Genomic DNA, 55,004 nt, shown 5'->3' with positions numbered 1-55,004 from the left:
GCCTATGCTTGAGGCTTGCTCTTATACACATCTAGATTGTTATAAGAGACAAGCACAGGACGCAGCCTAAGGACCGGCGAGTTTATACGCCCCTTACAGGATCCTCTGCATGGCCGGGAACGGCAGCGGAGAGAGGAAGGCCGGCCGGGCAGGATACACAGGCCCAGAGGCTGGAGAGGGGCTGTACTGTTATGGCTTATCACCATGTGCATTTTTTGTCATACCATGGAATAAAGAGAAAAAGCAGGTAATTTTATGTATCAGAAACAAAATGGCTGCCATCCATGCGGCGGCTGTATCCCCAATAAAGCCCGGCTGTCCAGGCCGGCTTCAGGCAAACCGGCAGGCCTTGCCGCTTACGGAGGTCTTTATAACAGCGGAACGCAGCTTGTTTTTTTCACTGCTGCTGACGTTCCGGTACAGGTAAAACTGAATACTCCCATGCCGCTTAAAAATGTCACTGCAGTCAATAACTCTCTGACTGTACAGACTGCCGGGGATTATGAAATCAATTATAATATCCTTCTGAATACCAGCCAGGCTTCCACAGCGGCGGCTGCCGTACGCAGGAACGGGGAAATCCTTACCCAGACGAGAGGTTCCCAGACCCTGGCGGAGGATGACACTGCCAACCTCTCCTTTGACGGGCGTTTGTCGGCAAGTGTTATTGTTCCTTTATCTTCGGGTGATGTATTGGATCTGGTGCTCCTTATTGTGAGAACCCTTCCCGATAATCTGAATGCAATAATTAATAATAATGCCAATGCCACTTTAAGTATAAAAAAGCTGGACAGCTGATGGCTGTCCGAAAGAAATCCCACGGCATACCCTGCCGTGGGATTTCTTGTCTTTCTATAATTATTGTAAATATAAGGCAATTCCTTACTTGAAGTAAGCAACCCCGGATTCAAAGATCTTCAAATCCTGTTCTCCATAAATATTAATGGCGACTCCGTCTCCTCTTCTTTCCACATGGGCCATCTTGCCCAGGATACGTCCGTCCGGAGAGGTGATTCCTTCAATCGCCGCATAGGAACCGTTAACGTTCCATTCTTCATCCATGGAAACATATCCTTCCGGATCCGCGTACTGCGTTGCCACCTGTCCGTTGGCAAACAGCTTTTTGATCCATTCATCGTCCGCTACAAAACGGCCTTCTCCATGGGATGCGGGTGTTACATAAGTCTTGCCAAGTTGTGCATTTGCAAGCCAGGGTGACTTGTTGGATACCACCTTGGTATAAACCATTTTGGAAATGTGGCGGTTTATGGTATTGAAGGTCAGTGTCGGGGAATTCTCCTTCTGTCCCACAATTTCACCGAAGGGAACCAGTCCCAGCTTGATCAGGGCCTGGAAGCCGTTGCAGATGCCCAGGCACAGGCCGTCACGCTCATTCACCAGCTTCATGACAGCTTCCTTAATCCTGGCATTCTGGAATGCGGTTGCAAAAAATTTGGCACTTCCATCCGGCTCATCGCCTGCGGAGAATCCGCCGGGGAACATGATGATTTGGGCATCATTGATCGCCTTTTCAAATTCCGCCACGGATTCACGGATATCCTCAGCGCTCAGGTTTTTAAACACCTTGGTCACCACGCTGGCTCCCGCTCTTTCAAAAGCCTTTGTGCTGTCGTATTCGCAGTTCGTTCCGGGGAACACGGGGATGAATACGACGGGCTTCGCCACCTTCTGTCTGCATACATAGATGCTGTCCGCCTTATAAAGGCTGCTTTCCACCGGCGCCGTTTCCTCGCTCGCTTTGGTGGGGAATACTTTTTCCAGAGTTCCCTTCCATGCGCAGAGCATCTCATCCAGAGTGATTTCCACATCTCCGAAGGTAACCATGGGTTCTTTGGTAATGGTACCGATAAGCTCATAAGCGGTGTCTATCAGGTTGATCTTATCTGCGGGAACCTCCGCCATGATATCGCCCAGAGCATTTTCAAAGAGTTCTTCCAAATCCGCGTCATCACTCAGCTCCACACCCAGATGATTGCCGAAGGCCATCTTGGGAAGAGCCGCTGCCGCACCCTTGCTGTCCAGCGCATATGCGGATATAATAACGCCGTCGCGGATCATTTCCGTAATCTTGTCATAAAGCTCCATGACACTTTCATAAACAGGGATATCGTATTCATCCCTCTCCATGCAGAAGCGTACTACCTTATTTCCCGGCTTTTTAAATTCGGGTGTGATAATATCCTTTTCCTTAGCCACATCCACCGCAAAGGATACCAGGGTAGGAGGCACATCAATTTCATTAAAGGTGCCGGACATGGAATCCTTGCCTCCGATGGAAGGAAGGCCATAGCCGACCTGTGCGTCAAACGCCCCCAGCAGGGCGGCAAAAGGCTGGCTCCAACGTTTGGGATCCTCCGTCATCCTGCGGAAATATTCCTGGAAGGTGAAACGGATCTTATGGAAATCACCGCCGCTGGCAACGATTCTTGCCATGGATTCGGTCACGGCATACACCGCTCCGTGATAAGGGCTCCAGGAGGAAAGATAAGGATCAAACCCGTAGCTCATCATGGTTACGGTATCTGTTTTCCCCTTCAGGACAGGCAGTTTTGCCACCATAGCCTGTGTTTCCGTAAGCTGGTATTTTCCGCCGTAGGGCATCAGCACGCTGGCTGCCCCGATGGAGGAGTCGAACATTTCCACAAGGCCCTTCTGGGAGCAGACATTCAGATTGGAAAGCAGGGTAAGCCATGCCTTTTTCGCATCACCGGCTTCCAGCGCCTCTCCTGCTTCGGGAACGGCGTATTTATCAAAATAGCTGCTGCCCTCCGCCGGGATATCCACATATACGCCTGTCTCCTGATGAGCTCCGTTGGTATCCAGGAACGCCCTGGAAATATTCACGATTTCTTTTCCCCTCCAGGTAAGGACGAGGCGGGGCTCCTTTGTTACAACCGCAACGCTCACAGCCTCCAGATTTTCTTCCTTCGCATAATCCAGGAAAGTATCCACATCCCCGGGAGCTACCACAACGGCCATCCTTTCCTGGGATTCGGAGATGGCAAGCTCCGTTCCGTCCAGACCCGCGTATTTCTTGGGAACCTTATCCAGATCCACCCGGAGTCCGTCCGCCAGCTCACCGATGGCAACCGATACGCCGCCGGCACCGAAATCATTGCATTTCTTAATCAGCCTGCTGACTTCCGCCCTGCGGAACAGCCTCTGGATTTTACGTTCCGTAGGCGCATTTCCCTTCTGTACTTCCGCGCCGCAGGTTTCAATACTCTCTTCCGTATGCACCTTGGAGGAACCTGTAGCGCCGCCGCAGCCGTCCCTTCCGGTGCGTCCGCCCAAGAGGATGATGATATCGCCCGGATCGGAGGTTTCACGGATTACATTTTTTCTGGGAGCGGCACCCATAACGGCGCCGATTTCCATACGTTTTGCCACATAATTGGGATGATATACTTCTTTTACATAACCGGTTGCCAGACCGATCTGATTGCCATAAGAGGAGTAGCCGTCTGCAGCGCCGCGGACCAGCTTTTTCTGGGAAAGCTTTCCCTTTAAGGTGTCTGCTACGGGAACGGTAGGATCCGCCGCCCCGGTCACGCGCATGGCCTGATATACATAACCGCGTCCGGAAAGAGGGTCCCGGATAGCGCCGCCCAGACAGGTGGCAGCACCGCCGAAGGGTTCGATTTCGGTGGGATGGTTATGGGTTTCATTTTTAAAGAAAATAAGCCATTCCTCGGTAACAGGGCCGTCTCCGTAATCCATTTCCACAGGGACGATGACGGAGCAGGCGTTGATTTCATCGGACTCCTCCATATCCTGGAGTTTTCCTTCTTTTTTCAGCTTGCGCATACCCATGAGAGCCAGATCCATCAGGCAGACAAACTTGTCCTTTCTTCCCTTGAAAATCTCTTCCCTGGTATCCAGGTAGCTTTGATAGGTGCTTTCTATGGGTGTCCGGTAGTAGCCTTCCCCGAATTCCACATCCTTCAGCTCCGTGGAAAAAGTGGTGTGACGGCAATGATCGGACCAATACGTATCGAGGACACGGATCTCCGTCATGGAGGGATCTCTGTTTTCGTCGTTCACATAGTAATTCTGAATATGCTGGAAATCCCGGAAGGTCATAGCAAGCCCCAGGGAATCATAAAGTTCTCTGAGTTCTTCCTCCTTCAGGTTCCGGAAGCCGTCAAAAATCTTCACATCCTCCGGCTCCTCAAAATTTGTTTCCAGTGTTTCCGGCTTAACCATATCCGTTTCCCTGGAATCCACAGGGTTGATACAGTAGGCCTTTATCCTGTCAAATTCTTCATCCGTCAGCTCACCGGTAATCAGGTAGGTCACCGCGGTCCTGATAATTGGATCTTCTTCTTCATTTAAGAACTTTACGCACTGCAGGGCAGAATCCGCTCTCTGGTCAAACTGTCCGGGCAGGAACTCCACAGAAAATACTCTTCCGTTCTCCGGAACGGTAATCTGCTCTCTGTAAAGGTCATCTACAGGAGGCTCGGAAAACACCGTTTTGCAGGCCTTTTCAAATACCTCATCGCTGATATGCTCCACATCGTAGCGGATGAACATTCTCACATCCTCTACTTTTTTCAGGTTCAGATAGTTCTTCAGATCGCCTTTCAGTTCCTTCGCTTTCACAGCAAAAGGGGCTTTCTTCTCTACATAGATACGTCTTACATTTCCCATGAATGGCTCCTCCAAATGTTTGTGGCCGGCATTTTTTTCATCCCCAGCCGCCGGCTGCTTTTTCCTCCGGGCATATAAAAGCAGGCCGGGAGGCGGGCATTCTCTTCTTATTATACAAAATCTGCGTTTTTTTTCAATGCAATTTAATAAAATGAGGGGAAATAAAAAGATGGGGGTGGGGAAATGGGGGGTGAGCGGCCTCATCCGGCCGCCTTCCGTCCGTGTTTCTCCCCGGTGGGGCTGTCTGGCCTCTCTCCTGCCCGGGCGCCTGCTCTCTGTAGGGGCGGCGGCAGACAAAAAAAGGGGGAGTTTCTAACTGTTTTGTTCCTATGTTCCTCTGCCAACGCGGCTTGAACTCCTCCTTGGCAGTCGTCAGACAGCACCGCTAGTACAGCATTGCATTAATATCACAGTAATGAGTGCTTGATATTCCTGTCAGCACAAGGCGGAGGAGGGAGGCGATGCGGTGGCATCGTTGACCGACGACAACGCAGTGCTGGCGGGAATAGCGAGTGCTCATTACTGTGATATTAATGCAATGCTGTACTGGGGCGGGCAGAGGAGCATAGGAGCAAAGCAGTAAGAAACTTCCGCCCTTTTTTTGAGATGCCGCCGTCCCTACAGAGAGCAGGCGCCCGGGCAGGAGAGAGGCCAGACAGCCCCACCGGGAAGAAACACGGACGGAAGGCGGCCGGATGAGGAGGGTAGGGTATGGTAACGGGAGGGAAAGGAGCATTTTATTTTTGATTTTATTACACAAAGTTGGTATTGGGCTGACACCATGAATGCATGGGCAGGTCGTAGATTGTTTTTTATTCGTGGAGGCGGTGGATGATGCGGAAGGTGATGTCGCCCTGGTTTATGAGGGGGTCTTTGTGGGCGTAGAAAATGATGCCTTCGGTGGGGGCCAGGATTTCTTGTTTGGTGAAGCCTTCGTAGGAATCCAGGATTTGGGCAAGGGGCTGGTGGTAGCGGACGTATTCTCCGGGGGTGGTGAGGCGGCGGTAGAGGCCGGCGGTTCCTGCGTGGACGTTGGTGAGGTCTTCGTCCTGGATTACGTGGCTGATGTAGCCGCTGTGGCTTTCGTAGCGGATGATTCCCATGCGGGTGAGGAAGCGCAGGACGGCTCCGGTGGCGCGGACGGCGCTTTTTTCGTCGAGTTCGTCGGTTTTGTTGGTGTAGACGCTGAAGGCGGCGGTGGATTGGTTCTGCCAGTTGTAGTTGAGGGTTTTGGTGTCCACGGGGCGGGGTTTGCGGATCACTACATAGGGAAGGCCGAACAGGTTCGCCAGGGACGGGCTTTGGAAGCCGGTTTCCATCATTCGGACATGGGGGACGAATTCTCCGGGCATGTAAAAGCTGGCAAACTGGATGCCGTAGGTGTAGTCGCAGATTTGTTCCAGCACTCCGGCGGCTATCCGGGAGGTGGTGTCGCCTTCCTGGTTTCCGGGGAAGCTGCGGTTGATGTCAATGTCGCCTACTCCCCAAAAACGTTTGCCGGTGTTGACGGAAAAAGGGTTGATGGCGGGGATTACCATGATTTCTTTGTTGGCGTTGATGCAGCCTTTATTTTCCAGTTCCTTGAGTTGTTTTACCAGCTGGGAGCAGATGTAGAGCTGCTGGATTTCATTTCCGCGTACGGCCCCTGCAATGCAGGCGGCTTTTTCGCCTTTTCCAAAGCGATATCCCTGCACCAGCATGTCTTCTCTGTAGTTGGATTTCATCCGAAATAATTCCTTCGTTTCCATTTCGCTCTCCTGTTCACTTTTTTTCTTCGATTCCCGTAAGAATTCTTGCGAGAAGGGCGCCTTCATATACCAGAGGATATTCTCTGAGGGTAAAGATAAGGCCTGATTTGTGCGCAAAAATTTCCTGTTTTACTGTTCCATTGATCACATCCACGATTTCGCCTATTTTCTCTCCCTGTCTGATATAATGGTTATGTGCGGCGGAGGGGAGGAACATGCCGTTGACGGATGCTCTGATAAACTCCACCTCACCGTCTGTGGAAACGGCAGGCATGCCCACCATGCTGTGTTTTCCTTTCCACATGCCCAGCAGGTTCATCACGTTGAAAATACCGTCCACGATGCGGCTGCCGTACTCCGGGCTGATCCGGTTTCCCACTCCCAGCTCCACCACTAAAGCAGGGACTCCCCTGCTGTTCATGGCATGGGCCAGGGTTGATTCATGCACGGTTGCGGTGGCGTTGGTCCAGACCATATCCACATTCATCAGCCTGGCATAGGGAAGGAGTTTTTCTGCAAAATCTTCGCTCAGGCGTACCTGGGGTATTTCCCTCACGAATACATCGCTTGCATGAATATCCAGGCATAAATCCGCGCCCTCCAGATCCTCCACAATACGGGCGGCGGCCTGTTCCAGCAGGGTTCCGTCGGGGGAACCGGGGAATACGCGGTTCATATCCACATTTCCCAGAGGGGAGGTTCTTTGTACCACATCGATTCCCAGGGGGTTCAGCGCCGGATAAATGTCAACCGTGCCTGAAAGGAACTGCAGTCCTTCCTTCAGTCGTCTGGCTGTCTCATAGCAGATATACTGTCCCTCCAGCTCGTCGCCGTGGCTGCCGGTGACAATTGCCAGCCTGGCGGCGTCCGGGCGCAGCCGTTCTCCCTGGATCCTGTTTTTTTCTATTATCAGTTTTTCTCCCGCCGGCAGTTCCATCTCCACAATACGTTCGATCAATTTTTTGCTTCCTTTCCTTCACCGCTTATATTTGTCCGCAGCTTACATACAAAACGCCCCAAGGCTCATCCTTGAGGCATTCGTTATCATTTAAGTAAAATATTGATATCTGTCACAGTTATAAATCTTCATATACAAGCCCCTCCATGATATAAAGAAGCTCTCTGTCCACCCTGCTTTCAGACAGTCCCATCGTCTGGGAACACACCCGCAGCCCTTCCAGCACAAACATGATATCCTGCGCCGTACTCTCCGGATCCTCACAGACGAATTCCCCGTTTTCCACACCGGCCTCGATCAGTCCTTTGAGGATATCCACGGACTCCAAAAATTTCCTGCGGAGCAGGTTATCCTTTTTGGCGGGTTTATTTGCAAAAAAATACTCGTAGGCAGCAACTGTTATGCTGTTTTTTTTAAGAAGTATTTCCTTTTTCTGTTCTTTCAGAAACACAAGAAGAATATCTGTGGCAGTGGCATCTTCAGGAATTTCTCCCGAAAAAATATCATCCTTTTCCTTCTGCTCCGCTTCCAGGACTTCCCTGAAAAGCTCTGCCGTACTCTCAAAATAAAGGTACAGGCCTCCCCTGCTGATACCGCAGGCATCCACAATATCTTTCATGGTCACATCCTTGTAGCCTTTTTCCACGAAAACCTGCCTTGCCGTTTCTACTATGAATTGTTTTTTGTGCGCTGATTTTTCTCCCATAGAAAGACCTCTCTGAAATCCGGCTTGTTCATATCGTATCATAAATACACGAAAAAATAAAGCCGAATTTTTGTGTTCCCTATATACGGGATTAAGGTTAATAATAGCATAATTTATGAATTTTTATTTAAATTTTCCGCTATTTTCTTTTTTTCAGAATTTTTGTGTGCTAATATGTTCACATTAATCAGATAGGGAACTATCGCGTTGGCTGTAAGTGCAAAGTCAGATTACAGGAAAGATTCAAGGCTTCGGAAACTGGCAGCGTTTGAGATAGTAACAGAAAAAGAATCGGGGAATCTATATGAAATATGTGAAATTGTTTTTGAAAAAACTGCTGCGGTATGTGCTGAAGCCGCTTTCTTTCCTTCCGGCACTGATTATGATGTATGTCATTTTCAGTTTTTCCGCACAGGACGGCGACGTCTCCGGCGCGGTGAGCAGTTCGGTAAGCCTGCGCTTCGTACAGGCCTGCGAACAGGTGCTGGACAAGGACTGGAATGATGCGCAGATACTGCATTATGCGCAGCGGATCGAACATTATGTGCGCAAAACAGCTCATATGACGGAATATTTTCTTCTGGCTGTTTCGGTTTCTTTTCCGCTGTACGTATACCGCCTGCGGGGATGGAAGCTTTTGCTTGCCGCAGGGCTGTTCTGTGTGGCCTTTGCCGGGCTGGATGAATGGCACCAGTCCTTTGTCCCCGGCCGAACCCCTTCTCCCAGAGATGTGCTGATTGACAGTATCGGTATTTTTGCCGGCATCGAAATCACGCGGCTCTTATGCTACATCGGACGTAAAACGATCTTCCGCCCCCTGTCTCTGGGAAACAGCAGGACAGAGGAGGAATATGAGGAAGATTACTGTTGATTTCATTCAAAAAGGAAGTCCGGGCAAAACCGGGCTTCCTTTTTTGGTTCTTATTTTGCCGCCAGAATCAGACATTCAAAGGGCTTTAAGGTGATGCTGCCTTTCAGCTCCATGCCGTCTTCCACCCTCGCATAGGTGCCGGGCAGCTCCATCTGCGTTTCCGCTTCATTGAAGTTCTGCACAAACCACAGATCCTGTCCGCCTTCCCTGCGGGATACGGTGACCCCATAGGGAAGCCTTCCGGTAAACTCCGTACCGATACCGTTTTCTTCCGCCAGTCCGGCGTACAGAGCCTTCAGAAAAGCCTCTTCCGTTTCGCAGGCCAGGTAATAGGCCCTGCCGCTTCCATAACTCTTCCTTGTCAGCGCAGGGCAGCCCGCATAATAATCGGACTCATAAGAGGCCAGAACCTCCGCTCCTTCTCCTGGAATCACATGGGAAATTTCCCGCAGGCAGCCTGTTTTGTATGACTTTCCTTCAAAGCTGATGCTGTTGACGCGATGATCGGGCGCGGCGTCCATTTCTTCCGTACGGATGCCCAGAAGCTCCTCAAGAGGATGCCTGTCCAGAATACAGAGATCCGTCTCGTCCACCACGCCGCTGAAATAAGTGGCCACATAACAGCCGCCGGCTTCCACATAATCCTTAACCTTCTTAGCGTAACCCTTTTTATACAGGTAATTCAAAGGAGCCGCCACAAGGCGGTAGCCCTGGAGATCACAGTCTTCATTTACAAAATCCACATCAATGCCCATTTCCCAGAAGGGCTTGAAGTGTGCCAGGATGGTATCCTGATATGCCATGTCCTTTCTGGGGCCCTCGATATCCTCCACAGCCCACCAGTTCTCCCAGTCAAAAACAATGGCGGCTTTGGGCCTGTTGCAGGTAGGGTATACCGCATCAGAAATCTGCTCCATGCGGCTGCCGAGAGCGGATACCTCCCGGAATACACGGGTATTGCTTCCATTTCTGTGATCCACTACGGCCCCGTGGAATTTTTCCGAACTTCCCCTGCTCTTTCTCCACTGGAAGTACTGCACACTGTTGCTTCCGCAGGCGACGGCCTGAAGGGAAGACAATTCATGAAGCCCCGGCCTTTTCTGGGTATTCACAGCCTTCCAGTTGACGATGGAGGGAGTGCTTTCCATCATCAGGAAGGGCGCTTTTTTGAGGCTTCTCATCATGGAATGCCAGGCCGCCGTGCGCACGGCCACATTTACCTCATCCTTCTGACTGTGCCATTCCGGATAGTTGTCCCAGGATATGATGCTGAGCTGAGGGGCAAAACGGAAATAATCCAGGGGCTTGAAATATTCCATCATATTGGTGGTTACGGGCAGTACGCTGTATTTCAGGACCGCTCTGATTTCCTCCATGCAGAAGTCCTGGATCTGATGGCTCACAAAACGTTTCCAGTCCAGATTCAGGCCATGCAGCCGGCTTTCCCCATTGGGCACAGGGCTGTGGATCTGGGACCAGTCCGTATAGGTATGGCTCCAGAAGGCAGTCCACCAGGCATGGTTCAGATTATCCAGCGTCTTGTACTTTTCCTTCAGCCATTCCCGGAAGGCCTGCTGGCATTGAGGACAATGACAGGATGCATCGGATCCGTTTCCGCCGTATTCATTGGAGATATGCCACAGGATAACGCCCGGATGATCTCCCAGATGCCGGGACAGCTCATGGTTAATCTTTTTCATTTTCTTTCTCATAATCGGAGAGGTGTAACAGAAGTTATGCCTTCTCCCCGGAAGATTGCGCACGCCTTCCGGGCTCATCTGCCTCACCTCCTCATATTTTGCGGTCATCCAGTTGGGCATGGCACCGGTAGGTGTGGCAAGAATGGTATAAATACCATTTTCATATAATTTGTCAATAATCCTCCGAATCCAGCCAAAATGGAATTCCCCCTCTTCAGGTTCCAGCCTGGCCCATGAAAAAATCCCTAAGGAAACACAGTTTACGCGGGCCTCCTTCATGAGCCTGATATCCTCCTCCAGTACCTGGGGACTGTCCAGCCACTGCTCCGGATTATAATCCCCTCCATGAAGCAGGCGCGGATATTTGTTGATTACTTCTCTCATAAGAATCCTCCCTTCTGCGGCTCCGGGCCGCATAAAAACCAAATCTATTTACAGCCTTCCGGCAATCAGATCCTCAAGGACCCGGCTGACCATACTGCATTCCCGGTCGGCACATTTCTTAACATGCTCTTTTGCGGTATTCATGGCGTAACTCAGACCTGCCTCCTTCAGCATGGCCATATCATTTTCACTGTCACCAAACGCCAGCACTTCGTCCAGGAAAAACTGCTCCTTCGCCGCCAGCAGCCTCAGGGCGCTTCCTTTATCCACGCCCTTATTGGTAAAATCAAGCCAGCCGTTCCCGCCGTCCACTACGTTCAGAAAACGGTCGTATTTTTCATGGAACCATTTTTCTTTATCCCCCGGTATTCCTTTCGGCCAATAGATGGAAATTTTAATCATAGGGAGCTTCATTTCCCCGAAATCCTTAAGCACGGCAACCTGGTTTTTCACCTTTTCCCGCAGCATCACAGGAAACAGAGGATCCACCGGCACCATATAGGAAGCGTCCGCACCGGATACCACCACCTCCGAATCGGGAACCTCCTGCATATCACTGATAAGGGACAGCGCCAGATTCCTTTCTATATCATTCTGGTACAGGATCGTACCTCCCTGGGCGATCAGCGCCCCATTTTCACATATATAACTGATATCCTCCGCTACCGGTTCGAGAAGCCTCCGCAGATTGGCATACTGCCTTCCGCTGGCCGCAATGAAGGATATCCCCATGGATTTTAATTCCCGGATAAGAGGAAAATATTCCTCGTCCACATGCTGGGCTCCGTCCTTCAGAATGGTACCGTCAAAATCACTGGCAATTATTCGAATATTATCTGGCATTCCTGTTAACCTTTCTGTTTTACTGTGTGCAGACGCTTTCACTTACGCACTTTCTGTCTATTTTACTATAAGAGCGGGGTTTTCCATAGATATTTTTTGAAAAATATTATTAAAATTTATATATAATATTGGGTAATGGACAGGTGTTCTTTATTATTGCCGATATTTCACAACAAATTTTTTATGTAAAAAGGGCTTGCTTTTCCCCTTACGGCTATGCTATAATACAATTCGCCGGTTCAGTAAGAACCGTGTTGTAGGAGCATAGTTCAAGGGTAGAACAGTGGTCTCCAAAACCATCGATGTGGGTTCGATTCCTACTGCTCCTGTTATTGAAAAGTCTGATTTTGTCAGGCTTTTTTTGTTATCCTGAAAGATATTCTGTCATAGCAGCTGCAAAAAAGAGGCATCCTCACTTTTTGAAACAGGCCCGCTCATTGCAGACCGAGTAAATTTCCAGATCAAAATAGCGGTTTTGATGTTCAGCCAAAACCGCCCTTCCATAATATACCATAATGCAGCAACATGATTTTATTTCTGCCGCCCTCCGTCAGCCATCCATAAACACTTCCCTCAAAGCCTCCAGATACCCATATCCATACCTGTCATCCGGTTCCAGATAGCTTGTTTCCGTCCATTCATTCCAGCTGTTAACCGTAACAAACGGCGCCTGTCCCGGATGGCTGTCGGCATATTCCCGCGCCATGACAAATCCCTTTTTCACCTCTTCCGGCGGATTGTTCTTTACAATTCCCGGACGGAAGCCGTTAAAACGGGGATTATTATCCCAGCCTACGGAAATATGGGGATAATAGGGAAGGCCGTATTCCTTTTCCATCCCCTTCCATATCTCTTTGACATCAGCCAGAATCTCATCATAATCCCGGTCAATATCGGCAATATGCGCGAACTGGTAATGAGTAACGCCGGAAAATCCCAGGTATGATACCGCATCCCCGCCCTTTATTGTCTTTCCGTTGTCCAGCCCCGACAGGTTATCCGTATCCCCATAAGCTGTAAGAAGAAGATAAAGATCCGGAAAACCGGCCTTTTTCGTTTCTTCCCGGAACCATTCCAGGGCATCCTTCATTTTTTCCAGCCCGCCCAGGCCTTTCATCAGATTCGCAAGCTCATAGATCTGAAACACCGGTTTCCCGTCTATCCGGTAGTAATTGGACTGTCCGAAATACTGTGTGATCACTCTGCGGCAGGCATTTTCGAATTCCTCCCTGTTTACGGCCCCCTTCCAGATCAGACAGTCCTGCTCCCAGGAAAGCCTGATATCCCAGGTATAATTCACGTCATGATTGGCCCACATGAGGTAAAATTTCATTTTATCCCTGTTTTTTGCCTTCAGGAAACCGTCATTCAGACAATTTTCCAGATAAGGCATTCCGTCAAACCAGTACCAGTCATAAATGAATACGTTGACGCCATGCTCTGCTGCCGCTTCAATTTCCATCTCCATCACAGCGGGATCCGCCTCATCCACATACCCCCACAGCGGCTTTCTGGGCCACTCATGCCCCGGAAATTTGGCCACAGCATTTTTTACCGACTGCCACTCCCCCATTCCCTCCGGCCAGAACATGAGGCTCCTCTTATCCCTTCCGGTATACGCCGGCCACACATAAGCCGCCACATCATAGTTTCCCATTTGTTTCTCCTTCCCTTCTCCTGCCGCCCCTTTTACCCAGACCCTAAATTGAGGCCGACACTCCTTTTCCATGATATTATCATATATCTTCCGTCAGGAATGCAAGTGTCATATTTTCATTTTCTTCCTGGTCTTTTAACACCTCCGCAATGCTGACCTAAGCGTAAAAAGGCAGGGCCGCCCGCCCTTCATACAAAAAGCGTGCAGCCCTGCTGTTTAAACTGTTCTATTTTCCTGTCGATATCTTCTGTGGTCACATCCAGCTTCTGCGCCAGACACTGCTTGCAGAGGAATGACCTGCTTCCCCGGTTCACAAATTTTTTATAAGCCCCTATTTCATTATAGGTCAGATTTTTCCCGCAGTCCATGCATGCAGACATTACAGATCAACCACCTTCGCCCGGAATACCTGACAGTCAAAAGCTTCCAGCTCCCTGGATACAGTGGCGTTTGTCACCTTAAAGGTTTCTCCGCTCCATACCTCCGTCATTTCCAACGTTTTTCCGGTACTGAAACCCAGACCCACTTCATCCAGATTGAACCTTGCCGCCGCCTTTTCTTCGCTCATATTAAACAAACCGATCGCCACATCCCCATTTTCCAGCTGTCTTGCATAAAGGACCATATCGTCTCCGGCCCAAATTCCCTGCAGCTTCACCGGCTGACGGCAGGCACTGTCCTGGTTGATCCGGATCAGCTCCTCATTACCAAGAATAGCCTTTGTTTCCTCATTCATACTGCGGATATCACACCCTATCATCAGCGGGGAACCAAGCAGCGCCCAGATAGAGAAATGTGTCTTGTACTGCGTATCACTGCAGCCCTTCAGCCCCACATTCCCTTTTCCGTACATACCTACAATCAGCATGTCCATATCATTAAAGCATCCCACCCCATTATAGGGATGCAGCTTCTCCTGCTGCTTTACCAGATCCTTCACCGACTCCCATGTATCAAAAATATCACCCGTGGAACGCCACATGGATGCTGCCGATGTCTTGATCCATTCCTGAGTCTGATCCGCCCCCCAGGAACAGGCGCTGAACAGAATATCTCTTCCGCAGTTTTCCAGAGCCAGCCCCATCCTTCTGTACAGATACTGTCCATGGATAATAGGACTGTGATAGCAATAATCATATTTCAGGAAATCCACTCCCCACTCCGCAAAGGTCCGGGCATCTGTAAATTCATGCTCAAAGCTCCCCGGATACCCGGCACACGTCAGGTTTCCCGCACAGGAATACATACCGAATTTCAGCCCCTTACTGTGAACATAGTCAGCCACAGCCTTCATACCATGAGGAAACTTCACCGGATCCGGCACAAGCCGCTGATTCCCATCCCGCTCCTTCAATGACCAGCAGTCATCAATAACCAGATACTCATACCCTTTTTCCAATAGCCCGGTACTCACCATAGCGTCCGCCGTTTCAAATATCAGCTCCTCATTAATATTTTCCCCAAACGTATTCCAGGAATTCCAGCCCATAGGCGGTGTTAATTTTACCATACTCTTGACCTCCGTATCTTTATTAAGTAAGCTTATTATAAAATGTATTTTTATAACATTACCATTCAATATCGTTGCAAAAACATGTACTTTTCGTTCATTTTTATGAAAGTAAGTTTATAATAGAACAGTTATATACTACGTAACCTTAACTGTCTTGCTGAACCGGATGCCCTGCGGCTTTGCCGGGCTTTTTCCGGGCAGACGGCGGCTCTGTAAGGATTCCTGTAAGGGCCGTATAAACACGCCGGTCCTTAGGTTGCGTCCTCTGCAACCTTAGTACCGCTGCGTGTTTGTCCGAGCGAAAGCGTGCCCTGCAAGGAACCTTACAGAGCCGCCGCCTGCCCGGAAAAAGCCCGACAAAGCCGCAGGGCATCCGGTTCAGCAAGACAGTGCCCCCCCCCACAACAAAAAGGAGCTCATATGAAAAAAGAATTTTATTCCGAACACACCCTTCTGCTCACCAACTGCGGCAGAGAAGACTGCTCCGACCTTCATTCCTGGGGGCCGGGAATCCGTCCCTGCTACATTATCCATTACGTGATAAAAGGCGCAGGCTGGCTGGAATACGGGAAAAAACGTTTCTATATCCAGGCAGGCCAGAGCTTTCTCCTATATCCTTATACCGTCCTGCGCTATTACCCCGATCCGGAACAGCCCTGGGAGTATACCTGGGTGGATTTCATGGGCGAAAATGCGCCCGAACTGCTTTCCAATACCGGGTTTTCTCCTGTCTGCCCCGTATCCCCGGCCATCAGCCCGCAGCAGATCCTGCCGCTTTACGAACGCCTCTGCAGCCTGGATATCCTCTATCACAACAAAGGAGAGGCCTGCGGACTTCTTATGGCGCTTTTAGGCCTTTATGCGGACAGCTTTCCGGGTTCCTCCGCCCTGAATTCCCACAGGGAGGATAACCGCCTCTCCACCGCCATCCTGCTCATCCGGACACACTGCCACAAACCGGATTTCAATGTGGAAGCCCTCTGCGAAAGCATGCACATCAACCGGGTCACTCTTTACCGCCTGTTCCGGGAAGCCCTGCATATCTCTCCCAACACCTATATCTCCCGCTACCGCCTGGAACAGGCCCGCAGTCTTCTGGAAATGGGTTTTTCCGTCAAAAATACGGCTTTTTCCTGCGGTTATTCCGATCCTTTCTATTTTTCCAGGGCCTTCAAAGCCCGTTACGGAACCTCTCCCGCTTCCTTCAAGCGAAAAGACAATGGAACACATCTGTAGAAAAACATTTCAAAAACCTTCCCAATCTATTTGACTATAAATTGGTGATGCATTACAATAGATTTACCAATTTATGGAAATTAATTACAATATTACAGTTCATACAAAGACAGAAACTTAACATTCGACAGCAATGCAGTTACCGGAACCGGGTATTTCAATATCCGTGCCCCGGTAAAAGGGGGAGCTTATATGTCATGGTATGCCGGTACTTTTTACTGTGGGCATGAAGGCTACGTTAACATCATCGGCCCTGCCAGCAACAGGGAAAAAATGAAGGAGTATAAATTTTCAGGACTATGTCCTGCATGCTGTAAAGCGGAACTCATAAGAAGCCGGAATGAAAAAAATACGGCTGCCCGCAAAGCAGCGTCCCGGATGGAGCTTCCGCCATTGGAAGGGACAAGGAAACAGGTCGTGTGGGCGGAAACACTGCGGGTGGAAGCCCTGACGCGTCTGCAGACCTTTATCGATACGCCGGGCAATATCCATCTGATCATTCTCCGGCTGAATTACGAAGCGCTGACTCCCCTGGAGCTGACGGAAGAAAATCTACCGCCGATGCTTCAGGAAATCGTGCAGTATCTCATACATGAGAAAGTAAAAGCCGCCTATTGGATCAATAACCGTTTTAACCGGGAGCTGTGCAATCTGGAACAGCTCATTCCGGAATATCTGGAATGGTGCAAATGGTATCGGCCCGAACAGACGGTATCCGAATCCGATTTTATACGGAGTGATTCTGTCCTTTCGCCAAAAAATCCGCAATTTCCGGGTATCGTGGAAATCAAAGGCAATGATGAAGAAATATCAGCTTTTTATGAAAAAAATGACAGGTTCCGCGAAATTATCAGGCAGATGGACTACGAATGGAATGGCCGCTGCTGGTTCCGGAGGCTTACCCCTTACCGGGGCTCCTTCCGGGATCGTGCCGCAGAGCTGGGAAATGTACTGTTAAAAAATGGTTTTACCGTATCCATAACAGATAAAGAGGCGCGGGAAGGCGCGGTGAACGGCGATTTCAGTCCCGAGCATAAGCGCTGGATAACCAAAAGCAAAAAAGGGCTTTTCTTTTTTATTCCTCTTTCTTCTTCCATTCCACGGGAAGTTGTCCTGAATCTGAAAAAGATACCTACCGCTGCCTATCATTCAGGCGGCATATTCCTGGAACCTTCCCATTATGAGGAGCTGGAGGATTTTGCGGAAATGTATGGCTTCCGTTTTGACCGGGAAGCCGGGGAACTGCTACACGCCTATCGGGATACCCTGCAGCAGGTTCCTCATGTATCGCCTGCCGCTCCGCAGCCCTCCGAAGAAATCAATAACCTGCACAAAATACTGGAATCATCCGGCGCCATTCTGGATGATCTGGTGGATAACGACTGACTATGCAATTACATAATAAACTTCTGGATTACCAGGAGAAGGCCGTAGAAAAATTAAAAAAAGTAAAGGTAGGAGCTCTGTTTATGGAGCAGGGAACCGGAAAAACCATCACGGCCCTGGAGCTGTGCCGCCTGCGTCTGGAGGCAGGAAAGATAAGCCATATCCTGTGGCTGTGTCCCTGCTCCACCAAGCAGAATCTTAAGGACGAGCTGATCAAGCAGGCTCCCAGGGAAATTCTGGAACGCACCACGATCTGCGGCATAGAAACCCTGTCCCGCAGCATACATGCCAACAGCTACCTGCGCCTGCTGACGGAACGGGAGCATTGCTACCTGGTGGTAGATGAAAGCCTGCTGATCAAGAATCCCTACGCTTACCGGACGCAGAATATTGATTATCTTTCCTCACACTGTGATTACAAGCTGATACTCAACGGCATGCCGATTTCAAAGAACCAGGCCGATTTATACGCCCAGTTCCACATCCTTGACTGGAGGATTCTGGGTTATAAGACCTACTGGTCCTTTGCCGCCAACCATATAGAATTTGATCCGGAGATTCCCCAGAAAATCATCCGGTGCCTGAATACAGATTATCTTGCCAGGAAGATTTCACCCTATACCGTGCAGGTGACCAAAAAGGACTGCCTTGTCCTTCCCGACAAAAGCTATTCCGTAAACTATTTTTCCCTCACCCGGAAGCAGAACGAACATTACAATCAGGTGGCCGACGTCCTTCTTTTTCACCTGAACGAGCTGCATCCGGAGAGCATCTACCGGCTTTTTGCCGGACTGCAGGCGGTTACCAGCGGTTTCCGGGTGCTTTTCCAAAGGAGCGATACCGGGTATGAGCATATAGTAACGCAGCCGTTTTTCGAAAACCCTGCGGACAATCCCCGGCTGCAAAGGCTCCTGTCCGTCATTGACAACCGGAGTAAATACATCATTTTCTGCAACTATACCTATGAAATTGATGTATTATGCCGTATTTTATCCGTCAAATACGGGGAAGAACAAATCGCCCGCTTTGACGGTTCCATCCCCATGAAAAAAAGGATGCAGAATCTGGAAACCTTTAAAACAAGGGCCAATTTCCTCATTGCCAACCGTGACTGCGCCGGCTACAGCCTGAATCTGCAGTTCTGCCACAATATTATTTATTTCTCCAACAGCTGGGACCTGGCCACCCGCCTGCAGAGCGAGGACCGGATACACCGGATCGGCCAGGAAAAGGATATCCATATCCGGGATATCTGTGCCTACAATACGCTGGATGAAAGGATCCTGGGCTGCCTGTACCGTAAGGAAAAGCTTCTGGAGGCTTTCCGTAATGACATCAAAAATATGGAAAATAAAAACCACATTGCAGAATGGATTTATTGTCAGAAGCAGAACAGAGGGCTGATGGATTGTGATGATTTGGAGGAAGCTCGAAATGCCTAAAATTTACTCAGATAAAAATGTATATGAGGCTGCCATGGAACGGTATGAAACCATTTTCCGGCATTTTGACCATATTTATTTTTCCGTTTCCGGGGGAAAGGACAGCTCCATTATGCTGCAGCTTGCAGCCCAGGCCGCCAGACGGCTGGGGAAAAAGCTGTCGGTCCTCTACATTGATTTGGAAGCCCAGTATCAGGCCACCATTACCCATGTGGAAGAGCTGATCCAATGTACGAGGGATGTGACCGAGCGCTGGTATTGGGTGGCGCTGCCGCTGTCCCTCAGAAACGCCGCCTCCGCCATCTGCCCGAAGTGGATCTGCTGGGATAAAAAGGATCGGGACAAGTGGGTGCGCCCTCTTCCCGATCGGGACGATGTCTGCCTGATAACGGAAGATCATTACCCTAAAGAATGGACCTGGTTCAGGCGGGGGATGGAATTTGAGGAATTCATCCTCTATTTTGCCAAATGGTTTTCCGTCAGCCGCGGAGGGCCGGCTGCGGCCGGCATCGGCATTCGTTCAGATGAAAGCCTGAACCGCTTTCGCACCATTATCAGCAACACTAAGGAACGCTATCTTGACTATCCCTGGACCACCCGGATCAAAATCCATGACAAGCCCACGGACTGCTGGAACTTCTATCCCATCTACGACTGGTCCGCCGCCGATGACTGGACTGCCGTGGCAAAATTCGATTTGAAGTTTAATTACATATATGAGCTCATGTATAAAAACGGCGTCTCCATCAGTGAACAGCGCCTCTGCCAGCCCTATGGAGACGACCAGCGCAAAGGCCTTGATCAGTTCCGCTATCTGGAACCCGAAACCTGGGAAAAGGTCCTGCACCGCGTGGAAGGAGTCAATTTCGGCAATATTTACTGCCGGACCAGCCTCCTCGGCAATATCCGATCTGAGAAACCGGATTCCATGTCCTGGGAACAATATGCGGTTTTTCTTCTGGAAAGCCTGGGCCTGTACGCGCCGGAGGTACGGGATCATTATTATACAAAAATAAAAAAATTCTTTGCCTGGTGGGAAAAGGAAGCAGGAATCACCCCATCCTCCATGCCTGATGACAAATGGGATATCCAGGGCTTCCGCCGCGCTCCCTATTGGAAGCGCATCGCCAGGGCAATCGAAAAAAATGACTTCTGGATGTCCGGCTTAAGCTTCAGCGAAACAAAAGGAGACGTAAAGAGACTGTTTGAACTGAAGAAAAAATATGCCGGGATTATCCGGCGGGATATCCAGTCCACAAACAAACAGCTGCGTGACGCTGCCGGGAGGATTGAGGATGAACTTACAAAAGAAAGAGTATAACGAGGGTTATGACAGAACCGAATTCTATTCCATCATGGGAAAATTTTTTGCGGAAAAGAAATACCGGGATGAAATGCCTTATCTGATTAATACCGAAGAAAAGGAATGGCGGCTTTTTTATGAGGAAGGAGTGCTCGCCGGCTTCTACGGCCATGAGGAAAAGAAAGAGCTTACCATAATTTCGGGCGTTTATGTCATTCATGAATACCGGCACTCGGAGGTATGCGCCTTCATGGTGGAGGATATGCTCCTCTCCTTTCCCTCTATCCGTATGACCACCTCCAACCCCCGCCTTCTTACAATCCTGCGGAGGAATGACTTCCGCCAGCTGTCCCGGAGGGGCTGCTACCTGACTATGGAACGCGTCACCCCCTGCCAGGAAAACGTCACAATTACCGGACAGCGATCCGGCACCATCATAAACTTGGCTGAAGACAGCACACAGCTGAGGATACAAAAGGAGCCAGTATGGACATCAACAACCTGATAAATGAAATACAGCAATACATTTCTTCTATCGAAGATCTAGACGAAAAGGTGGACGCCATCAACCGGATACGTGACGGCATCTCCCAGGTCAGCCCTTTCCGGGATGAGCCTACGGACTGCGTACTCTGGGTAAAACAGGAAGCCGTACACGCAAATGAATACAATCCCAACCGGATTCCTTCCCCGGAAATGCAGCTTCTGCATACCAGCATCCGGGAGGATGGCTACACCATGCCCATCGTCACCTACGATATGCGCAACGGCACCCGGGAGATTGTGGACGGCTTTCACCGCAACCGCATTGCCAGGGAATACCCTGACATCCAGCACCGGATACAGGGCTATCTGCCCGTAACCACCTTAAATAAGCCTCTGGACCAGAGAATTGCCGCTACCATCCGACATAACCGCGCCAGAGGGACTCATGGAATCCGGCCAATGAGCGCCATCATCATGGATCTCACCCGCTCCGGCTGGTCCGATGAAAAAATATGTTCCCAGCTGGGAATGGAACTGGATGAGGTTCTTCGGCTGAAACAGATAACCGGCCTGAAGGAAGCATTTATGAACCATGAATTCAGCCGTTCCTGGGAGGAATTTGAGAAAAAATATTATGAGACCTGAGGGTGATCATAAAAAATGACGCCTGCAGTTCAACTGCAGACGCCATTCTGTCACACTGTATACTCTTACTCCGTTACAGAGAACTGATCCTTGCCTACGCCGCACAAAGGGCATACCCAATCATCTCCGAGAGCTTCAAATGCGGTTCCGGGTTCAATTCCGTTATCCGGATCTCCCAATTCGGGATCATAAATATAACCGCAAACGTCACAAACATATTTACTCATTCTGCTCACCTGTTCCTTTCTCAGTTAAATTTTTAAATCACAATATGTAGTATTATAACAAAAAGATATATATATTACAATCCATCCGTAAAAATACCGGCTTTATTTTCTATTTTACTCAGCTCTTGCTTCCGCCGCCATGCTCTCTTCCTCACCCGCTTTCTTGTCACAGCTTTTTCTCTGATTATGCAATACCGGACTGCGCGATTCCCCATTTCTTAAATAATAATTAGTAAATTCTTTCGTTTTACTTCACAGAAACTTCAATCGTATAACACAAAAAGGTCACAATTATAAGGTATCCTATAATCACAGAAAGCCAATAACGCTTTTTCAATATAGATACTCTTTTTCATAACTCAAGCCAGTACCCCATGGGTACTGGCTTCCTCCCTTTTTACAGCCTTTTTATTTTTTTCTTACTGCGGATTCCATTTCCAGTCCGGTGTCATAATCCAGCTGTCTGGGTTCATATTCCTCATTTTCCCTCTGTCTGGTCATATGGCGGCTGTCCCAGTCACGCTCCATTCTGTGCCAAGGCCGATCCTCCCAATGATACGAACGGAAGGGATCCCTTGTCCGGTACATCTGATCAATCAGGGCTTCATGAAGCTTATTGCGAACCTGGCTCAGTCTTTCCTCATGTATCAGATTCACCATTTCATCCGGATCCTCCTGCAGGTCATACATCTCATCCGTATCCAGCAGATTGATAACCAGCTTATACCTGCCGTCAAAAATACAGCGCATGGGCTGGAAGGATCCAAACCCATCATGATCCACTTCATATCTTCCATACTCCACAAAAATATGGTCGTTCACACGCACGCTGCCGTCTGCCAGCTCCGGATACAGGCTTTTTCCTTCAAAGGCTTTCGGGATATCAATCCCCATCATCTCAAAGACAGCCGGAGCCAGGTTGATATGGGAAACAGGATTCTCATCCACCCTGCTTCCAAATCCTTTGATTAAAAGAGGGATCCGCGCATTCTCTTCATAAGGTGCCGGGCCTTTTCCGGTCAGGGAATGGGAAAACAGCATGTCGCCGTGATCCGACGTATAAATAATCACTGCATCCGGCGCATATTTCTCCGCTGCTTCCAGCACCCTTCCGATTTCATAATCCACATAAGTATTACAGCCGAAAAACTCCTTATGTGAAGCCCTGAACTCCGGATCCTCCGTCAGATGGCGGAATGGCCTGGCCCACAGTCTCTGGAATTCCGGCTTGTCTTCCAGGGTATCATCAAAATTTCCGGGACGGGGCAGCTTATAATCCGCATACATATCCACATATTTCTTCGGGCACAGATATGGCCCGTGAGGCTCATCAAAAGATGCCACACAGAAGAAATCCTCATCGTTATAATTTTTCAGGAAATCTATCGCCCTGTCCGCCACTCTGTGGCCGAAGGTAAATTCCTCTTTAATATCATACTTTTCAATACTGTCCGTCCTCCTGGATATCACTCTTTCCTCCGGAGTAAGCTCTTCCAGGTAGTTTCTCATGTCATACCAGTAATCTGCATCCCAGCCCTCCGGACATCTGCCCAGGCCGAAATAATCGCCTCCGTCCAGATGCCATTTGCCGATATAGGCCGTATGTACCCCATGATCGGACAGACGCTTTCCGATACTCTGCACATTTCCGGAAACACCCATGGAATTGGACCATGACGCGCAGGAATGAGGATAACAGCCTAAAAAGATACCCGCCCTGGCCGGCTGGCACAGAGGCTGTGTGGTATACGCCTTATCAAAACGGATTCCCTGTTCCGCCAGCCTGTCCAGATTCGGTGTATGCATGTCCGGATTACCATAGCAGCCAAGCATATCCGCGCGCTGAGAATCGGTCATCAGGAATAAAACTTTTCTTTTGCTCATTACTGGCCTCCCTGTTTTTCATATATGCCGTGATGGTTTTCCGCAGTTTTTCCTTTATTGCATATCATTCATACGAAGCACGGCTTAAATAAATACTATCACAAAGCGCCATACAGGAGCAAGACGGCAATATGACCAAATGCCTGACAGACAGATAAAAAGACGTTACGGTTTACCCTCTACGAGTGCACACAGTAACGCCTTTATCTCTATCTGATATATCTTTTTAATTCTTCATAAAAATTTTCTCTGGTTCCGGCTAAAATAATTACCACCGTTTGACCAGCTGATTCGTATATTCTAGTCATCCTCCGAAGAAAAAAGTCTGTCTATGGGGATACAAAAGCCATCAGCAGCAATTTCATCTGCCTCTGCGATAGAGAATCACTCAGTCAATCCCATCACTTAATATCAAATACACTTCTGACCATCAGCTTATCCGTATTTCCCTCCAGCACACGAACCCGCTTAACACCGGCATTCATATCAAAGAAGTTATCGGACAGCACCAGATTATCCTCTTCATTCCGTATTTCCACGCTCTTGGCATAGGCCTGCGCCTTTACGGTTATCACATCCCCTTCCGCCTCACAGCTCAATTGAGGATCCATATAAGCAAAATACTTGGGATAAGAGAAGTTAACCGTTCCCTCCGAAAGGACCTCGCCGTCCATTTCCATTTCATAACTCACGTAGTTGGTACGAAGCTGTGCTTCAGGGAATAGGATTTTATCCAGCCAGACGCTGGTGAGCGCCGGAACCATAAGGCTTTCCTCTCCGCTCCTGACGATTTGTGCATCAGGAGTCCGCAGCGCCCAGCGAACGGTCACCTGCGCATCTTTCATGGTTTCATTCGCCACATTGAGACGGATGGATTTTTCAAATTCAAAATGTTCCCGGTTCATGTTGGCTTCCGCGCTCATCATTCCCTGTTCCTCACAGGAAAGAAGAATCGGGGCGAAGAAACGCTTTGCATAATAATGCAGCGCCTTCAGCCTGCCTTCATAATCGATACTCGACCAGGATACCACCGGCCAGCAGTCATTGAGCTGCCAGTATATGGCTCCCATGCAGCGGCCGCGGTTGCGCCGGAAATGCTCCACCCCATAACGGATAGCATCCGCCTGCAGCAGCTGGGAGGCATAAATGAAGGTATCAAAACCGGAAGGATATTTATAAGTCTGCTGCATGTACCCCATAATTTTACCGTTGGCGCTGTACTGGCGCTGATGCTTTTCACAAATATAGGAAAATGCATTATAATCCTCCGGATCATCGGTAAAGGTTTCTATCGTCTTCAGGGACGGGAACGCCTGGAAGCCAAACTCGGAGGCATACCGGAAGAAATACTTCCTGTATTCTGAAAATGGCTTGTTTCCGTGCCATACCGCCCAATAATGCACATCTCCCCGGTTGGGATCATTGGGTTCATCCAGGCATCCGCCTGAAGAAGGGCTTGCCGGCCAGTAGAAGGTCTGGGGATCATAGGTATGGACGATCTCCGGGATAATCCGTTCAAACATCAGGAAATAATCTCTTACCTCGCTCGCCTTGGTAAGCCAGCTGTTGCGCTCAAACACGAACTGCTCCATCTCGTTGTTGCCGCACCATAATCCCAGGGACGCATGGTGGCGTATCCGCTTCACATTTTCAATGAATTCCTGTCTGATGTTGGCTTCAAAAGCAGGAGTCAGCTCATATACCGCACAGGCAAACATGAAATCCTGCCAGACCATAAGACCCAGCTCATCACAGATATCATAAAACCAGTCGCTGGGATAATAGCCGCCTCCCCATACACGGATCGCATTGAAATTGGCAAACCTGGCCTTTTCCAGAAGTTTCCTTGTTGTTTCCGGCGTCACTCTGCCCAGAAGATTGTCCTCCGGAATATAATCCGCTCCCATGGCAAAAACCGCCGCGCCGTTCACTTCATGGGCAAAGCATTCTCCCCATTCATCCTTTTCCCTGCGCATGTTCATGGTACGCAGCCCTATCCGTTTTTCCCAACAGTCTATTTCCCTGCCGTCCGAATACAGAACCACCTTGACAGTATAAAGATCCTGTGCGCCATAGCCGTTAGGCCACCAAAGCTTCGGCTCTTCTATTACGATTTCTGTGGGGGAATCCTCATAAACAGCCTTTGTCCCGTCAGGCGCGGTAATTTCCGCCTGATAGCTCATATGCTGGCCGCATCCGCCGAAAACCCTTCCTCCGGTTACATCCATCAGCTTCGGGACACCGTCGGTAATCCCTGCCGTCTCTTCCGTCACCTGCAGCTGCAGCGTCACCCTGCTGACGGAGCGGTTTCCGAGAGCGGCTATCGCCCTGTCGCTGTCGGCTTCCGGCACTCTTTCATGCTGCTGTAATATCAGCACATTATCGATACGCCCTCTGTCGATCCCAAGAAGGGTGACCGGACGGAAAATCCCCGCATCCGGCAGGTGAGCGCCCCAGTCCCAGCCGAACATATAATGGGCTTTCCTGATATGCACAAACCCTTCCAACGTATCGTCATTTCCCAATGTCCGGCACTCCCGGAAGGCTTCCCGGATATATTTATTGGGAGAATGCAGAACCACCCTCAGTTCATTTTCCGCCGACTTTACCTTTTCACGGATATCATATTCCCAGATACGATGCATATTGAACGCATCTCCCAGATGTTCCCCGTTCAGGAACACATCGGCAATGGTATCCAGCCCGTCGAAATGCAGCAGGATTCTGTCCTTATCCAGAATATCCTCCGGGCAGTCAAACTGCATGGTATATTCATAATCATATTCCATCAGCTCCAGGGCTTTATCCTCGTTATCCTTCCAGAAAGGATTCTCCATCCTGCCGTTAGCCAGCAGATCTCCGTAAACGCTGCCCGGCACTGTGGCCGGCAGCCATTCCATTTCCCCAAGACGGCGCATCTTCCAGCCCGTATGTAAGGTTTTCTCCGTCATTCTTTTTCCTCCTTCATCCGCAGATAATCCCCGTACCAGACAATAAGCTCCTGGATCCGGTAAAGTTCGGATTCCTTGCTCACACTGCGGTATATTTCTTTATAATGATACAGCCATTTTTCCAGCTCCTCCGCCAGCTTCCATGCATCCGGCATACTGCTGTAGGTACGTCCGTATTCCCTCGCTGTCACCACCTTACCCAGTTCATTAAACAGGCGGACGGCATCCACCGCTGCCAGATAGGGCTTCACAAGCTCTCTTTTGCCTTCCTTTAAATGAACGATATTGCCATAAAATTCCCTGCTGATTTCTCCCAGCCTCTCATTCTTCTCGTCCACCCCGTCCATATCTCCCAGGTGTTCCGATATATAAGCCTTGTGATCCTCTGTAAATTCCGGAACCTCTCCCAGCTCTTTAAACCGGATGGCCGTCTCCCAGTCAAAAGCCTTCTGAGCCGCCACAGAAGCGGCAATGCTGACGAACCTCTCTTCTTCATCCCCGAATTCCAGCCTGGAAATCTGCCTGTTGATCTCATCAAAAGACGGGATATTTCCATTCCAGGAAAAAGCAGCTCCGTATATCATTCCCACAACACCGAATTCCGGATGGTTGACATGAAGGAAATCACCCCAGTCTGTGTTAAGGACACCGATGGAATGGTACTTCACCGCATAGCTGCACATACGGCGTATGTTCTCAAAAGAATTCTCAATAAGATACATGAACTGATTCCAGCCGCAGGCGCCCGGGCAGGAATACTGCACCGCACCGGCATCATACAGCCACTTAGTCTCATCCTCTCTCTGATATTTGGCATATCCCCAGTTCAGGCATATGGTTTCCTCCGGAAGCTCTTTAATCATTTCCGGGAATCCGCATATAATATCCCCCCAGAACATGGGGCGCCTTCCGTTCTTCACCAGGAATTCGCACAGAGCCTTCACGAAATCAATATAAATACGATCCACGCCCTTTTCTTCGGCTGCCGCTCTGCTCTTGCCTTTCCCTAAATCAAAGGTTTCGTCCGCACAGATATTAAACTGTCTGGAAGTAAACAGCGGCATGAATTCCCGGATTTTTCCCTTTATGAATTCCAGGCTCTCCGGATCCGTCACATTGATGGTATGGTGATGCATCCTGCCCCGCAGAGAAAAAGGCATCTGATCCGCACCTTCCAGCTCACATAAATGAGAGTACCCCTTGGAGCTTAACACCTTGTACAGATGACCGAAGCAGGACAGGGAGGGAACCAGTTCGATTCCTCTCTCCAGGCAGTACTGATCCAGTTCCATAATCTCTTCTGCAGTCAGCGGCGTATCATCCCTCCAGATTTCACTGAAATCCCGGAACAGGAACGTATGCTCAATATACAGCTGCAGCTGGTTCATTTTATAGTAAGCCATGCGGTCGGCCATTTTTTTCAGAAAAGAAAGCTTGGGCACCCTTCCTCTAGTGACATCATGGTAAAAACCTCTGTTGGGGATATCCGGCCCGTCTTCTATTTGTACAAAGGGCAGGACCGCGCCGCATTGCTCCACCATCTGCTGCAAGGTCTGGCAGCCGTACCAGACTCCCGCTTCCCCTCCGGTAATCCGGACATTTTCCGCATCCACCGTCAAAACATAATCTTCTTTTCCCATCTGCGGGCACTGCTCCAAAATCACATCGCCCTTCCGGCCTTCCCCTCTTGTGAGAGCCAGGGCAAACCCCAGCTTTTCTTCCAGCGCCTTTTGTACAAGCGCCACCTGCCGGGTGAGCCTGTCCCCGCAGGAGGGATCCAGCACAATATATCCCTGATAAGACAGGACAAATCCGTTTTGTCCTTCTTCCGCTTCCTTATATTCAATTTTTCTGGGCTGTGGTATGAAATACATGGCTTTTTCTCCTCTTATTCAAATCCCTTATATTTTTCCGTCAGAAGCTCTATCCCATATTCCCTGGGCGTACCCTTCAGCCTTTCCATATAAGCCTGCAGATGTCCCCTGCAGTGCTCCGGTCCGCCTTCACGCATAACCGTCCACATCGGATCCGCATCATACGCCGAGGTTTTCATCATGGCATCATTCCAGTCGAGTATCAGCTTTGCGCCCTTTGCGCACAAATCCGGCCGTTCCTGGGCCAGATTATGCTGCTCATGAGGATCCGCCTCCAGATCAAACAGCATTTCATCCGGCAGCAGATGATAGCCGCCGTGTACGGTACGGATATATACATAATGATCAAACCGCGCGCTCCTCTGGCACACATGGGCGCATTGGGTCAGTATTTCATAAGGCCTGGAACAGTCTGTCCCTTCCAGAAGCGTTCCTGCATAGGAAACGCCGTCGTAATGATAGCCGCCGAAGCGTTCTGTCCCAAGCAGCTCCTGCACGGTAGGAAGCAGATCCACATTGTCATGGAAGCCGTTCACGTGCCTGCCGCCCTCCACACCGGGCCATTTTATGATCATGGGTATCCGGCATACCGGTTCGTCCGCCATGCCATGTTCGCCATATACCCCGAATTCTCCCAGATCCTCGCCGTGATCCGCCGTTATAATAATCGCCAAATCCTCATCATAGAGGCCTTTTTCTTTCAGGTAATCCAGAATCATGCCTATATTATCATCCGTATAACGCACGCCGTCATCATACAGATCGATCAGATGCTTTGCCGCCTCTTTTGTTTCCAGCCTTCCCGGATGCTTGGGCCACTGCTTAAAGGTATCGTCGTTCCACATATTGATTTCATTGGCTCCGTGAGGGCCGATATGGAGCAGATGCTCTTTGAAAATGTCCTCTGTAATCCAGTCGTCCGGCAGCGGCGTATCCTGAAACCGGCTCTCATAGTCCGTCGGCGTACGATACGGGGTATGAGGATCCCAGTAATGCACATGCAGCATCCAGTTATCCCCCTCACCGTTTCTCTCCAGCCAGTCCAGCACATGGGGAGTCACCATTTCCGCCGATTCCCCTCCCCTGTTTCCTACATTGAAGCACTCATTAAAGCCTGCATTAAACCACCATGCGGAATGGCGTTCGGCAAAAGAGGAAAAGGAAACGGTATGGAAACCAGCTCTTCTAAACTGCATGAACAAACCGTTTTCCGACATATCATCCGTAAAGCTCCTGCTCGCTCCCTGCAGCCTCATATCCGCGGCGGTTCCGCCGTGTCCCACAATCCCGTTATGGATACCGTACTGCCCGGAAATCAGGGATGCACGTGAGGGCAGGCACGGGGCGTTCGGACAATAGTACCTGTCAAAGCATACCCCCTGTTCCGCCACGCTGTCCATCACCGGGGTGGTATCCCTTCCATAACCATAACACCCCATGTGGTCTGCCCGCAGGGTGTCAATGTCAAACATAATTACACGCATTGTTTTTCTCCTTTTATTTTTTGTGTATTCTTTTTCTGCCTTAACAAAACCGCAGGCTTATATTACCGCCCCTAATCACTTTCTCATCCGCATATCCGACGGCGTGGTATGGTAATACCCATGGAAATGCTGATAGAAATAATTCATATTGGAATACCCCACATCCGCCGCAATCACTGCGATTTTTTCATCGGAATTCAGGATCCTCTCTCTGGCTACATAAAGCCGGTAGCACATCAGGTATTCGGAAAATTTCATTCCTGTTTCCTTGATAAAAATCTGGCCCAGATAGGTGGAATTCATCCGGAATTTATCCGCTATGCTTTTCAGGGAAATATGCCCGCCATATTCCACCCTCACCATCATTACGATCTTATGTATCAGAGGGGACATGGCATCATAATCCATATCCAGCACAGGATCACAGTTCTTCTTTTCATCCTCCTCCGGTATGGTTCCATGAAGCTTTTCCACAATGATTTTCCTGATCACCTCTAAGAGCTTCTTTTTCTCCACGGGCTTAAGCAGGTAATCCAGCGCGCCGCAGCGGATAGCCTCGCAGGCATAGCTGAATTCATCATAACCGCTCATCATCACATAATTGGAACGCACCCCCAGGTTATTCAGGCAATTGATCACCTCATACCCTTTATCGTTTCCAATACAGACATCCATCAGACAGATATCCGGCCTCCAGTCAAGGATATTGGACATTACCTCCAGAGAACTGCGGGCGGTTTCTATCCTGCCCACTCCCAGGCTTTTCCAGTCCAGAAGCCGTTTGATTCCCTCCAGGATGTTTGGCTCATCATCCACAATCAACAACGTGTACATCAGTCTCCTCCTTGCCTGCCTGTGTGGGGATATAAACGGAAATCCTGGCTCCTCCCTCCGGATTGTTCCCGATCTCCATTGTAAAATCCTCCCCGTAAAAATACTGCAGTCTCATATATACATTCCGGAGCCCGATATCCGCGTCCGGATCGTCGCTTCCTTCATGCATATTTTTTCTTATCGCTTCAAGCTGCTCCCTTGCAATCCCCAGCCCGTTATCCGTCATGAGGGCTCTTACGCCGCCTCCTTCAGAACGTATTTCCAGAATCAGAAGGTTGAATTCATTATTTCTGTCAAAACCATGGGAAAAAAAGTTTTCCGCCAGCGGCTGCAGCCAGAACCCCGGGGTTCGGACGCCCTCCAGATCCTTTTCCAGCTCCAGCTGATACACAAAATTTCCCGCAAACCGGAGTGACATGAGGCGCAGATATAATTCCAGCAGATCTTTTTCTTCCTTCATGGTTATCACATCCGGACAATGGACAATTTTCCGGTAAAGGCTGCCCAATTGGGTAATGGCCTCCGCCGTCTCCTCATCCCCGCACACCAGCGCCTTGGATCGTATACTCTCCAGTGTGTTATAAAGAAAATGAGGGTTAATCTGATGCTTCAGGGCACGCATGGCCGCCTCCTGCTGCTTCAGCTTCATCACATACTCCGTCCGGATATACCCCTCCAGCTTCTGGCTCACATCCTTCAGAGCGATGGCTATCCTTCCATATTCATTTTTATGCTCCGTATGGATTTCCAGATTTTTAGCCACGGAAAAGTCACCGTTTTCCATAGCTCCCAGCATCTGCATGATATAGGAAAGGAACCTGGCATCATTCCGGATTCCCACAAAGGATACCAGGACAGCGCCCCCTGCCAGAATGATCAGGACAAAACTGATCCCGATCAGCGCCGATCGGTTCAGCCGCCAGAGCATCTTACTGTTAATCACACAAATATAGGAAAAATTATATTGGCTGGACGGAAAAACAGTATAAAATATCCGATCGTAGCCGCTTCCGAAAAAGGCTCCCTGACTCTCCTCCAGGTTTTCCGCCGCCCGGATCCAGTTCCATTCCTTCTCCATGGTATAATCCGTATGAAGAGGCTTTCCCTCCTGCATAACGGCCCAGGCTCCGGATGGGTTTACCCCGCGGAATAAATCGTCCCGATCCACCCAGAAGGTAAGGCGTCCCAGCTGACGGCCGATGGAATCCGGATCACGGATTTCATAAGAAGCGAGTATCATGTCCCCGAATCCCGGGATCCCCAGAGCCGACTCTTCCCGATCCAGATCAAAAGTAACATGCATATCACCGGACACTCTGTCCTGCCATACCGCTTTAATTCCGCTCTCTGAAATAAAGGTGGCCCCCCTTATCTGCGTCCGGTTGTTGATAAACAGCTTCTTCATGTCCCCCGGCATATAAGAAATCTGGGCGGAAGTGGAACGGCTGTTGGCAAGCCTTTTTTCCAGATACTCCTCCTCCGATCCGGCGGCAAACAGCGCCATGGCATCCTGCATCATGGTGCGGCTGGCATAACAGCCCTCAATATATTCATTCAGCTGATCCTTAATAGTGCCTATTTTCCTCTCAATCACGGAAAAAGCGTCCTGGGCCTCCTGCCGCTGCTGGCCCGCCCATATATTGGTAAAAAATGTGGTCACACCGATAAAGCATATGGTACACAGAAGCAAAATAGCAATGGTTGTTCCCAGGAACTTTCTCCTGTAAACCTTTATTTTCAGGAAAGATATGCTGTTTTTTCTCATAGCGGACTCCTTTTTATGCCTTACTCAGCCAGAATCTTCCTTCTGCCTTCACTCCCATTATACCCATATTTGTATCCGTCAACAAGGAAAAACCCCCTGACGTGAACATTGGGAGTCCGAAGTTCACGCCAGGAGGCTGGTTTCTAAAGGTCACCGCAAGTACACGATTTCACTTTATTTAAAGAACTCATTAATCTGTTTCTGTGTTTCTTCAATGATGGTATCAAGACCGGAATTCTTTAATTCCTCAATACATTTGGGAACCGTGGTTTCCGGATCCGATGCGCCTACTAACATATCATATTTATATTTGTCCCAAACTGCCTGGCAGTTGGCAACTTCATTCTGGATATTGGTTATATCCAGTGCAAATCCAAGACATACAGAGGAAGCTGCTTCTTCATTCTGTTTCTTAACCTGCTCCCACTGCTCGGGATCTGCGTCTTCCGTAATGGACATGTTGAAGAATGTTCCCTGTGTGTAAGCAGCCAGCGGCCAGTCGTCTCTCAGCTTCTTAATAACGCCGTCGCCTACGTATTCAAAGGTATTTCCTTCCACACCATAAGCCAGCATATCACGGAATTTGGAATCGCTGTTAACCAGATCCAGAACCTTCAGACATTCCTCTTTGTATTTGGAGTTAACGGAAACGGCATTCATGGAGCCCTGGATGGTTTCTGTGGAATACAGAGGTCCGAACACTTTGAATACATCATATTTCTCCACGCCGTTCAGTGTCTGCCATGTAGCTGCTGCACTGGGCCATCCCTGTGCGGATGAGAAAGGAAGCTTCTTGGGAACTTCGGTAAGAACGTTGGCATCCGGATTGATTATGCCGTCCATGTACCACTGATGCATAAGCTTCAGGTTTTCCATGATATCAGGCTGTTCCAGTGTACAAACTACGGTTCTTGTTTCGTCATCGATCTTTACGCCCATAGGCTGAAGGCCTGCGGTAAGTCCGTCATATTCGTTAAAGAAGCCATTGAACGGGCTGCCCTGTGCCATCTGCAGAGGATAAAAGCTCTTGCCTTCCCCTTCTTTTATTGCACGGTACGGGCCGTCCAGATCCTTCATTGTCTTGATGGAATCCAGATCGATATTATATTTCTGTACATACTGGTCATCAAAATACCAGAACTGGGTAATGGAGGAATCCTTGTAGGTCGGAACCGCATATACATTTCCGCCGATTTTTACGCCGTTCCACAGTTCTTCCGGAATAAAGCTGTACAAATCCGGAGTGCTGGACTGCACCATATCGGTTATGTTCTCAAATGCACCCAGGTTTACAAACTTGCTGTAATTGGTATTGTTGGTAAACATCATATCGAAATATTCACCGGAGTTAACGATAGTATTCATCTTCTGATCGTAATCGCCCCAGCCTGCCACCTTGATATCAATTTTCACGCCCAGCTTTTCCACCAGATATTCATTGATATCTGCCAGACGATCATTGTAATCGCTGGGAGTGGTTCCGCCTACCGTCCACCAAATCAGTGTGGGGATATCTCCGCTGGCTTTGTCAGTTGTGCTGCTGTCTGCCGCAGATTCTGCCGCTGCGCCTTCTGTTGCGGCAGCACCTCCTGTTTCTCCTGCCGGTGTGCTTGCACCGCTGTCTTTGGAACCGCATCCTGCCAGCATACCCATACCGAGTACACAGGAAAGTCCAATAGCCAAAAGTCTTTTAACTACATTCTTTTTCATAGTAACCTCCTTATAATTTTTTATATCCTCCGGCAATAAATTGCCGGTACGACAGCTTTTCATCACTTATATCAGCCTTTCACCGCACCAACGGTAAGTCCTGATATAAAATATTTCTGGAAGAAAGGATATGCACAGGCAATCGGGAGTACGATTACTACAACAATTGCCATACGTGCCGCCTCCTTGGGCATATTGGCTACCGTATCCGCCATACTCGCTCCCATGGCCGCCGCATTCTGAGCCAGCATGTTCACATTGGTCATGATGGCGTTCAGCAGCGCCTGTAGGGAATACAGCCTCTGGTCATCAATATACAGCATGGACTGATACCAGTCATTCCAATAAGCGAAGCAGAGGAACAGGCCGATTGTGGCAAGCACCGGAAGGGATATGGGAAGCACAATCTTAAAAAATATGGTGAACTGCCTCGCCCCGTCCATTTTCGCCGATTCAATCAGCTCTTCCGGAACCGTAGTCTTAAAAAAGGTTCTGCATATAACTACATTGAAGGATGATACCGCCAGAGGCAATATGAGCGCCCATACCGAATCCTTCAGATTTAAAAACTGAGAAGTGATAAAATAAGTGGATACAAGGCCGCCGTTGAATACCATGGGGATGAATACCACCATTGTCAGGAACCCGTTCAGCTTATAGCCGGGACGGGAAAGCACATATCCCATCAGCGTGGTGAGCAGGATTCCCAGAACCGTTCCCACTATGGTTACAAAAAGGGACACTCCCAGGGCACGGATAATCAGGGTGCTTTGCTTCGCCAGATATTCATAGCCTTCAAAAGATACAATCTTAGGTATCAGATGATAACCGTATTCCGTAATTGATGCTTCTGCCGAAAGGGATATTGCAATGACCAGCAGCACCGGGATTATACAAACCAGCGCCATCAGCAGAAACATGACATTCAGCAGGACGTTTGCCGTATTGGACACTCTGTTGAAGCGGTCAAATCCATCGGGCTCATTTTTCTTTTTCCTTTTTATTGTTTCAGCCATCCCGCACCTCCTTAAATCATCGCACTGTCGCGGTCAACCTTACGTACCACGGCATTGGCTGTGAGGATAGTTATACAGCCGGCCACCGATTGTACAAATGCCGCTGCAGATGCCATTCCCGTCGTGGAAGATTTCAATTGCTTGAATACAAATACATCCAGTGTATAGGATACATTGTACAGGGAATTGGAATCACGGGGTACCTGATAGAACAGTCCGAAATCGGAATAGAAAATACGTCCTACCGCCATGATAAACATCATGATGATTACAGTCTTCATAAGAGGCAGCGTCACATATCTCATCTGCTGCCATACCGTAGCGCCGTCAATTCCCGCCGCTTCATAATAGGTCTTGTCAATGCCCGTTATTGTTGCCAGATAAACCACCATGCTGTAGCCCAGGTTTTTCCACATATACATGAATATCAAAAACGGCGGCCAAAGCTTCGGCTCCATATACCACTGATGGGGATCCTTCCCGAAGAACTCAAGCAGGCTGTTGAGCAGTCCCTTATCAAAACTCAGGAACGCCCAAATCAACGCGGTTACAACAACCCAGGACAGGAAATAGGGCATGAACATCGCTGTCTGATATACCTTTGCCATTCTCTTGTTATGCAGCTGCCCTATGAGCAGCGCCATCGCAACCGGAACCACAATGTTCAATATGATAAATGCAATGTTATACAGAATGGTATTCCGCAGAATAATCCAGATATCTCCGGCGGAAAACAGGAATTTAAAGTTATCCAGGCCGATCCAGTCACTGGTTATAATACTGTTCAGGAATCCTCCGTTAATCTGGTACTTTTTAAATGCGATAATAATACCGAACATAGGCAGAAAAGCAAACAGGAAATACCAGATTGTGGTTGGAAGCGCCAGCATGGTAAGCTCCGTATCATCACGGGTCCAGCGCCTTTTCTTTTTTATACTACTTTCCTTTACAGCCATTTTAAACCTCCCTTTCTCTTTACTAAACGGCCTCAGAGGTCTGAAAACACGTCTGCCGTCTTTCCGGTTATCTATAATCTATATACAGACCCCGGATAAATTTCCCTCCGTCAGCCGGCCTGCCGGAGAGCCACAGCCGGAATGCGTACGCTTCGTTCTTCTGCTTTTTTCCGACCGCTTTATGACTCAATTATAAACTATGCATTTCGCTATTTCTATCTAACATTTCTTATATAGTAGTCTAAAAACATTATCTCAAAAGTAAAAAAACGTGATTTTAATTTGTGCACCTTTCACAAATTATACAGAATACCCTACTAATTTCCTTATATCCTTTTTGTGTAACATTTTATATACTACATCTAACGTTTTTGCTATAGACAACCCTTTTTCCCCTATCTATACTGATTATAAATACAAACCTGTAAACAGTAACCGCGCCGCCGGTCTGAGAGCAGCCACGAGCCGGGAGCCGGAAAACCGGAGGCCGAAGGATGGCGGCAGCTGCCGCAGCACAACCAATTTGGAGGAGGACTTGCCATGACGCAGGATAACATTCTGCTAATTACCACCGACCAGCAGCGTTTCGACACCATCAACGCCTGGGGAAACACCAGTATTTTCACACCCCACCTTAATTACATGGCCGCAATGGGAACCAGCTTCCGCAGCTGCTATGCCTGCTGCCCCATCTGCGTCCCGTCCCGAACCACCATTATGACCGGCCGCCACGGATATGAAAGCGGCGTAGTATCCAACGCCACCCATGAAACCGAAATGCGCCGTCAGACAAAACTGCGCCACACCCTGCCCGCCCTTCTCACCGACGCCGGCTATCAGACCTGCGCCAAGGGGAAGATGCATTTCGAACCGGCCCGGGCCTGTTATGGCTTTGAACAGATGACCCTTCCTTTGGACTACATGCGCCAATATGACAGGAAATCGGAATCCGCACGCCCGAAGGCCCACGGAATCGGTGAATGTGAAATGGAACCGGTTCTTTCCACCGTCGATGTAAAAGACAACATCACTACCTGGATCACCGATCAGTCCATTGATTTTCTGGAAACAAGAGACACCACCCGCCCCTTCTTCCTCTGGACCAGCTTTACCAAGCCCCATCCGCCTTTTGACCCCTGCCGGGATTTCTGGTCTCTCTACGAGAATATCCCCATGCCCGCCCCTGTCTACGGTGACTGGTCCCGGGATTTGGAGAAAGCGCCTCAGGGCTTCCTCGCGGGCGCCTATGAAAACACCAATATGCATCTGTTCGGACCCGAACAGGTTGCCGCATCCCGCAGGGCCTATTATGCCTGCATCACCCAGGTTGATTATGAACTGGGCCGCCTGTTCGGCGCGCTCCGGGAAAACGATCTGTTCCGGAACACCTGGATCATTTTCACCTCGGATCATGGGGAAATGCTGGGAGATCACCACATGTCCCAGAAAAACCTGTTCTTTGAAGGCTCCGCCCATATTCCGCTGTTTATTGTACCGCCCGCCGGAAGAGGAATCCCCCATAACCTTACCGTTGACAGGCCGACAGAAATCGCAGATATTTACCCCACCATCCTGGAAATGGCCGGCATTCCCGTCCCGGAAGACATCACAGGCCGGAGCCTGCTGAAGCCGGATGCGCTTGCCGAGGATCGGATATTTTACGGAGACAGCCTTCATACGAATTTCTGCGTGATGCGCAGTCAGGTCAAGCTTGTATATACCACCTGCGGAGACCATATGCTTCTGTTCCACCTGAAGGACGATCCGATGGAACAGACCGATCTGTCCGAAGATCCTGCATGGCAGGATAAAAAGCAGGAGCTCATCGCCCTTCTGCTGGAACACGTAAAGGAAACAGCTCCCCAGGTTCTGGAGGAAAGCACTTCCCCGGACGGTTCCTCATCCCTCTGGTTTAAAACGACGCCTCCGCCCCGTTTCCCCGGAGACATGCCCGGAAGATGGTTCGGCTTTCACTATCATGACTATTCCGTGGATACCTTCCATTAACCCCATGGCCGGAATCCAAAAAGCCCCGCCCGTTTCCACATAAGGGAACAGGCGGAGCTTTTTTTATATTGATACCTTTTCTGTACTCGGCACCCCGGCACAGGACTTTCTTTTTCCGGACTATTCAGACTCAGCCAGCGCCGACATGACTTTATCCATCCAGAAAGCATTGGTTCCGGCATAAAGACCTTTTCCGTCCCGGATTTCCACACGGATATACCCTTCCCTGCCGGTGATCTCAAATTCCGCTTCCGTGATACTTTCTCCTATGGGCGCCAGCTTCTTATAGCAGTCACGCCCCTCCTGAATCACAAAAATCTTCTCCACCGGCGAGGTTTTCACCACAAGCCTGTTATCCCGTATGTAGGCTTCTTTGATTTCAGGCCCCATGGAGAAATAAAAATCACCTTTTTCCAGCGCTTCCATCACCGCCGAATAATCCAGGCTTCCCGCCTTCACCATAACGAACCCGCCAAAGGAATCACACAGCGGAGAATCAAAAGGCTCCCTGTTATGATTATCATCCGTGGCAACCGTGAAGATCCGCTGCCCCGTACGAAGCATTTCATCATAGGACTGGGGATTAAAACCATACAGCCCGTCATGCTCGCAGCCATGGTTATAAATCTCCATTCCCCACAGCCCTCTTAAATCCTTATAATCCTCATAATTCTGCAAAGACCAGTAAGGATGGTTATAACAGGCCAGAAAGCCCTCCGTCTTCATCAAATCAATATAACCGTTAATGTACTCTATATCATTATAGCGGCGTAAGGGCATGGGAATCTTTTCTTCCTTTTCCCTTCTTTCCGGATATTTATCATAAAAATTAAAATGATAAACCTTCAGGTTCGGCCAGGCATCCTCATGAGGCGAAAACTGGTCAATATTCGCTTCGTATGCCGCAATACTCAGGAATCCCTCGTCGTTCAGCTCCTCATGCTTGCAGTATTTGTTGTGATCCGTAAAAGCAACAATAGAATAGCCCTGACCCATATATGCTTCCTTCACCTGCTCCGGCGTCAGATCCCCGTCGGAGACCACCGTATGGCAGTGCAGATTTGCTTTATAAAAAGTTCCTTCTTTCGGTAACAAATAAAATGTTCCCATTCTTATACCCTCCTGTCTGTGTATCCCTCACAAACCCATTTATTAAGATTGAAGCCTCTCCTTCAACCCGTCTTTACCGTACCACACGAACACCGCAGTAATCCAGAACCAGCTCACAGAACACCGCATTCGCCCAGGAAAACCACTCCCTTGTGAATTTGGTGGGATCATCCACATGAAAACCTTCATGCATCATTCCCGTCCCGCCGTCCGTATCACGCATCAGCTGCAGAATACGAAGCTTCTCTTCTTTGGAAGACTCCGTCATTCCCTGAACGGCCAGCCCGATATGCCAGATATAATAAGGAGGCACATGGGGACTTCCGATTCCTCCTGCCGCTTTTCCCTTAAAATAATAAGGATTCCCTTCACTGAGTATGAAACGCCGTGTATTCTCCATCACTTCCCGATCTCCATCATAACCCAGATATTCCATCGAAAGAAGACTGGGCACGTTGGCGTCATCCATCAGAAGGAACTGCCCGTACCCATCTGTTTCATAGGCATAAATCCTTCCATAATACTCATTCTTCACCACGGCCAGCGTTTCAATGGCCTCCTTCACTTCCATCCGGAAAGCTTCCGCCTCCGCCGCAAGCGCTTCATCCCCCAGCACCTGATTTGCTATCTCCGCCAGATATCCCAGCACCACCACAGCAAACATATTCGAAGGAATCAGATAACCATAGACACAGGAATCATCACTCGGCCGGAAGCCTGACCAAATCAGCCCCGTCCCCGACTTAACCAGAGCACCCTTCCCTCCCCGGGAAAGCGTATCCGTAAAATAACAGTTCTTACGCACAAAATGATACGGCGACCGCTCCTCATGATGCTGTTCCGTACGCCAGACCTCCAGGATCCTGCGTACCCCCTTCACAAAGGTTTCATCAAAATGATCCGTACGCCCCGTATTTTTCCACACCAGATAAGCCAGCTGAATCGGATAACACAAAGAATCCAGCTCATACTTCCGCTCCCATATCCACGGCAGCATATCCGTCTCATCATGCTCCCAGCAGTTGCCGTTAGCCTCCTGATTAAAAGCATTCGCATAAGGATCCAGATTCACATAAAAGAACTGCTTCCGAACAAGCCCCACCAGCATGTCCGCAATCTCCTTATCCTCTCCCGCCGCCATGAGATAAGGCCGGATCTGCGCCACACTGTCCCGCAGCCACATAGCCGGTATATCCCCGGTAATAATATAAGTAGTCCCGTCCTCAAGCCGCTTCACCGTAGTATCCAGAGTATTGGTAAAACAGTTTATAAACAGCTGCACCATCCTGGGATCCTCCGGGAAAGCCTCCTCCACCTTCTTAATCAGCTTCTGCAACGATTCAGGCAATTTTTTCTCCATTTGCCGCCTCCTCCTTTTAAATCCTGTTTTCTTTTCTTTCTGCCGCAGACATAATACCACAAAAAAATGCCTTATCCTATATCACAAATCTCATATTACCTACTAAAAAGAATACTTCTTACCATTCCGCGATCAACGGCCTTGGGAAAAGCCACCACTTTTCAAAATCCAGACAATACTGGGAACAACAGATATTATGATCCTTAGGATAATCATACGACGTCCATGCAAAATAACTCTCCACAATCTCATCCAGCAGATCAGAATCCATACTCTCACAGAATTCCCTGCACTTCTCCACAAATCCCTCCGGCTTATCCTCAATCCCCTCCACAGCAGCCTCCAGCCTCCGGTTACAGGGAAAAAGCACCCTCTTCTCCTGCAGAATCAGACGATACAAAGCATACACAATCTCACTCCCCGTCCGCATCTTCATATACCCGTCCGGTTTACAGCACTTCCAAAAATAATTATAATTCAGCTCCAGATCACTGAAAAACGAAAGCAGCTTCTCCTCCCTCTCCTTCTCCTGAAAAACAGGAATAGCCGCCACAAGCCCCTCAATTTCCGGATCCCTCGAAAAAAGCACCCTCGACTTAACAAACGAATTCCTCGTAGGCTCACTCCCCTTCAAAGCCGCCTGCTCCAGAAAATCCTTCGTCATATACTTAATATCAAAATAACCGCCCTCATAAGTACACCCCGAAAGACACTCCGCCGTCCGATTCTCCTTCATACACTGTTCAAAATACTCCTGCGTAACAATCACCATCGCATCCAGATCCGAATCCGGCCGCTCCATCCCCTTAGCCACAGATCCCCCGAAAACAAGAGCGATTACCTCCTCCCTCCCCCGGAACATATCCTCCAGTATTTTCAAAGACTCTTCATGATGCTGATACATAATCCCTTCTCCTTACCTATCCATATTATACCGCCCGTCCCCCGGGCGCCACCTACACTACCCACTATAAACGATACCCACCTCACTTACAATATTTCTTTACCAATTTAAAAAAACCTTAAAAAAAATCCCCCCTCTTTTCCCTCCCCCATAATTCTCATTTCCCTTTTTGCCCCCTCCACACACAATCCCCAGGATAAATGCATCCGTCACAGGGGCTTCGTTCCCTGGCGTCATGGCGATGGCCTGGCGTTTGTCTCCGGCCCGGGGGCGTTTGGGGATGTGGTTGGAGATCCATCAGAAAAAACGGTGATGTTTCTTAATGTTCCGTTCAGCCGGGAGACTGCCGTTCTTAGCGGCATGTCTGACGAGCCGAAGCGGCGAAGCCCGCTTAGGCGAGGAGTTCTGCCGCGTTGGCAGCCTCCCGGCTGAACGGAACATTTAGAAACACCCCGTTTTTGAGGCTGGATCCCCAACCACACCCCCAAACGCCCCCGGGCCGGAGACAAACGCCAGGCCATCGCCATGACGCCAGGGAACCAAAGCCCCTGTGACGGATGCATTTATCCGCCCTCCCACGATCACCCCTCGCAAAATAAAAACAATAATTATTATCATTTTCTATTGACATCTTTTCTCATTTATGTATAATGAAGATGTAAACAGCATATGCCAATTACACAAGCCGGAAATGCGAGGTGATGATATGCCCCGGCCAACTAAGGAACGGAATATCTGCTGCATGCCAAAGTCCTCTACCTTCGGACCCGTAAACCACAGCTGCAGCGAAAAAGAATGCATCTGCATGACCATTGATGAATATGAATGTATCCGGCTGATTGATCTGCTTGGATGCAATCAGGAGGAATGCGCGAAGAGAATGTCCATCGCACGCTCCACCGTACAGATGATATACAATGAAGCCCGGAAAAAAATGGCAGATTCCCTCGTAAACGGAAAACTTCTTCATATAAAAGGCGGATCCTTCCGGCTGTGTGACGGAAACGGCTGCTGCCCCGCGGGTGAATGCCGCAGGAGGAAGAATTGCCCCCAGAACCTTCAGGAGCAGGAAAACAGAACTGCAAAGGAATGACATCTTTTTAATACAAGATGCATTTAAAAATAAAAAACCATTAATTTTGCATCCGGTAAACCGGAAAGAAAAGGAGAAAAGAATATGAGTAAAGTAAAATTTTATATCTGCAGACATTGCGGCAACCTGGTGGAAATGATTCATGACGCAGGAGTTCCTGTTATCTGCTGCGGTGAGAAAATGGAAGAACTGAAAGCAAATACCGTAGACGCCAGCGCAGAAAAACACGTTCCTGCCGTAACCGTTGAGGGAGAACTGGTAAAGGTTCAGGTAGGCAGCGCCGTTCATCCCATGCTGGAAGAGCATCACATTGAATGGATTTATCTGGAGCTGGAAAACGGCGGATTCCGTAAGGATCTGGTTCCCGGAGAAGCTCCCGAAGCAGCCTTCCATACCGGCGGTGCAAAGCCTGTTGCCGTATATGCTTACTGTAATCTTCACGGTTTGTGGAAAACCGAACTGTAATTTTATTTCCTTCCAGGCCTGTCCGGAAAGGAATCCAAAGCTCACAAAGCAGCCGCTTTGTGAGCTTTCCGATCGTTATAACCGGTTATTCCGATACCCCGGCCATATGCCCGGGTATCGCAACAATACTAAGCACATGTGAAAGGAATCAATCAAATGAGTGAAAACTGCAGCCATAATTGCTCCTCCTGCAAGGAATCCTGCAATGATCGGGATCCCAAAAGCCTTCTTCAGGAGCCCCATGAAATGTCCAGCATTAAAAATGTCATCGCGGTAGTCAGCGGCAAAGGAGGCGTGGGAAAATCCCTGGTCACCTCCCTTATGGCCTCCTCCATGCAGAAAAAGGGATATCATACCGCCATTATGGACGCCGATATTACCGGCCCCTCCATCCCCAAAGCTTTCGGAATGCATGAAAAAGCCTATGCCAATGAAATGGGACTGATTCCCGTAAAAACCCGGGGAGGGATTGATATCATGTCCATCAACCTTCTTTTGGATAATGATACCGATCCCGTCCTGTGGCGCGGCCCGGTAATTGCCGGAGCGGTAAGCCAGTTCTGGAGCGAGGTTATCTGGGACAATGTAGACTATATGTTTGTGGACATGCCTCCCGGAACCGGGGACGTTCCTTTGACGGTTTTCCAATCCCTTCCCCTGAAAGGAATCATTGTGGTAACTTCTCCCCAGGAGCTGGTATCCGTTATTGTGGAAAAAGCTGTAAAAATGGCGGAGATGATGAATATACCTGTTCTTGGCATCGTGGAAAATATGTCGTATTACGAATGTCCCGACTGCCACAGCAGACACAGCATCTTCGGAGAAAGCCATATCGAAGAAGTCGCCGCCAAACACAATATTTCCGCAGTTGCAAAGCTTCCTGTAAATCCTGCCATTGCGGCGGCCTGCGATTTAGGTGAAATCGAGGCGCTGGATGCCCCCTGGCTTTCGGAGCTTTCTGCCTCCATTGAAAAAATGTGTCAATAAATGCTGCCATAGTATCCGGCAGTTCCAACAGATAATGCAGCAAACAGTTCAGGCAGCGAGCCTTGCCTTGCGGGCCATCCGCTGCCTGAAATAAAAATGACCGCCTCCATAAAGAGACGGTCATTTTTAATGTATAACAATAAAAAAAGAGGGGGGGTTGCTGCGGCAGATTGGGGAGGGGGATTGGCTGTAATAAGCCAATATCCGCCGCAGCCGGTGAAGGTTCCTGCCAGGCAGGCATGCCCGCTTACAGAAATCTTCCATTTCCGGGTTCAAAATATTCTTTCTTCCCGGAGTAAAAAGGCGCTCACACCTTCTGGTATAAACGTCCTGACTATTCTTCCATGTTTTTTATGTCTGACAAATCAGTTATCGAAAACCGGCATGGAAACCGGAGATATAAGCTAATAACACTTAAGGGGGGGGGTGCCGGCACAGCCGTAGCTGTACCGGCTAATTTTGTGGGTTGATGACTTTCAACTTGGCTTTATCATATACCAGGTTTATAAACTTGTCAACACTTTTTATAAATATTTTTATTTTTTATAAATTTCATAAATTAAATTTACATATCACATTTTTTCAGAGATTCGGAGATTCAAAAAATTCCAGGCCTTACGCTCTATAGCTTACGGACACTGGCCATTTCCACCAGCTCCGCATTCATTTCCAGACGAATCGGAACATCCTCCATAGAACGGCTTCTCATATCAATTTTCCCGTTAAGCAGCATGATCAGGGTCCTCCCCAACAGCCTGCGGGGAACACGCATTGTGGTAAGCGTAGGCTCCATTATGCTGCAGATACTGCGCCCGTCGAAACCGATAACCGATACATCATCCGGTACGGTATACCCTGCCCGCTTCAAGGCCCTGTACACGGGAATTGCCAGCATATCATTCTCCACCAGCAGCGCTGTGGGCGGCTTCACGCCGCTCTTCCACAATCCCTCCAGATACGCCTGGGCCTCAAGTCCCGAACCATTGGTTACGATATTCCAATCCGGACACATCTTCACTTCCAGATCCTCACAGGCATAGGAAAAACAGCGGCGCCTCTCCACAAGGGAGCTGCGGGATGTTCCCGAAGATACATATCCGATTTCAGTATGCCCTTTTTCCAACAGATAACGGACGGCCGTATAAATTCCCTGACGGTTATTCACCGTAACGGAGCTGGCCCTGATATCCGGATCGTAGCAGTCCAGCATCACATACGGAATATCCGTCCCATCCAGCTCCTTCTTCAGCCCCGGACTCATCATATCGGCATAAACCACCATTCCCGCATACTGCTCTTTTTTTATACTCTCCCGAAGCCTCCCCGCCTTCTCATCATACATATGTATGATGGAAAAATGGTATCCGAGCCGCCTGGCCTCCCGTTCCGCGCCCTCAATTACCGGCGGAAAAAAAGCGCCCTCATCCCCTTCCTCCTGATGATCGGCAAGAATAATATAAGCAATATTTTTGGCGGATACCGCACTGCCGCCCGTTTCCGCTTCCTCCGCCTCTTTGATCATATAACCATAACCCATTTCCTGAATTCTGGAAAGGAGCGACCCGCGAAGCTCATCGCTTATTCCCGGCTTATGATTCAGGACAAGCGACATGGTTGCTGTAGATACACCCAGTAATTTAGCCAGTTCCTTGGATTTAATTGCCACGATTTTCCCCTCTTTTACAAAATATACGAAACCGTTGGGAAATGATGAAAAATCACGCCTGACAATTTCGTATAATTCGTTTATAAATTTTATTTATAATATTATTGTACCGTATTTTTAAATATTTTCAAGCATTAACAGGTATACTAATTAACAAACTTTGAAGGCTCATTTTAGCCATTTCTGCCCATTCGGCCAAAATGTCCCAAGGTTTGCCAAAATACGTCTGTTCAGCCGGTACAAGACTGACCGGGCAGACATGAAATATATAGAAAAGAGAGGAAGAAAGACATGAAGGAAGAAAAAAGACCTTATCATGACGGACTTTCATTTCCCAGCGCAAACGTTCCCGGCATCACCCCGGAATCCGCCTTTACGGACGGATATCTGACAGCGCTCCATAATATGGATAATACCGGATCTGCAGACAGCGTAAATATCGATGAGGACGGGAAGGCCTCCGATATGGATGATCAGTCTGTAATGTCCGGTGATGGCTGTAATCCGGTAAACAGGGATTCGGAAATGAACCGCGCCCATGATGATGATGCAGGATGGATTTTCCCGGGAGTATATCCTAATTCCGGAATGCCCGGCACCTCGCCGGGAGCTTACCCCGGAATCATTCCCCCCTTCTACTTTCCCGGCGCCGGAGGGACACCTGATCTATAGCCTTCCATCAGACGCAGAAACGCCGCCCTGTCAGCGTAATCGTTCCTGTCTTTCAGGGACGGTTATGCCGGCCGGGCGGCGTTTTATATTCCATTTTTATGTGAATGCTCTGTCTTACAGCCCGCAGATTTCATCGATTTTTTTCAGCTCATCCTCTGTAAAATCTATTTTGTGGATGATCTGAATATTCTCCGTTATCTGGGAAGGCCTGGATGCCCCGATCAGAACACTGGTCACTTCTCCGTCCCTCAGAATCCAGGATAAAGCCATCTGAGCCAGGCTTTGTCCTCTTTCCGCCGCAATTTCGTTCAGGGCGCGGATTTGTCCCAGTGTTTCTTCCGTCAGCGCAGATTCCGTCAGGAATCTTCCGTCTCTCTTTATCCGGCTGTCCTCCGGGATCCCGTGCAGATATTTATCTGTCAGAAGCCCCTGGGCCAGAGGGCTGAAAGCGATGATTCCACAGCCATTACGGACTGCCGAAGCCTTCAGGCCATTTTCTTCTATCGTGCGGTCAAAAATGGAATAACGGTTCTGATTAATGATAAAAGGGCATTTCAGTTCATTAAGAATCGCCGCCGCTTTTTCCATGGCTTCGCCGGTATAGTTGGATATTCCGGCATAGAGGGCCTTGCCGCTTTTAACGATACTGTCAAGTGCCAGCATGGTTTCCTCCAGCGGCGTTTCCGGATCCATCCTGTGATGATAGAAAATATCCACATAATCCAGCTTCATCCTCTGAAGACTCTCATCCAGGCTGGATATCAGGTATTTTCTGCTTCCTCCGTCCCCGTAAGGCCCCGGCCACATATCATAACCCGCCTTAGTGCTGATTACCATCTGGTTCCGGTAAGGACGCATATCACTGTCCATAATTCTTCCGAAGTTATCTTCCGCACTGCCGTAAACCGGGCCGTAATTATTAGCCAGATCAAAATGCGTGATTCCATTGTCAAACGCAGTGAAAATAAGCTCCTTCATATTGTCGAAATTATCCTTGCTGCCAAAATTATGCCAAAGTCCCAGCGAAACGGCCGGAAGCTTCAGACCGCTCTTTCCGCAGCGAAAATATTTCATGCTCTCATATCTGTTTTCTTTTGCCTGATACATAGTTTTTCCTCCTTTAAACCTGCGGATTCCCGCTGATTTCACAATCGTTCAGTGTAAGCATTGCCATGGTATAAATCTTTGCGGCATCCAGAAGCTTTTTCAAATCCAGTCCTTCATCGGGTTCATGCGCGCCCCCGTGTCCTTTGGCAAACAGCTCTGAGGCCCGGTCATCCTCACGCTCCGGCATGGATCCGATTCCGTAGCCAAAGGCATTGGGAAGCTTTCTCGCATAAGTTCCGCCGCCCATCACATAAGGCTTTGAATCACTTCCGGTCAGTTCATTAAAAAGGGAAGTCAGAAGCGCAACCTCTTTTCTTTCCTTCGGGAAATAATTGGGAGCGGAATTCCTGATGAGCTCCCAGTGATAACCGGATGTCCTGCAGAATCCGTCAAGCACAGCTTCCATATGTTCCGGATCCGCGGTAATCGAATAGCGGATATTAAACTGCAGAGCCGCTTTTCCTTCCTGAAGCTTCAATACGGTCCCGGCACAGGTAAGCCTTCCGGACACCTCATCCTCATAAGTGATACCGATTCTTTCCCCATAATAATCAGACGTAGCCTCCTCAATAAAATGGAGAAGCCTTCTGTCCTCTTCCTTCAGAAGGGAGACCGCGCATACCGCTTTTGCCAGCTCATGTATGGCATTTACACTTCCTTCCGGGAAAGCGCTGTGCCGGCTTGTGCCCCTGGCTGTTATCCGTATCTGCCCCTCTTCTTTTTCTGCCTGCAGAGCTTCGGGCAGCTGCCTTAGAAGCTCTTCAAGCTCCGGCCTGTCCCGAAGCACCAGAACCGCCCTGTCCGGTATAATATTGCCGGCGCTGCCTCCGTACAGGTCAATTACATCCTCACTGAAGGAATCGTCTGCGGCGGCCCAGCCCTCCAGAATTCCCTTCTCCCCGTAACAAACCGGAAACCCGCAGTCGGCGATCATGGATAAGGCGGGAAAAGGATATCTGGAACCATAATATTCCAGATCAGCCATCCCCCGTTCCTCATCACAGCCAACAAACAGACATATTTCATGCTTCATATCAAGCTTCAAATCCCTGATACACCGCATCACATAGAGCATGGCCACGGCAGGCCCTTTGTTATCCTGAGCCCCTCTTCCGATGAGATATCCATCCCTCACCACAGGATCAAAAGGGGCATAATCCCATCCTTCCCCCAGAGGCACCACATCCAAATGATTCCACAATCCAATGGTATTATCCCAGTCCTTCTTTTCCCTGCCGATGGTACCCACATAGTATTCTTTATTTTCCGAAAAAAAACCATACTTCCGGCCCATGGCAAGCATTTCATCCATCGCATCCCGGCAGGCCTTTCCGAACGGCCCTGTTTCCGCCTGCGGATCCGAAATACTGGGAATCCTCACCAGTCTTTTGATATCCTCCGCCATTTCTTCCCTGTGTTCCTCAAACCACTGCCCCACCTTTTCATAGGTATGGCTGTCATATCCTTTATCCATACTGCATTCCCTCCATAACCCTTTCTGATGCCATTATAGTCTTTTTCTCCCCCGCTTTCCATAGCTGCTTACGGCAAAAACTGTGCAGATTCAATCATTTATTCCCGCGAGCAACGAGCCAAAGCCAGGCCAGCTTGGTTTTGGCGACTGCCGCGAGGGTCAAATACCCCGCTGCTCTGCAGCGCTGCAAGTTTAATACTCCGTATGCTTGCAGTGGGGTATTTGATTGCTGCTTAACAGAAAAAACAGCCGGAAAGCCGGCTGTCTTTTCTGCTTATCGTTATCTCTGCCGTCTTACCGGCTGCCCTTGTCATAAATTTCTCCCAAAGCGCGGGGAGCACGGTTATGCTTGGAAAAGAATACCAGCAGAAGAAGCGTCAGCACATAGGGAAGGATCATAACCAGATCCTGGTAACTGCTGGGCATTTCCATAATCTGTACAATACGGTAGCCCCCGGAACGGGCCAGACCGAACAGGAGACAGGCCCCCAGGGTAGGAAGTATCTTCCAGTTTCCGAATATCATCGCGGCGATAGCCAGATAACCATAGCCCACATAAATATTATTGGAAAAATTAGCGGAAATGGAGTAGGCGAAGCAGATGCCTCCAAGGCCGGAAAGAGCCCCGGAAACCATAACTGCCACCAAACGTACCTTTCCCACTTCAATTCCTGCAGCATCCACGGCATGGGGGTTGTCACCGCAGGCCCTCAGATGCATGCCGAAACGCGTCCTGTACATGACAAACCAGGCGATCAGCGCCACAACGACGATCACGATTTCAAAGGGATAAATATTGGAAAATACGGCGCCCAGCACGGGGATTTTGGAAATCACCGGAACCGTAAGCCGGCTGGATACCCCGAGCACAAATTTATCCGAAGCAGCGCCAAAAACCGCGGCATTGATCTGTTTTGTCAGAAAAGAAGTCATCGCCATGGCGAGGATATTGATAACCACGCCGCTGATAACCATATTTGCTTTGAAGCGGATACATAACAGCGCATGAATGAGTGAAAACAGCGTTCCGCCTATGACGGCGAACAGCATGGCGATATAGAAAGGCATGACTGAATTTCCGGAAAAGCTGCCCGCCACAAGCACGGCCGCCAGCGCTCCCGTAAACGCGCCGAATCCCTGCAGGCCCTCGATGGCAAGGTTGGTAATTCCGCTTTTTTCACTGTAAATACCGCCAATGGCCATGATAAACAACGGTAAGGCAAAGGACAGTCCATCTATGATTACCGTATTCATTTCTCCTTCCTCCCTTCCTCATCCTTCATACGTGTCAGCAGGTATCTGATGAATGCGGAGCATGCACAGAACAAAAGGATAATCCCCGTAATAACATCGGCAATCTCCGCCTGTATCCCCGCAGCGGAGCTCATATAAGTACTTCCCTTATCCACAACGGTTATCAGCAGAGAGGAGAAAATAATTCCCACCGGATTGTTGTTTCCCAGCAGGGAAACCGCTATGGCATCAAAGCCGGTGCTGCTCAATACTCTGGGCTGAATGGAAGCGAAATAACCCAGATAATAGGTAACTCCTGCCAATCCTGCCAAAGCCCCTGAAATGAGCATGGTCACAACAATATTCTTACCCACATTGATCCCCGCATAACGGGACGCGCTGCGGGAGAAGCCCACTGCTTTCATTTCGTAACCCATTTTTGTCCTGTCCAGCAGGAATTTCACCAGGACTACGGCTATCAGGGCAAGGATAAATCCGAGGGGGATATCCATTTTCAAATCTCCCACCACGGTATCCGCCAGGGTGAGCCGGGCAGACTGTGCAACGGCCTTTGACTGCCTGGAAACAGGATCCACATAAAATGTATTGATACAGAAGCTGCATACATACTGGATGATATAATTCAGCATAATGGAAGAAACCACTTCATTGATATTGAATTTATATTTCAGAAGGCCGATCAGCCCGCCTACCACAGCCCCTGCGGCCACGCCGATCAGGAGAACCAGAGGCTTCGCCAGAAAAGCATTCAGGCCGCTGTAGCCCACCAGGATAGTGGCAAGGAAGCCCGCCGCCAGCATCTGCCCCGACACACCGATATTAAAAAGCCCGGTACGCATGGCTACCGCCACCGCAAGCGCGGCAAAAATCATAGGCGTCAGATAATTGAGAAAGCTTAAAAAGTCCGTAAGTATACTCTTATGTCCCGCATAGGAAGCCTTCGGCGCAATTCCGCAGCCCTGAAGAAGGTTATAATAAGCCATAAAAGGATTCTTTCCCAGCACGGCAATGACTATGGCTCCCACAATCAGGCCTATGAGTACACATAAAAGCGGGATGGTCACACTCTGGGTTTTCTTATTGCCAAGGGTCCGGCTTATCACTCTCTTAAAGACGGATTCTTTTTTATGCATGCCGCTTCACCCCCATCATAAATTCTCCCACCTCATTGGTGGTCAGCGTTTTGGCATCCGCTTTTTTCTGCATCTGCCCGTTATAAATAACGCCGATGGTATCCGCACAATCCATGATTTCATCTAGTTCCAGGGATATCAGCAGAATGGCCTTTCCCTTATCCCTTTCGCCGATCATCTGCCTGCGGATATTTTCAATCGCCCCGATATCCAGTCCTCTTGTCGGCTGCACGAAAATCATCAGATCCGATTCCTGTTCGACCTCTCTGGCAATGATCGCCTTCTGCTGATTTCCGCCGCTCATGGAACGCACAACAGTACGCACTCCCTGGCCGCTTCGGATATCATATTTATCAATGAGGGTTTCCGCATAGCTGTCAAAGGCCTTCTTATTCAGGATTCCCTTTCTGGAAAAGGGCTCTTTAAAATAATTCCGCAGCCCCAGATTCTCCGATAAGGTGAAATCCATTATCACCCCGTAATTCTGCCTGTCCTCCGGGATATAGGATATCCCTTCCAGACTCCTTTGACGGATGGATTCCCCTGTAATATCCTTTCCATTAAGCCATATCTTCCCCTTATGGACGGGAAGCAGTCCTGCAATGGCATCCGCCAGCTCAATCTGCCCGTTCCCCGCAACACCGGCAATGGCAAAAATTTCTCCGCCCCTTACAGAAAAGGATACATCCTTAACCACTTCAAACTGATCCTGGTTCACAACAGTCATATTTTCCACCAGCAGGATTTCCCTGCCGAAGGAAGGCTCCTTCTTAGGGGTTTCAAAGCTGACTTCACGGCCCACCATCAGGCTGGCCATTTTCTTAGTGCTTGTTTCCTTCACATCCAGCACATCGATAAGACGGCCCCTGTTCAGAATCGCACAGCGGTCGGCCACCTTTTTAATCTCTTCCAGCTTATGGGTAATGAGGATGATTGTCTTTCCGTTTTCCCGAAGGCCCTTAATAATATCCAGTAAAAATTCGATCTCCTGCGGAGTGAGCACCGCCGTAGGTTCGTCAAAAATCAGGATTTCCGCTTTCCGATAAAGCATCTTCAGAATTTCCACCCTCTGCTGTGTGGAAACATTGATGTTTTCAATCACATCGGTGGGCTCCACCTCCAGGCCGTATTTCTGGGAAAGCCCCCGGATATCCTCGTTGGCTTTTTTCATATCAACGGCAGGGAACAAACCCAGCACTTTCTTTACCGGCTCCATACCCATCACTATGTTTTCCGCAATCGTATAATTACTGACCAGCTTAAAATGCTGATGCACCATACCGATATTCAGTTTCGTGGCGTGGTTGGGGGAAGAGATCTTTACCTTTTCTCCCCGGATATAGATTTCCCCTTCATCCGGCTCGTACATACCGAAAAGCATACTCATCAGCGTTGACTTTCCGGCGCCGTTTTCCCCCAGAAGGGCGTAAATCTCCCCCTTCTTTACCTGAATCGTGACATCGTCATTGGCAACAATGCCCGGGAACCTTTTAGTAATATGGCGCATTTCCACAATATAATCCGACATACATTCCCTCTCATTCCGCCGTTTCCCACGGCTGTTTCTCCATGATATACTTAGGGGATGCCATCAGCCTCATGCTGACATCCCCTAAGTATACCCCTGCATACAAAATCACCTGATGGTGATTCTTCCGCTTCCTTCCCGGCAGGCAATTTCCCGCCCGACGGACAATTTCCCCCAACGGGAAATATATAAAAAGCAGGCCGGAACCCCGGCCCGCCTTCCCTTTTCTCAGGATCTGCAGACACAGTTCCCAAGTACGTTCCTTACTCTACTGTAAAATCATCGGGAGTAATACCGTTGAAGTTGGCAGCAGGTACAATGTCTCCTGCTTTCACTTTTTCATAAGCAGCATCCAGCTTTGTAATAGTATCCGCAGAAAGCTGACATCTGCCGGAAGCGCTCACATAACCTGTGGAATCCGTATCAGCTCCCAGAGTTACGTTGCCTCCCGCAAAAGAACCGTCCGCAATTGTTTCCAGAGCCTTGTCCACGTTTGTGCTCATAACCTTCAGTCCGCTGGTCAGGATAACGTTGGCATCTCCGTTTGCACCATCATCATACTGATCAACATCACAGCCGATAACATAAACGCCTTCCGCTTCCTTAGCCGCTGTAAACACACCGTTTCCGGAATCGCCTGCAGCAACGAACATGATATCCACGCCTTCATCGATAAGGGCATTGCCAACAACCTTGCCGGTTGCCGCATCCGCGAAGGATCCGATATAGTTGCCCCCCACATTGACGCCGGTAACATCTGTTCCCGCATAGGAAGGAAGTTCAACGATTTCAACAGACTTTCCGTCGGTTTCATTCACATATTTAACGCCGCATTCAAAACCATACTGATAGTTTACATTGGAAGGATATGCAATACCGTTTACCACGGCAACCTTATTGCTCTTTGTTTCCAGAGCAGCCGCCATACCGGCAAAGAATCCGCTTTCCTGCTCTTTAAACTGCATCGCGTAAATATTATCCACTTCCGTATCCTGTCCTTCTGCATCAGCAGGGAAAGCATCTACCAGAATAAAGGCAACATCAGGGTTGTCCTGCGCAACCTGTGTGATACCTGCGAACTGGAAACCACAGCATACAATCACATCATAGTCAGCTACGATATCGGCTACTGCCTGTACTGCCGCCGCCGTATCCCCTGTAGGCTCCTTAACAGGAGTTACCGTAGAGGAAGGATGCTTTCCGATAAAGGAAAGAATACCGTTATAATTGTCCTCATTAAAAGAACCGTCATCCACACCCGAGGGGCTGGACACAATGGCGATCTTCAGTGCGTCATTTCCTGCTTCGGTGGTTTCTGCAGCAGCTTCCGAAGATTCCGGTTCCGCAACAGATTCTGCAGCAGCGCTGCTTTCAGGGGCTGCACTGCTTTCAGGAGCGGTGCTGCCGGAATTGCCGCAGGCTGTCAGAGAGAAAGCAAGCACAGCAGCAATTGCAAGAGAAAGTGCTTTTTTCATAATAAAAATCCTCCTTTTTAGCCGTCCGAGACGGCCTTCATCATAATCCCGTGGAAGCTTCGCTTCCATTCTGTCTGCAAGCGCTTCAACAATAAAAAACCTGTCGAAAAAAACCACATTACAAACAATTACAAATTAATCATAGCATTTTAACGGCCGGTTGACAATGCCAAATTCTTATTTCCATATAGTTAAAGTAACGATGCAGCTCCCGCTTCGCCAGTTGGGATCGTCCGTCCTTTGTTCCCGCAGCATCCCCGGTTATACAGAGGATCCTGTAAGGGGCGTTATAAACACGCCGGTCCTTAGGCTGCGTCCTTTGCAGCCTTAGTACCGCTGCGTGGTTATCCGAGCGGAAGCGTCCCCTCTAAGGACCTCTGTATAACCGGGGATGCTGCGGGAACAAAGGACGGACGATCCCAACTGGCGAAGCGGGAGCTGCATCGTTACTAGTTAAATAATGTCCATGACATCTTTTACGGACTGTACTCCAATCAGCCGGATCCCTTCCGTTTT

General features: G+C 49.2%; 42 protein-coding genes and 1 tRNA gene. 14 read left to right on the top strand and 29 right to left on the bottom strand.

Features of this window, described 5'->3' with window-relative positions:
- Positions 1–255 precede the first annotated feature (255 nt).
- The gene (locus BLA28_RS31855) at positions 256–798 is read left to right on the top strand and encodes a hypothetical protein (protein WP_069156762.1); all 543 of its coding nucleotides are present in this window, start codon (positions 256–258) and stop codon (positions 796–798) included.
- 84 nt (positions 799–882) lie between these two features.
- On the opposite strand, the gene BLA28_RS31850 is transcribed toward BLA28_RS31855, so the two are convergent.
- The 4 genes from BLA28_RS31850 to BLA28_RS31830 form a co-directional block, all read right to left on the bottom strand.
- Positions 883–4,674 (bottom strand): phosphoribosylformylglycinamidine synthase, encoded by a 3,792-nt coding sequence (locus BLA28_RS31850; protein WP_069156763.1) that lies wholly within the window; start codon positions 4,672–4,674, stop codon positions 883–885.
- An 812-nt stretch (positions 4,675–5,486) separates the two neighbouring features.
- Positions 5,487–6,422 carry a M14 family metallopeptidase gene (locus BLA28_RS31840; RefSeq protein WP_071699745.1) on the bottom strand — a complete coding sequence of 312 codons (936 nt, stop codon included), beginning with the start codon at positions 6,420–6,422 and terminating at the stop codon, positions 5,487–5,489.
- 13 nt (positions 6,423–6,435) lie between these two features.
- Entirely contained in the window at positions 6,436–7,380 is a 945-nt protein-coding gene (locus tag BLA28_RS31835) for a M14 family metallopeptidase (protein ID WP_016360309.1), read from the bottom strand.
- A 118-nt stretch (positions 7,381–7,498) separates the two neighbouring features.
- Entirely contained in the window at positions 7,499–8,086 is a 588-nt protein-coding gene (locus BLA28_RS31830; protein ID WP_044971865.1) for a TetR/AcrR family transcriptional regulator, read from the bottom strand.
- Positions 8,087–8,390: 304 nt separating this feature from the next.
- Here BLA28_RS31830 and BLA28_RS31825 point away from each other — a divergent pair, with 304 nt between their 5' ends.
- Positions 8,391–8,957: a VanZ family protein gene (locus BLA28_RS31825; protein WP_069153941.1), complete on the top strand. Its 567-nt coding sequence runs from the start codon at positions 8,391–8,393 to the stop codon at positions 8,955–8,957.
- 50 nt (positions 8,958–9,007) lie between these two features.
- Here the strand turns inward: BLA28_RS31825 and BLA28_RS31820 are convergent, their stop codons facing one another.
- Together BLA28_RS31820 and BLA28_RS31815 are read right to left on the bottom strand one after the other, a co-directional pair.
- Positions 9,008–11,041, bottom strand: a complete 2,034-nt coding sequence (locus BLA28_RS31820; protein ID WP_069157346.1) for a beta-galactosidase — start codon at positions 11,039–11,041, stop codon at positions 9,008–9,010.
- 48 nt (positions 11,042–11,089) lie between these two features.
- The gene (locus tag BLA28_RS31815; RefSeq protein ID WP_069156766.1) at positions 11,090–11,884 is read right to left on the bottom strand and encodes an HAD-IIB family hydrolase; all 795 of its coding nucleotides are present in this window, start codon (positions 11,882–11,884) and stop codon (positions 11,090–11,092) included.
- A gap of 258 nt (positions 11,885–12,142) precedes the next feature.
- On the opposite strand from BLA28_RS31815, the gene BLA28_RS31810 reads away from it, so the two are divergent.
- A tRNA-Trp gene (locus BLA28_RS31810) sits at positions 12,143–12,213 on the top strand.
- A gap of 221 nt (positions 12,214–12,434) precedes the next feature.
- Here the strand turns inward: BLA28_RS31810 and BLA28_RS31805 are convergent.
- From BLA28_RS31805 to BLA28_RS31795, 3 genes are all read right to left on the bottom strand, one after another.
- Positions 12,435–13,541, bottom strand: coding sequence for a glycosyltransferase WbsX family protein (locus BLA28_RS31805; RefSeq protein WP_069156770.1), 1,107 nt, complete (start codon positions 13,539–13,541; stop codon positions 12,435–12,437).
- Between the two features lie 188 nt (positions 13,542–13,729).
- Entirely contained in the window at positions 13,730–13,921 is a 192-nt protein-coding gene (locus tag BLA28_RS31800) for a hypothetical protein (RefSeq protein WP_009253834.1), read from the bottom strand.
- A complete protein-coding gene (locus BLA28_RS31795; protein ID WP_069156771.1) occupies positions 13,921–15,051 on the bottom strand; it encodes a glycoside hydrolase family 27 protein in 1,131 nt (376 codons plus the stop codon). The genes BLA28_RS31800 and BLA28_RS31795 overlap by 1 nt, the downstream gene beginning before the upstream one ends.
- A 423-nt stretch (positions 15,052–15,474) precedes the next feature.
- Here BLA28_RS31795 and BLA28_RS31790 point away from each other — a divergent pair, with 423 nt between their 5' ends.
- From BLA28_RS31790 to BLA28_RS31765, 6 genes are all read left to right on the top strand, one after another.
- Entirely contained in the window at positions 15,475–16,290 is an 816-nt protein-coding gene (locus BLA28_RS31790) for an AraC family transcriptional regulator (protein ID WP_069156773.1), read from the top strand.
- 192 nt (positions 16,291–16,482) lie between these two features.
- Positions 16,483–17,676: a hypothetical protein gene (locus tag BLA28_RS31785; protein WP_016360311.1), complete on the top strand. Its 1,194-nt coding sequence runs from the start codon at positions 16,483–16,485 to the stop codon at positions 17,674–17,676.
- 2 nt (positions 17,677–17,678) lie between these two features.
- Positions 17,679–19,118: a helicase-related protein gene (locus tag BLA28_RS31780; RefSeq protein WP_044971854.1), complete on the top strand. Its 1,440-nt coding sequence runs from the start codon at positions 17,679–17,681 to the stop codon at positions 19,116–19,118.
- A complete protein-coding gene (locus tag BLA28_RS31775; protein WP_009253839.1) occupies positions 19,111–20,439 on the top strand; it encodes a DUF3440 domain-containing protein in 1,329 nt (442 codons plus the stop codon). The genes BLA28_RS31780 and BLA28_RS31775 overlap by 8 nt, the downstream gene beginning before the upstream one ends.
- Positions 20,414–20,926, top strand: a complete 513-nt coding sequence (locus tag BLA28_RS31770) for a hypothetical protein (RefSeq protein WP_069155301.1) — start codon at positions 20,414–20,416, stop codon at positions 20,924–20,926. The genes BLA28_RS31775 and BLA28_RS31770 overlap by 26 nt, the downstream gene beginning before the upstream one ends.
- Positions 20,908–21,552, top strand: coding sequence for an IbrB-like domain-containing protein (locus BLA28_RS31765; protein ID WP_069156774.1), 645 nt, complete (start codon positions 20,908–20,910; stop codon positions 21,550–21,552). The genes BLA28_RS31770 and BLA28_RS31765 overlap by 19 nt, the downstream gene beginning before the upstream one ends.
- Before the next feature lie 65 nt (positions 21,553–21,617).
- On the opposite strand, the gene rd is transcribed toward BLA28_RS31765, so the two are convergent.
- From rd to BLA28_RS31710, 10 genes are all read right to left on the bottom strand, one after another.
- Positions 21,618–21,779, bottom strand: a complete 162-nt coding sequence (rd, locus tag BLA28_RS31760) for a rubredoxin (RefSeq protein ID WP_009253842.1) — start codon at positions 21,777–21,779, stop codon at positions 21,618–21,620.
- Positions 21,780–22,187: 408 nt separating this feature from the next.
- Positions 22,188–23,663 (bottom strand): sulfatase-like hydrolase/transferase, encoded by a 1,476-nt coding sequence (locus BLA28_RS31755; RefSeq protein WP_009253848.1) that lies wholly within the window; start codon positions 23,661–23,663, stop codon positions 22,188–22,190.
- A gap of 401 nt (positions 23,664–24,064) precedes the next feature.
- Entirely contained in the window at positions 24,065–26,614 is a 2,550-nt protein-coding gene (locus BLA28_RS31745; RefSeq protein ID WP_069156775.1) for a beta-mannosidase, read from the bottom strand.
- Positions 26,611–28,488 (bottom strand): glycoside hydrolase family 20 zincin-like fold domain-containing protein, encoded by a 1,878-nt coding sequence (locus BLA28_RS31740; RefSeq protein ID WP_069156776.1) that lies wholly within the window; start codon positions 28,486–28,488, stop codon positions 26,611–26,613. The genes BLA28_RS31745 and BLA28_RS31740 overlap by 4 nt, the downstream gene beginning before the upstream one ends.
- A 14-nt stretch (positions 28,489–28,502) precedes the next feature.
- Complete coding sequence (locus BLA28_RS31735; RefSeq protein WP_069156777.1) at positions 28,503–29,972, bottom strand: sulfatase; 1,470 nt, start codon at positions 29,970–29,972, stop codon at positions 28,503–28,505.
- Positions 29,973–30,047: 75 nt separating this feature from the next.
- Positions 30,048–30,806, bottom strand: a complete 759-nt coding sequence (locus tag BLA28_RS31730; RefSeq protein ID WP_044972011.1) for a response regulator transcription factor — start codon at positions 30,804–30,806, stop codon at positions 30,048–30,050.
- The gene (locus BLA28_RS31725; protein ID WP_009253854.1) at positions 30,781–32,571 is read right to left on the bottom strand and encodes a sensor histidine kinase; all 1,791 of its coding nucleotides are present in this window, start codon (positions 32,569–32,571) and stop codon (positions 30,781–30,783) included. The genes BLA28_RS31730 and BLA28_RS31725 overlap by 26 nt, the downstream gene beginning before the upstream one ends.
- 174 nt (positions 32,572–32,745) lie before the next feature.
- Positions 32,746–34,281, bottom strand: coding sequence for an ABC transporter substrate-binding protein (locus tag BLA28_RS31720; RefSeq protein ID WP_069157347.1), 1,536 nt, complete (start codon positions 34,279–34,281; stop codon positions 32,746–32,748).
- Positions 34,282–34,352: 71 nt separating this feature from the next.
- Positions 34,353–35,297 (bottom strand): carbohydrate ABC transporter permease, encoded by a 945-nt coding sequence (locus tag BLA28_RS31715; protein WP_069156778.1) that lies wholly within the window; start codon positions 35,295–35,297, stop codon positions 34,353–34,355.
- Between the two features lie 11 nt (positions 35,298–35,308).
- Positions 35,309–36,253, bottom strand: a complete 945-nt coding sequence (locus tag BLA28_RS31710; protein WP_044972015.1) for an ABC transporter permease — start codon at positions 36,251–36,253, stop codon at positions 35,309–35,311.
- Between the two features lie 540 nt (positions 36,254–36,793).
- Here BLA28_RS31710 and BLA28_RS31705 point away from each other — a divergent pair.
- Positions 36,794–38,260 carry a sulfatase-like hydrolase/transferase gene (locus BLA28_RS31705; protein WP_069156779.1) on the top strand — a complete coding sequence of 489 codons (1,467 nt, stop codon included), beginning with the start codon at positions 36,794–36,796 and terminating at the stop codon, positions 38,258–38,260.
- Between the two features lie 120 nt (positions 38,261–38,380).
- Here BLA28_RS31705 and BLA28_RS31700 read toward each other — a convergent pair whose 3' ends face one another.
- From BLA28_RS31700 to BLA28_RS31690, 3 genes are all read right to left on the bottom strand, one after another.
- Entirely contained in the window at positions 38,381–39,370 is a 990-nt protein-coding gene (locus BLA28_RS31700; protein WP_069156780.1) for a CehA/McbA family metallohydrolase domain-containing protein, read from the bottom strand.
- 73 nt (positions 39,371–39,443) lie between these two features.
- Entirely contained in the window at positions 39,444–40,730 is a 1,287-nt protein-coding gene (locus BLA28_RS31695) for a glycoside hydrolase family 125 protein (protein WP_069156781.1), read from the bottom strand.
- Positions 40,731–40,848: 118 nt separating this feature from the next.
- Positions 40,849–41,634 carry a nucleotidyltransferase domain-containing protein gene (locus BLA28_RS31690; protein WP_069156782.1) on the bottom strand — a complete coding sequence of 262 codons (786 nt, stop codon included), beginning with the start codon at positions 41,632–41,634 and terminating at the stop codon, positions 40,849–40,851.
- Between the two features lie 706 nt (positions 41,635–42,340).
- Between BLA28_RS31690 and BLA28_RS31685 the strand changes: the two genes are divergently transcribed.
- From BLA28_RS31685 to BLA28_RS31675, 3 genes are all read left to right on the top strand, one after another.
- The gene (locus BLA28_RS31685; RefSeq protein ID WP_009253863.1) at positions 42,341–42,727 is read left to right on the top strand and encodes a DUF134 domain-containing protein; all 387 of its coding nucleotides are present in this window, start codon (positions 42,341–42,343) and stop codon (positions 42,725–42,727) included.
- A gap of 84 nt (positions 42,728–42,811) precedes the next feature.
- On the top strand, positions 42,812–43,192 hold the full coding sequence (locus BLA28_RS31680; protein ID WP_009253864.1) for a desulfoferrodoxin family protein: 381 nt from the start codon (positions 42,812–42,814) through the stop codon (positions 43,190–43,192).
- A gap of 156 nt (positions 43,193–43,348) precedes the next feature.
- Positions 43,349–44,179, top strand: coding sequence for an Mrp/NBP35 family ATP-binding protein (locus tag BLA28_RS31675; protein ID WP_069156783.1), 831 nt, complete (start codon positions 43,349–43,351; stop codon positions 44,177–44,179).
- A gap of 622 nt (positions 44,180–44,801) precedes the next feature.
- On the opposite strand, the gene BLA28_RS31665 is transcribed toward BLA28_RS31675, so the two are convergent.
- Positions 44,802–45,845, bottom strand: coding sequence for a LacI family DNA-binding transcriptional regulator (locus tag BLA28_RS31665; protein ID WP_069156785.1), 1,044 nt, complete (start codon positions 45,843–45,845; stop codon positions 44,802–44,804).
- A 291-nt stretch (positions 45,846–46,136) separates the two neighbouring features.
- On the opposite strand from BLA28_RS31665, the gene BLA28_RS31660 reads away from it, so the two are divergent.
- Positions 46,137–46,517, top strand: a complete 381-nt coding sequence (locus BLA28_RS31660; protein WP_009253868.1) for a hypothetical protein — start codon at positions 46,137–46,139, stop codon at positions 46,515–46,517.
- Between the two features lie 114 nt (positions 46,518–46,631).
- Here the strand turns inward: BLA28_RS31660 and mgrA are convergent, their stop codons facing one another.
- The 6 genes from mgrA to BLA28_RS31630 form a co-directional block, all read right to left on the bottom strand.
- Positions 46,632–47,624 (bottom strand): L-glyceraldehyde 3-phosphate reductase, encoded by a 993-nt coding sequence (gene mgrA, locus BLA28_RS31655; protein ID WP_069155288.1) that lies wholly within the window; start codon positions 47,622–47,624, stop codon positions 46,632–46,634.
- Between the two features lie 13 nt (positions 47,625–47,637).
- Entirely contained in the window at positions 47,638–49,098 is a 1,461-nt protein-coding gene (locus BLA28_RS31650) for a Sapep family Mn(2+)-dependent dipeptidase (protein ID WP_069156786.1), read from the bottom strand.
- A 294-nt stretch (positions 49,099–49,392) separates the two neighbouring features.
- On the bottom strand, positions 49,393–50,352 hold the full coding sequence (locus BLA28_RS31645) for an ABC transporter permease (protein ID WP_009253872.1): 960 nt from the start codon (positions 50,350–50,352) through the stop codon (positions 49,393–49,395).
- Positions 50,349–51,485, bottom strand: coding sequence for an ABC transporter permease (locus BLA28_RS31640; protein WP_071699744.1), 1,137 nt, complete (start codon positions 51,483–51,485; stop codon positions 50,349–50,351). Before BLA28_RS31640 ends, BLA28_RS31645 begins: the two co-directional genes overlap by 4 nt.
- Complete coding sequence (locus BLA28_RS31635; protein ID WP_071699743.1) at positions 51,478–53,013, bottom strand: ABC transporter ATP-binding protein; 1,536 nt, start codon at positions 53,011–53,013, stop codon at positions 51,478–51,480. The genes BLA28_RS31640 and BLA28_RS31635 overlap by 8 nt, the downstream gene beginning before the upstream one ends.
- Positions 53,014–53,276: 263 nt before the next feature.
- Positions 53,277–54,488 (bottom strand): BMP family ABC transporter substrate-binding protein, encoded by a 1,212-nt coding sequence (locus tag BLA28_RS31630; RefSeq protein WP_044972026.1) that lies wholly within the window; start codon positions 54,486–54,488, stop codon positions 53,277–53,279.
- Positions 54,489–55,004 lie beyond the last annotated feature (516 nt).

The sequence above is a fragment of the Eisenbergiella tayi genome (assembly GCF_001881565.1).
Taxonomy (GTDB): domain Bacteria; phylum Bacillota; class Clostridia; order Lachnospirales; family Lachnospiraceae; genus Eisenbergiella; species Eisenbergiella tayi.
The sequence above is the reverse complement of the archived record's forward strand: the minus strand, read 5'-3'. Positions and strand labels throughout refer to the sequence as shown.

Bases quoted from the DNA above. Each gene is read 5' to 3' on its own strand.
- BLA28_RS31830 (WP_044971865.1), bottom strand. From the start codon at position 8,086: ATGGGAGAAAAATCAGCGCACAAAAAACAATTCATAGTAGAAACGGCA.
- BLA28_RS31685 (WP_009253863.1), top strand. From the start codon at position 42,341: ATGCCCCGGCCAACTAAGGAACGGAATATCTGCTGCATGCCAAAGTCC.
- BLA28_RS31795 (WP_069156771.1), bottom strand. From the start codon at position 15,051: ATGGTAAAATTAACACCGCCTATGGGCTGGAATTCCTGGAATACGTTT.
- BLA28_RS31790 (WP_069156773.1), top strand. From the start codon at position 15,475: ATGAAAAAAGAATTTTATTCCGAACACACCCTTCTGCTCACCAACTGC.
- BLA28_RS31635 (WP_071699743.1), bottom strand. From the start codon at position 53,013: ATGTCGGATTATATTGTGGAAATGCGCCATATTACTAAAAGGTTCCCG.
- BLA28_RS31695 (WP_069156781.1), bottom strand. From the start codon at position 40,730: ATGGAGAAAAAATTGCCTGAATCGTTGCAGAAGCTGATTAAGAAGGTG.
- BLA28_RS31735 (WP_069156777.1), bottom strand. From the start codon at position 29,972: ATGCGTGTAATTATGTTTGACATTGACACCCTGCGGGCAGACCACATG.
- BLA28_RS31675 (WP_069156783.1), top strand. From the start codon at position 43,349: ATGAGTGAAAACTGCAGCCATAATTGCTCCTCCTGCAAGGAATCCTGC.
- BLA28_RS31645 (WP_009253872.1), bottom strand. From the start codon at position 50,352: ATGAATACGGTAATCATAGATGGACTGTCCTTTGCCTTACCGTTGTTT.
- BLA28_RS31660 (WP_009253868.1), top strand. From the start codon at position 46,137: ATGAAGGAAGAAAAAAGACCTTATCATGACGGACTTTCATTTCCCAGC.
- BLA28_RS31725 (WP_009253854.1), bottom strand. From the start codon at position 32,571: ATGAGAAAAAACAGCATATCTTTCCTGAAAATAAAGGTTTACAGGAGA.
- BLA28_RS31825 (WP_069153941.1), top strand. From the start codon at position 8,391: ATGAAATATGTGAAATTGTTTTTGAAAAAACTGCTGCGGTATGTGCTG.
- BLA28_RS31630 (WP_044972026.1), bottom strand. From the start codon at position 54,488: ATGAAAAAAGCACTTTCTCTTGCAATTGCTGCTGTGCTTGCTTTCTCT.
- BLA28_RS31745 (WP_069156775.1), bottom strand. From the start codon at position 26,614: ATGACGGAGAAAACCTTACATACGGGCTGGAAGATGCGCCGTCTTGGG.
- BLA28_RS31650 (WP_069156786.1), bottom strand. From the start codon at position 49,098: ATGGATAAAGGATATGACAGCCATACCTATGAAAAGGTGGGGCAGTGG.
- BLA28_RS31720 (WP_069157347.1), bottom strand. From the start codon at position 34,281: ATGAAAAAGAATGTAGTTAAAAGACTTTTGGCTATTGGACTTTCCTGT.
- BLA28_RS31690 (WP_069156782.1), bottom strand. From the start codon at position 41,634: ATGTATCAGCATCATGAAGAGTCTTTGAAAATACTGGAGGATATGTTC.
- BLA28_RS31805 (WP_069156770.1), bottom strand. From the start codon at position 13,541: ATGGGAAACTATGATGTGGCGGCTTATGTGTGGCCGGCGTATACCGGA.
- BLA28_RS31640 (WP_071699744.1), bottom strand. From the start codon at position 51,485: ATGCATAAAAAAGAATCCGTCTTTAAGAGAGTGATAAGCCGGACCCTT.
- BLA28_RS31855 (WP_069156762.1), top strand. From the start codon at position 256: ATGTATCAGAAACAAAATGGCTGCCATCCATGCGGCGGCTGTATCCCC.
- BLA28_RS31705 (WP_069156779.1), top strand. From the start codon at position 36,794: ATGACGCAGGATAACATTCTGCTAATTACCACCGACCAGCAGCGTTTC.
- BLA28_RS31730 (WP_044972011.1), bottom strand. From the start codon at position 30,806: ATGTACACGTTGTTGATTGTGGATGATGAGCCAAACATCCTGGAGGGA.
- BLA28_RS31850 (WP_069156763.1), bottom strand. From the start codon at position 4,674: ATGGGAAATGTAAGACGTATCTATGTAGAGAAGAAAGCCCCTTTTGCT.
- BLA28_RS31765 (WP_069156774.1), top strand. From the start codon at position 20,908: ATGGACATCAACAACCTGATAAATGAAATACAGCAATACATTTCTTCT.
- BLA28_RS31680 (WP_009253864.1), top strand. From the start codon at position 42,812: ATGAGTAAAGTAAAATTTTATATCTGCAGACATTGCGGCAACCTGGTG.
- BLA28_RS31715 (WP_069156778.1), bottom strand. From the start codon at position 35,297: ATGGCTGAAACAATAAAAAGGAAAAAGAAAAATGAGCCCGATGGATTT.
- BLA28_RS31700 (WP_069156780.1), bottom strand. From the start codon at position 39,370: ATGGGAACATTTTATTTGTTACCGAAAGAAGGAACTTTTTATAAAGCA.
- BLA28_RS31800 (WP_009253834.1), bottom strand. From the start codon at position 13,921: ATGTCTGCATGCATGGACTGCGGGAAAAATCTGACCTATAATGAAATA.
- BLA28_RS31815 (WP_069156766.1), bottom strand. From the start codon at position 11,884: ATGCCAGATAATATTCGAATAATTGCCAGTGATTTTGACGGTACCATT.
- BLA28_RS31740 (WP_069156776.1), bottom strand. From the start codon at position 28,488: ATGTATTTCATACCACAGCCCAGAAAAATTGAATATAAGGAAGCGGAA.
- BLA28_RS31775 (WP_009253839.1), top strand. From the start codon at position 19,111: ATGCCTAAAATTTACTCAGATAAAAATGTATATGAGGCTGCCATGGAA.
- BLA28_RS31785 (WP_016360311.1), top strand. From the start codon at position 16,483: ATGTCATGGTATGCCGGTACTTTTTACTGTGGGCATGAAGGCTACGTT.
- BLA28_RS31780 (WP_044971854.1), top strand. From the start codon at position 17,679: ATGCAATTACATAATAAACTTCTGGATTACCAGGAGAAGGCCGTAGAA.
- BLA28_RS31710 (WP_044972015.1), bottom strand. From the start codon at position 36,253: ATGGCTGTAAAGGAAAGTAGTATAAAAAAGAAAAGGCGCTGGACCCGT.
- rd (WP_009253842.1), bottom strand. From the start codon at position 21,779: ATGAGTAAATATGTTTGTGACGTTTGCGGTTATATTTATGATCCCGAA.
- BLA28_RS31820 (WP_069157346.1), bottom strand. From the start codon at position 11,041: ATGAGAGAAGTAATCAACAAATATCCGCGCCTGCTTCATGGAGGGGAT.
- BLA28_RS31755 (WP_009253848.1), bottom strand. From the start codon at position 23,663: ATGAGCAAAAGAAAAGTTTTATTCCTGATGACCGATTCTCAGCGCGCG.
- BLA28_RS31770 (WP_069155301.1), top strand. From the start codon at position 20,414: ATGAACTTACAAAAGAAAGAGTATAACGAGGGTTATGACAGAACCGAA.
- mgrA (WP_069155288.1), bottom strand. From the start codon at position 47,624: ATGTATCAGGCAAAAGAAAACAGATATGAGAGCATGAAATATTTTCGC.
- BLA28_RS31840 (WP_071699745.1), bottom strand. From the start codon at position 6,422: ATGGAAACGAAGGAATTATTTCGGATGAAATCCAACTACAGAGAAGAC.